Here is a 57,671-nt window from a genome sequence, read left to right as displayed (position 1 = left end):
TGTCGTCGCCGGACGGGTCGGGCAGCTCGTTGAATTCGAGGGCGTCGGGTCCGTCGAGGGTGGTGATCTGAATGGCCTTCATGGTCTTCCTTCGTGAATGTCGTTGTGGGACCTGATTGCTGCTGAAGTCGCTTCGTTCGCGCACGAGGTTTCGGCGCAGGCTGATTCCTTCGTCATCAGCCTGGCTCAACCAGCGGGATTGTCGGTATCAGCCTGGCTCAACCAACCGGATCGTCGGTATCAGCCTGGCTCAACCAACCGGATCGTCGGTATCAGCCTGGCTCAACCAGCGCGATTGTCGGCGTCGGTCGGGCTCAACCAGCGCGATCGTCGGCACTGGGCGACTCGGCCGGCGTGGGGCAGACCGCCGGTCGAGTAGTGAGGGAGGGCTACCGACCGAGCGCGATCGAGACCTGGTGCGGAACACGGTCACCTGTACGTGGGCATGGTGAGGCCGAGGGCGTTGGTCCAGAGTCTCGTGGCGGTGGTGACCAGCGCGTCGACCGGGGTGTTGTCGTCGAACAGGTAGGAGTCGTTCGCCAGGCGGGAGACCATGCCCGAGAGCGCGGTGGCCGCGATCCGGGCGTCCAGCTCGGCGTCCGCGAGGCCGCGTTTCTGCAGGTCACGGATCGCGCGGGTGTTGCGGTCGATGAACGCGTCCGCCCTCGCTTTACGCAGATCGCGGAAACGCGGGTCGACCGAGGCCACCTGCCCGAGCAACTGGTTCAGCCGCGCGTTACGTGAAAACGCTTCGAAATAGGCCCGATTGCTCTCGGCGATGATCGCCACCGGGTCGTCGGCCGGGGCGATGCGTCCGGTGCCGGGGTGCAGCATGTCGGCCTGAGCCTCGTGCAGCACCGCCGCGAACACTTCGTCCTTGCCGTCGAACCAGGTGTAGAACGTGCCGATCGAACACTGCGCCTCGGCCACGATGTCGACCAGGCGCGAGTCGACGTACCCGTCGCGTTCGAAGACGGTGCGGGCCGCACGGACGAGGTTATCCCGCGTCCGGCGGCCGCGCGGTGTCTGCGGTTGGACGCCGACCATCGACGGGTCGACCAGCGCCGGCAACGAGGCCGAGCGCGCCGCGGTCACGACTTCTTGCCCCAGTTGGCGTCGCGGCGACGCAGTTCCTGGCGGGCGATCGTCATCTTGTGCACCTCGTCCGGGCCATCGGCCAGACGCAGGGTGCGCATGTGGGCGTACATCTTCGCCAGCGGGAAGTCGTCGCTCACGCCGCCGCCGCCGTGCACCTGGATCGCGCGGTCGATGACCTTGAGCGCGACGTTCGGTGCGACGACCTTGATCGCGGAGATCTCGGTGCGGGCGCCCTTGTTGCCGACGGTGTCCATCAGGTACGCCGCCTTCAGGGTGAGCAGGCGGGCCATCTCGATCTCCATGCGCGACTCGGCGATCCAGTCCTGGATGTTGGAGCGGTTGGCGATCGGCTGACCGAAGGTGACGCGCGACTGGGCGCGGTCGATCATCAGGTCGAGGGCGCGCTCGGCGACACCGATTGCCCTCATGCAGTGGTGAATTCGGCCCGGACCGAGACGTGCCTGACTGATCATGAAGCCGTCACCCTCACCGGCCAGCAGCGCCGACTTCGGGACGCGGACGTCCTCGAAGATGACCTCGGCGTGACCCTCGCGGTCCTGGTAGCCGAAGACCGGCAGGCCGCGGACGACCTTCACACCGGGGGTGTCGAGCGGGACGACCATCATCGACTGCTGGCGGTGCTTCTCGGCCGACGGATCGGTCTTGCCCATCACGATGAGGACCTTGCAGTTCTTGTGCAGGGCGTTGGAGGTCCACCACTTGCGGCCGTTGATGACGTACTCGTCACCGTCGGCAACCATCTGCGTCTCGATGTTGGTGGCGTCCGAGCTGGCGACGGCCGGCTCGGTCATCGCGAAGGCCGAGGCGATCTTGCCGTCGAGGAGCGGCTTGAGCCACTTCTCCTTGTGCTCGTCGGTGCCGAAGAGAGTCAGCACCTCCATGTTGCCGGTGTCGGGCGCGTTGCAGTTCGTCGCCTCAGGTGCGAGCTCGATGCTGCGTCCCATGACCTCGGCGAGGTGCGCGTAGTCGAGGTTCGACAGGCCGGGGCCCCACTCCTTGTGCGGGTGGAACAGGTTCCACAGACCGCGGTCGCGTGCCTCGGCCTTGAGGTCCTCCAGCACCTGCGGGTGGTGGTTGACGTCGCCGGACGTCACCATCTGCTCGTGGTACACGCTCTCGGCCGGGTAGACGTACTCGTCCATGAAGGACAGCAACTTCTCCCGGTACTCCTGGCCGCGCTCACTGGGTTCGAACATGGTTCGCCTCTCGTCGGTGGTTTCCTCCAGTCTTACCTGAATCCGGATTCAGGTTCAAGGTGGCGGCTGGAATCAGGTGGATGATCTCCGGGCTTCTCGAGCTGTGTGGTTGCGTCCCAGCGACCCTCACCTGGTCTCGATCGCGGCACTCCGCTGACGCTCCGCACCTACTCGACCACCTTGGAGACCTCGTCCACCGGCGTGGGAGACCTCGATCTGTTGGCGGCCGTGCTCTACGAGCGCTATACGACGAAGGGCGGATCCTCAAGAGGATCCGCCCTTCGGTCTTCGCGTGCGCGAGGGGGGAGTTGAACCCCCACGCCCTTTCGGGCACACGGACCTGAACCGTGCGCGTCTGCCTATTCCGCCACTCGCGCGAGACCACCCAAGTTTGCCTTGTCGAGGTCCCTGACACAAATCGAGTTGTTTCCCGTCCGGGTGAGCACTCTCACACTGGCTACTCACAACTGTGGAGAACAGTGTGGATAAGTGGGGAGAACATGTTGAGACATGTGTAACGGTCGCCTGTTCAACCGGTGTCCGGCGCGGGCTGGTGGGCGGATGGGTGGGAGGTACCTGTGGAGATCGGTCAGATGAGTTCGCGGCAGGCACGGACGAAGGAGCTACGGACGCGCGTTACGCCGAGGTACGCGTCTGTACTCCGTCGTAACGCGCGATCGTCGCGCTTTCGTGCGTGAATTCCGGGCAACGTGTCAGGATCGGGCGCATGGATCCGGTCATCGGGGTAGTGCTGTGCATCCTCATCGTCGTTGCCGTCGTGTTCGGGCTGAAGGCTCTGAACGCCAAGAACTCGAAGGTTCCGGTCTTCGACGGGGTGGCTCCGGGAGTGATTCCGGCCAACCCGGACGCGCACCCGACGCAATTCGTGTCGTCCAAGAACCTTTTGCCCAACCCGCCGCCGCCCAGGTTCGAGCCGCCGGAGCGAATCCTGTCGTGGATGACCGGCGCGCTCGGGCCGAAGGGAGTCGGCGGACGTGACTTCGGCGCCCTCGTCGTCGACCTGGCCGTGGCCGGGTACATCCGCATCGACAAGGACCCGAATGCAGACCAGTCGCGCCGGCGTTCGAACACCGACTGGAATCTGACCCGTACGAACAAAGACGCGAGCCAGCTGGTCGGCGCCCCGCACGAACTCATGCTGATGGCGTTTCCGCAGGGCAACCCGGGCGACGCCACCGCGATGGACGCCCTCAGCCGGCGTGCCCGTGCAGGCGTCGGTCAGATCGTCCGCGACTGCATGAACAAGGACGCCGACGTGGCCATCGGCGCCGGGAACCGGTTCGAGCGTCACCCGATCCGGACGGCGCTGCAGGCGCAGACCGACCAGTTCCACCAGTACCTCAAGACCGCCGAGGCCGACCAGATCCGTGTAGAGCAGGCCGCTTCGATCTTCAGCCGCTATCTGCCGTGGGCCATCGCGCTCGGTGAGGCCGAGCACTGGGCGAAGGTCTTCAAGGACGTCGCCCGCAACGCCGGGATCGGTGACGGCAGCGTCGGGGCGACGGACGCCGTCATCCTCAGCACCTGGGGGACGGACCTCGCGTGGTTCGGCGGCGTGGACTTCGGTGGCTTCGGGGACGGTGGGTTCGACGGCGGGTTCTTCGACAGCGGGTTCGACGGGTTCGGCGACTCGATCGGTGGACTGACCGACGGCATCGGCGACTTCGGTTCGTCGATGGACTCGTTCGGTGGAGACATCGGTGGCGGCTCGGGCGGGTCGGACGGTGGCTCGTCCGGTGGGGGTTGGAGCAGCTGCTCGAGTGGAGCCAGTTGTGGAAGTTCGAGCTCGTGCAGCGGGTCGAGCTGCGGTGGCGGCGGGGGCTGCGGCGGCGGGAGCTGAGGTCGTCCGGGTCGAGTGGCTGGGTATTCGTTCGTCGTGACGTGGTCTCGATCTTTTCGACACGACGCTCGTGTGGTGGCTGGTCGTTCGTCCTCGCACTGGTGTCGGCGCCTGCGGGCAGTGTCGAAGCCGCGGGGCAACACGGAAACTGATGGGAACCCGCCAATCGTTGGTGCCCTCGTTACGATGACGTGACTGCCGCGCGGGCTCGACTCGTGGATCACAGCAGTCACACGCATCACAGGCCGGGACCGCCGCGACAAGGAGGGCGACCACATGGGCTTGTTCGACAAGCTCGAAAAGCGCCTCGAGTCCGGGGTGAACAGTGCGTTCGCCAAGGCGTTCCGCGCCGAGGTCCAGCCGGTCGAGCTCGCGAGCGCGATGCGCCGGGCCATGGACGACCGCGCCACCAGCGCCGGCAAGAACAAGCGTCCGATCGTGCCGAACATGTTCGACATCGAGCTCAGCAGCACCGACCACGAACACCTCACCGCCTACCAGGCCGCGCTGGTCGATGAGTTGAAGGCGAGCGCCGCCGAGCACGCCGAGACGCAGCGGTACACCCCGGGCGGGCCGCTCACGGTCAACTTCACCGAGAACGACGCGCTCGAGACGGGCGTGTTCAAGGTGCGTCCCTCGATCGCTCGCCAGGCGGTGCAGCAACCCGATCCGGAGCCCCTGCATGAGGCGCCGACCGACGCTCCCGAGCCGGAGCCGAGTCGTAAGCCGGCCGGCGGGTTCGCCCTTCCGGGTATGCGGCGCCGCAAGCACGATCCCGAGTTCGACGATCGCAGCGCAGCCGTCACCCACCGCGCGGGTGGGGCGCACGACACCTACACCGGCCGGTCGCACGAGGACGCCGACGACCGGGACGTGGACTCCAACGACAGGGCCCAGGACGCCCACGGCTGGGAAGAAGAAGAGGACGAGTTCGGCCACGCCTTCGTCCGACGCAACCAGTCGGATCACCAGGACCAGTACGAACAGCCCGCGGAGTACTACGAGGAGCAGCCCGAGCGTCCGGCGCCGTGGACCCCCAGTCCGGCCGCGCCGCGCAGCTACCGGCAGCGTCCCTACCTCGACATCGACGGCGACCGCTACCCGCTGATGGGCGCGATCACCATCATCGGCCGCGACGACGACGTCGACATCGTGCTCGACGACAGCGGAGTCTCGCGGCGGCACAGCGAAGTTCGGGTCACGAACGACGGTCCGCACCTGGTAGCGAGCTTGTCCGACCTGGGCTCCACGAACGGCACGTTCCTCAACGGCGAACGGGTCACCAGCGTCCACCTCGACGAGGGCGACCGCATCACGGTCGGCCGCACGTCGATCATCTTCCGGCAGGGCAAACGTCGATGAGCGAATTGACCATCACCGCAATCCGATTGGGACTGCTGGCGTTGTTGTGGGCCTTCGTGTTCAGCATCGTCGGCGTCCTGCGCGGTGACCTGTACGGCGCCCGCACGGTCACCCGCGGCGCCTCGCGTCCCGTCGCCGCACCGGCGGCCGGACGCGCCCCCAAGCGGCGCGGCCCCACCCACCTGGCCGTGGTCGACGGGCACATGCGCGGCATCACCGTGCCGCTGACCGAGAACGGCGTGCTCATCGGTCGCAACCCCGAGTGCAGCCTGGTGCTGTCGGACGAGTTCGCCAGCGGCCGGCACGCGCGCGTGTACCCCGAAGGCGACCAGTGGTTCGTCGACGACCTCGGATCCACCAACGGTACTTTCGTCGGCCCGCAGCGCATCGGCGAACACGTGCCGTTGCACGAGGGATCCCACATCCGGATCGGCACCACGGTGCTCGAAGTCAGGAAGTAAGACATGCCCATCGCCTTGCGCTTCGCTGCCCGGTCGAATCTGGGCCTGGGGTCCAAGACCCGCAACGAGGACTCCGCGTTCGCCTCCCCTGACCTGCTCGTCCTCGCCGACGGCATGGGCGGACACGCCGCCGGCGACACCGCGAGCGCGACCGTCGTCGCCGAACTGATGACTCTCGACGGCGAGTCGTGGGGCGCGGACGAGGCCGCCCACCAGTTGCGCCAGGCCGTGCGCCGGGCCAACGACCGGTTGCGGCAGATGATGGACACCGACCTCGACACCGAGGGCATGGGCACCACGCTCATCGCGTTCATCCGCTCCGGCACGAAGCTGGCCATGGCCAACATCGGCGACAGCCGCGCCTACCTCGTCCGCGACGGCGTGTTCACCCAGCTGACCAAGGACCACTCGTTCGTGCAGGCGCTGCTGGACGAGGGCCGTATCACCCCCGAAGAGGCCGAGCACCACCCGCAGCGCTCGATGGTCACCCGGGTGCTGACCGGACGCGAGGACGACGACCCGGACATCTCCATGCGCGAGGCGCAGCGTGGCGACCGGTTGCTGATCTGCTCCGACGGGTTGTCGGACTACGTGGCGCGTTCGACGATCGAGGGCATCATGACCTCGCCGGGTTCGCCCGGCGACATCGCCGACCGGCTGATCGAGATCGCGCTGAAGGCGTCCACCCGCGACAACGTGACGGTCGTCGTGGCCGAGGTCGTCGACGGCAAGGACCCGATCTCCAGCACCCCGCAGATCGTCGGCGCAGCCGCCGACCGGGCGATCGGTCACGAGGACGACGAGACACAGGAACAACCGCAGGAACCCCGCACCCCGGCCGAGAAGGCGGCAGCGCTGCAGCGGGAGACCGCGCGGCAGCCCGCGCCCCCGCAGCCGGTCCACCCGGACGACGACTACGACGACGGTGGTGAAACCCACGGCCTGCCGCAGTTGGCCGAGGAGAAGCCGAACAAGGGCGGCAAGCTGCGCTGGTTCGGTCTCGGCGCGGTGCTGATCGCGATGGCCGTCGCCGGCGCGCTGCTCGGTTACAACTGGACGCAGAGTCAGTACTACGTGGGAGCAAACAGCGGGAAGGTCGCGATCTTCAAGGGCGTGCCGCAGGACCTCGGTCCGGTGCGCCTGTCGAGCATCGAGTCGACGACGAACCTCCAGGTCAAGGACCTGCCGGGCTTCTACCGCGACAAGGTCAACAACACGATGACCGCCAAGGACAAGGCCGACGCCCAGCGCGTCGTCGCCGACCTGCAGAAGCAGCTCGAGCGCTGCAAGGCCGACACGTCCGGGAGCAACTGCGCGTCGTGACCGTCACCGGCCAGAATCCCCGCACCCGCCGCGGCACCGAACTGGTGCTGCTGATCTTTGCGATCGCGGTGGTGCTGTTGGCGTACGCCAATGTGGGGCTGGCGATGGAGGGCAGCCTGCCCGTCGATCTGCTGCCGATCGGTGGCGGATTCGCAGTGATCGCAATCGTTTTCCACCTCGTGCTGCGGTGGAAGGCGGCGTACGCCGACCCGACGTTGCTGCCGATCGCGACCCTGCTCAACGGTCTCGGCCTGGTGATGATCCACCGGCTCGACCTCAACTCCTCCAAGACCAACGGACTGCTGGAGGGTTCGGCGCTTCGTCAGCTGGTCTGGAGCGCGGTCGCCATCGGTGCGGCGATCGCGCTGCTGTTCGTGATCAGCGACCACCGCCGGCTGCGGCGCTACACCTTCACCTTCGGCCTGGCCGGCATCGTCCTGCTGATGATGCCGCTGCTGCCCGTCATCGGACGCAACATCAACGGCAACCGCATCTGGATCGGGCTGGGACCGTTCAGTTTCCAGCCCGGTGAGATCGCCAAGCTGTGCGCGGTCGTCTTCTTCGCCTCCTACCTGGTGCAGACCCGGGACGCGTTGTCGCTGGTCGGCAAGCGCGTCCTCGGCTTCCCGCTGCCGCGCGCCCGCGACCTGGGCCCGATCATCGTCGCCTGGCTCGCCTCGCTGGCGGTGCTGGTGTTCGAGTCCGACCTCGGTACCTCGCTGCTGTTCTTCGGGCTTTTCGTCGCGATGCTCTACATCGCCACCGAGCGCCGCTCGTGGATCATCATCGGTCTGGGGATGTTCCTGCTCGGCTGCTTCGTCGCCTACCAACTGTTCGCCCACTTCCAGGTGCGCGTGCAACTGTGGCTCGACCCGTTCACCGAGGGCCTGTCCGACCAGAACGCCAAGGGCCTGATGGGTATGGCCAGCGGCGGTCTCACCGGTACCGGCCTGGGCAAAGGCCACCCGGAGATCACCTACTTCGCGAACTCCGACTTCATCTTCGCCAGCTTCGGCGAGGAACTCGGCCTCATCGGGGTCATGGCGATCCTCATGCTCTACGGCCTGTTCGTCGAACGCGGACTTCGCACCGCGCTCGCCGCCCGCGACGGCTTCGGCAAGCTGCTCGCGTCCGGCCTCGCGTTCTCGATCGCGTTGCAGTGCTTCGTGGTCATCGGCGGGGTCACCCGCGTCATTCCGCTCACCGGACAGACCACACCGTTCCTCGCAGCCGGCGGGTCGTCGTTGCTGGCCAACTGGATGCTCGTGGCACTGTTGCTGCGGATCAGTGACCAGGCACGACGTCCGATGTTCGAGTCGAAGGACGTCTCGGACGAGATGACGCAGGCGGTGAGGATTCGATGAATACTCCGATCCGGCGGCTGTCGTTCGTGGTGATGGCAATGTTCGCGGCGCTGCTCCTCGCGAGCACGATGATCCAGTTCGTCCAGGCGAAGAGTTACAACGAGAAGCCCGGCAACCGGCGTGCGTTGCTGAAGTCGTACGCCAAGGAACGCGGCTCGATCCTGGTCGACGGCAACGCGGTCGCGGTCAGCAAGCCGGTCGACAACGACTTCAAGTGGCAGCGCAGTTACCCGCAGGGGTCGACGTACGCCGCCGCCACCGGCTATTTCTCCTTCATCTACGGCACGAGCGGCGTCGAGCGCGGGTACAACGACCTGCTGTCGGGCAGCTCGGACAAGTTGTTCTACCGGCAGTTGCCCGAGATCCTCACCGGCAAGGAGCCGCAGGGAGCCAGCGTCGACCTGACGATCCGGGCCAAGGTGCAGCAGGCCGCCCGCAACGCACTGGGCAACCAGCGCGGCGCCGTCATCGCGATGGACCCCAAGACCGGGGCGATCCTGGCAATGGTCACCAGCCCGACGTACGACCCCAACCTGTTGTCGACGCACGACCTGAACGCGGTACAGGACAACTGGAAGCAGCTGACCACGGCGAAGAACCAGCCGATGATCAACCGGGTCATCGGCGGCAACCTCTACCCGCCCGGCTCCACGTTCAAGCTCGTCACCGCCGCCGCTGCCCTGGAATCGGGCAAGTACAAGCCGGATTCCGAGCTCGACGCACCGGCCGCGATCAAGCTGCCCGGCGTCGTCCGGCCGCTGCCGAACGTCACCGGACGCGCGTGCGGCCCGAACGACAGGACGACACTCGAGCACGCGATCGAGATCAGCTGCAACACCGCGTTCGCCGGTCTGGGCATGGACCTCGGGCAGGACAAGGTGCGTCAGCAGGCGACGAAGTTCGGGTTCGGCCAGCAGTTGACGATCCCGATGAACGTCACCCCCTCCACCTTCCCCGGCAACCTGCAACAGGCGCAGTTGGCGCAGTCCTCGATCGGACAGTTCGACGTGCGCGCCACCCCGCTGCAGATGGCGATGGTCTCGGCCGGGATCGCCAACGGCGGCAAGGTCATGCGTCCTTACCTGGTGCAGACCGTGCGCGACAAGAACCTCGACGTCGTGCAGTCGACCGACCCGTCGGTTTTCTCCGACGCGATCGGAAGCGACGTCGCGACCCAGTTGAAGGACATGATGAAGAAGGTCGTCGACACCGGAACCGGTCGGCGAGCGCAGATCCCGAATGTGGAGGTTGCAGGAAAAACCGGAACGGCCGAGACCGCTCCGGGCGTCAACGCCGATGTGTGGTTCACCGGGTTCGCCCCGGCGAACGACCCGAAGGTGGTCGTGGCGGTCGTCGTCGAAGACGGTGGAACAGCAGGACAGGAAGCATCCGGAGGATCGGTCGCAGCACCGATCGCAAAGGCAGTGATGGAAGCGGTGGTCAATTAATGAACCGAACCGGAGACGTACTGGGGGGACGGTACGAGCTCACCGACCGCATCGCCGCGGGCGGCATGGGTGAGGTGTGGAAAGCCACCGACCAGGTGCTCGGGCGCACGGTCGCGCTCAAGCTGCTCAAGGACGGGCTGACCGACGAGATCGGCTTCACCGAGCGGTTCCGCAACGAGGCCCGACTGTCGGCGGCGCTGACCCACGGCAACGTGGCGCAGGTGTACGACTACGGCGAGGACGACGGCACCGCCTACCTGGTGATGGAGTACGTCCCGGGCATGCCACTGTCCAAGATCATCGCCGAGAACGCACCGATCTCGGCCGCCGACACCGCCGGGCTGCTGGCGCAGGCAGCGTCCGCGCTGCAGGCCGCGCACCGCAGCGGGTTGATCCACCGTGACGTGAAACCGGCGAACATGCTGGTCACCGCCGACGGCATCGTGAAGCTCACCGACTTCGGTATCGCCCGCGCGATCGGGTCGGCCGCGATGACCAAGACCGGTGAGGTGATGGGCACCGCGCAATACCTCGCCCCCGAGGCCGCGCTCGGCCACGAGGTCACCGGCCTGGTCGACGTGTACGCACTCGGCATCATCGCCTACGAGATGGTCACCGGACGCCGTCCGTTCGAGTCCGACAGCCCCGTCACCCTGGCGCTCGCACACGTCAACCAAACGCCGCCGCAGATGCCGCAGGAAGTGCCGCCGCCGGTGCGCGCGATCATCCTCGCGACGCTGGAGAAGAACCCGGCGCTGCGCCCGGACTCGGCCGCGGAGTTCTCCCGCGCCCTGCGTCAGTCCGTGGTCGACTCCACCCGGATGGGCTTCGACCCGAACAAGCGGGCACCCAAGCAGACCCCGGGCGGCCAAGCCGGATCGTCCGGCCCGCACTCACCTCAGAACTCTCCCCACCCGGGCCCGGCATCCGGTCCGCACTCGGGCGGCTCCGGACCACAGCACGGCAACATCGGCGGCCCGCTTCCCGGACGCCAGGAGGTCTCGCACCACCCGGCACCCACCGGGCCGTCGGCTCCGCCGTCCGGTCACCCGGCAGCAGCCGGTTTCAAGGGCGACCCGAGCGGTCCCAACGCGCCGACGTCCGGGCCGCAGGCAAGCACGTCGGGTCCGAACAACACCTCGAGGTTCGCGGCGTCGTCCCCGGCGACGCTTAAGGACAAGCGGCTGCAGCCGTCCAGCGGCGGGTCGTCGACCGTCACGAACAACAACAACAACGACGACTTCGCCGGGCTCGGCATCTCCAAGAGCCTGTTCATGAAGATCCTCGGCGGTGTGGTGGCGCTGCTGCTGCTCATCGTCGTCCTCGTCGTGGTACTCAACCAGGGCGGCAAGGTCACTCCGCCGAAAAACCCCACCGAGACACAGCAGCAACAGCAGAACGACAACAACGACGACGGCAACAGCGAGACCCCCAGCGACCAAGGGAACATCAACTAGCGATGACGCAAGCTCCCCGCCTGCTCGGCGGCCGCTACGAGGTCGGTGAACTCATCGGACGCGGCGGCATGGCCGAAGTGCACCTGGGTCACGACACGCGCCTCGGGCGTCCGGTCGCGATCAAGATGCTGCGTTCCGACCTGGCTCGCGACAGCACCTTCCTGACCCGTTTCCGGCGCGAGGCGAAGTCGGCAGCCGGACTGAATCATCACGCGATCGTCGCCGTGTACGACTCCGGCGAGGAGACCTACACCGAGACCGGTGGCGCCGAGATCGGCGTGCCGTACATCGTGATGGAGTACGTGGACGGCGACACGCTGCGCGACGTGCTCAACGCCGAGGGTCACCTGTCCCCGGACGAGGCCGCCCGCATCACGCAGGGCATCCTGTCGGCCCTGGAGTACTCGCACAGTCGCGGAATCGTGCACCGCGACATCAAACCGGCCAACGTGATGCTGACCCGCGGCGGCCAGGTGAAGGTGATGGACTTCGGCATCGCCCGCGCCCTGGCCGATGTCGGTGCCACGATGACGTCCGCTCAGGCCGTCGTCGGCACGGCGCGGTACCTCTCCCCCGAGCAGGCCAAGGGCGACCAGGTCGATGAACGCTCCGACCTGTACTCGGCAGGCTGCGTCTTTTATGAACTGCTCTGCGGCAGAACGCCGTTCGTCGGTGAGCCGGTCAGCCTGGTCTACCAGCACATCAGCGACCGTCCGGCGCCCCCGTCGTCCTACGAGCCGACGGTGCCCAAGCCGATGGACGCCGTCGCGATGCATTCGCTGGAGAAGCCGCGCGAAGGTCGCTACCAGACCGCCGGCGACTTCCGGGCCGATCTGCAGAACGCTCGGACGAACACGCCGGTCTCGGCGGCGGCCACCGCAAGCCTTGCGGCTGCCGGTGGCGCCGCCGCCGCCGCCGCGAAGGCGCCCGCTCCGGTGGAGCAACCGCGCCGTGACAGCACCCGCGAGATCGCCGACCGCGGTCGGCGCCCGAATCACGTCGGTCTGTGGACCGCAGCCGTCATCGCCGCGCTGCTGGCCATCCTCGGCGTCGGCTACCTGGTGATGAACGGTCAGGACGAGACCAAGCTGGCCTCGGTGCCATCGGTGCGCGGGTTCACCGAGCAGGCAGCCGACCAGACGCTCCGCAACGCCGGCTTCGTTCCCAGTTTCCGAAAGGTGACCAGCGACGCGACCCTCGACACCGTGGTCGCGCAGCGTCCGAACGGTGGTGAGCCGGCCGAATCCGGATCGACGGTCACCGTCGACCTGTCCGGTGGTCCCAACGTGCGCACTGTGCCGTCCGTGGTCGGGAAGACCGAGCAGCAGGCGAGAAAGATCCTGGGCGACAACGGTTTCGACAAGGTGGCCGTTGATCCGACCCGGGTCGACGACACCGAGTACGCCGAGGGACAGGTGACGTCCACCGACCCCATCGAGAACAGCGCAGCGCCGCCGACCCAGACGATCACGCTGAAGCTCAGCAGCGGCAAGGTCACCGTGCCGAGCAACCTGGAGGGCATGAACTTCTTCGCCGCCCAGCAGGCACTGGCGAAGGCGCACCTGCAGCCGGCCGATCCGCCGACCTCCGTGCCGACGTCCAACTCGGACCTCTGGGACAAGGTGCAGGACGTGCCGGACGCCGGCAAGAAGGTCGCGGTGAACTCCCGGATCGCGATCTCGGTCTACACCCGCTCCTCGACGGTGACGGTCAACCCGCCGCCGCCGTCGTCGACGACGACGACGACGACGACGACGACCAGCTCCACATCCTCGCCGACCTCGAGCCCGACGTCCTCGAGCCCGACGTCCACGCCTTCGTCGACGTCCAGCCCGACGTCGTCGCCGTCACCCACCTCGACGGCGCCGCCGTCACCGACGTCGACCCCGCCCAAGCCCTCGACGCCGTCCACCCCGCAAACCCCGCCCAACCGGTGACCGCTTCCGATCTAGAATTCGGGGCATGACCCGCATCCTCGTCGTCGACAACTACGACAGCTTCGTCTTCACGATCGTCGGGTACCTCGAACAGTTGGGTGCGCAGTGCGATGTGCGCCGCAACGACGCCGTGACCACCGATCAGGCGGCGGAGTTCGACGGGGTGCTGGTCTCGCCCGGACCGGGGACGCCGGAGGCCGCCGGGGTGTCGATGGACATGATCCGTGCCTGCGCCGACCGGGCCCAGCCGATGTTCGGAGTGTGCCTGGGTCACCAGGCGCTGGGTGTGGTCTACGGCGGCGTGGTCAGCCGCGCCCCTGAACTGCTGCACGGCAAAACCTCACGCATCGTCCACGACGGCACCGGTGTGCTGGCGGGTCTGCCCTCGCCGTTCACCGCGACGCGCTACCACTCGCTAGCGATCGAGTCCGACACCGTGCCGGACGAACTCCTCGTCACCGGCCGCACCGAGAACTGGATTGTGATGGCGGTCAAGCACCGCGATCTGCCGCTGCACGGGGTGCAGTTCCACCCCGAGTCCGTGCTCACCGAGGGTGGTCACCGGATGCTGGCCAACTGGCTCGCCGAGTGCGGCATGTCGGACGCTGTCGAGCGTTCGACCGGGCTGGCCCCGCTCGTCCACTGAGCCGCCGCGCGCCACTGTCGTCACAGACGACACTTTCCACAACATTTGCACCATGTGTGGATAACCATGCCCATTTATCCACAGCATTGCTCACAGCTGGGGATAACTACATTGATGTAACTTCGAACTCATGTCCGACAAAACATCGATGCCCCCGGAGTCGTCCGGAGGCATCGATGCGCGGGGCTCAGTCCGTGGAAGCAACTACTTCCATCTCGTGGTCATGATGAAACCGGCCATGATCAACACGAAACCGACCGCCATGTTCCAGTTCTCCAGCGCGGGGATCGGGTACGTGGGGCGCTCGCCCTTGGCGTTCGGCTCCATGGTGGTCGACAGGTAGTACACGACCAGCCACAGCAGACCGGCACCCATCAGGCTGAGCATCGTCGGCACCCACCACTTGGGGTTCTTGCCGCCGTCGAGCTTGACCGGCTGCGGCGTGGTGCGTCGGCGCAGCGCCTCCCGCTCGGACTCCCGTCGGGCCTCGGCCTTCTCCGCGTCCCGCTCCGCCTTGGTCTTGTTGGCGACGCCGAGCGTGCCGTCCTTCGCGTCCTCGTCGGTGCGGTCGGCACCCTCGACCACGTCGAGCTCGATGACCTCTTCGGTCACGGAGTCCTTCGCAGGTTCCTCGGACGGCTTCTTGGACTTGCTCACATCTTCTCCCGGTCGGTGCGGCGGTTAGGCTAGAAGCCTAAGTCACCCGGTCCCGAAGGTTCATCGATGACTCGCCGCTCGCCCTGGACGCTCGTGGTCACCGCAGTAACCCTGAGCGCGGGGTTGCTGTTCGGAGTGAGCGCATCGACCAGCGAGGGAAGTGATCTGCGGCCTGGTCAGCGCGACCTCAGCCAGGTGGTGCTCGCGGCGAACCAGCGGGTCGCCGGGCAGGCCGCCACCGCAAAACGGTTGCAGGGTGAGGTCGATGCGCTGAGCAAGCGCTCGGGCGCAGGCGCGACGGCATCCAACCTGGCCAAGCAGGCCGACTCCCTGGCTCCGCGAGCCGGATTCACCGCGATCACCGGCGACACCGTCACCGTCACGCTCGACGACTCCAAGCGTGACCCGGCCACCTTGCCCGAGGGCGCCAACCTGAACTGGATGGTCGTGCACCAGCAGGACGTCCAGGCGGTCGTCAACGCGCTGTGGCGTGGCGGCGCGAAGGCGATGATGCTGATGGACCAGCGGGTGATCAGCACCTCGGCCGTCCGCTGCGTCGGCAACACCTTGATCCTGCAGGGACGCGTCTACTCACCGCCGTTCAAGATCACCGCGATGGGCGACCAGGCGCAGCTGCGCAAGGCGCTCAAGGACGACCCGGACGTCGCGAACTACCGCGACTTCGTCGACCGCGTCGGGGTGAAGTACGAGGTGAAGAACGGCTCGAACACGACGTTTCCGCCCTTCGAGGGCACCACCGAGTTGCGCTACGCGAAGACCACCAAGAAGTAGCCGGCTTCCGAGCCCGCGAACCTAATCCTTCTCGCCGAGCCCACTGGGCGTGCGCAGTAGGTTCGGCGCTGATCAGTAGGTTCGCGAGATGGTGGTCAGACGATGGGGTTGACCCAGGCGGCCGGGACCCACTTGGTGGCCATCCAGGCGAGGGCGGCAAGCGCCACGACGATCGCGGCGAGGCCGGGCCAGTGCAGCTTGCGGTCGCGCAGGTTCAGCACGGCGGCGCAGGCGGCGCCGGTGATCGCGCCGCCCAGGTGGGCCTGCCAGGCGATGCCGGAGACCAGGAACGACAACACGGCGTTGAGGCCGAGGACGATCAGCATCGGCGTGATGTCGCGCTTGAGCCGGAGATTGAGCACGACGACGCCGAGGAAGAGTCCGAACACCCCACCGGACGCACCGACGGTGCCCTGGAACCACGCGTCCGCACGCGGGACGTCGAGGGCGGCGAGCACCTCGAAGCCGACCGACCCGCCGAACGCTGAGATCAGGAACAGCGCCAGGAAGCGGGCGCGTCCCAGGATGGGTTCGAGGTACTGCCCGGTGAGCCAGAGCGCGTACATGTTGAACAGCAGGTGCATCGGCGACGGCGAGGCGTGCACGAACGCTGCGGTGATGAAGCGCCACGGTTCGGACGCACCGAGCACCGGCGCGAAGAACATCTCGTCGGTGACCCGCTCGGACACCAACTGTCCGAGCCAGATCAGCGAGCAGAGGCCGATCAGCGCGTAACTGACGATGGGCTTGCCGTCGGTGGGACGGCTGACCGCGCGCGGGTTCGCCTTCGCGACCTGCTTGACGCAGTCGACGCACTGGACGCCGACCTGCGCCGGGCGTTGGCACTCGGCGCAGGTCGGACGTTCGCAGCGCTGGCAGCGCACGTAAGCCACCTGCCCCGGATGACGGGGGCAGGTGGGCTGTGTGGTGCCTTGTTGTGTCATGCGGCCCGTCAGTTGACGGTGACCTTCTCGATGACGACGTCCTCGACCGGACGGTCCTGGGCGCCGGTGCGGACGGCGGCGATCTTGTCGACGACGTCGCGACCTTCCTGGTCGGCGACCTCACCGAAGATCGTGTGCTTGCCCTGCAGCCAGGTGGTGGGGGCGACGGTGATGAAGAACTGCGACCCGTTGGTGCCCTTGCCGCCGCGCTTGCCCGCGTTGGCCATCGCGAGGATGTAGGGCGAGTTGAAGTCGCGGTCGGGCGAGATCTCGTCGTCGAAGGTGTAACCGGGGCCACCGACGCCGGAGCCCAGCGGGCAGCCGCCCTGGATCATGAAGCCGGGGATGACGCGGTGGAAGGTGAGTCCGTCGTAGAACGGCTCAGGGTTCTTGCGACCCGCGTCGTCGTTGTAGTCGAGCGAGCCCTGGGCGAGGCCGACGAAGTTCTTGACCGTGTTCGGCGCGTCGTTCTCGAAGAGCGTGACGTTGATGTCGCCGTGGTTGGTGTGCAGCGTTGCATTCATGCGGTCGAGTCTAGGTTCTGAGCGACCGTCGTGTTCGGTCGCACGCGGGTGATCTTCGGTGCCCCCGCTCGCCGCCGCGCACTCATCGGATCGCGCATGCGCCGGTGGGAACGGAGGACGAACCCACCGACCCCAGGCGCGAGGTGAGCATCTGGTTGGTGAGGACGTACCCGGTGTCGCCGGCGTTCTTCGAACGAGCGAACACGGTGCCGGCCACGCGTCCGTCGGCGGTGAGCATCGGACCGCCGCTGTTGCCCGGACGCACGGGCGCGTTGACGGCGTACACCGACCGGTCGACGCCGGGCTGACCGTAGATGTCGTGGCCGCGGGCCTGCAGCGGCGTGCTCACCTTCGCCGAGATCATCCGGTAAGGGCCGCCGCCGGGATAGCCGGCGATGACCGCGTCGGTGTTCGGGCGTAGCGGCGTGGACGTCATCGGCAGGGCCGGCGCCTTCAGATCGGGCACGTCCAGCACCGCCAGGTCGGCCCGCGGGTCGAACATCACGACGGTCGCCCGCAACCGCTCGCCTTCGCCGCGCACCTGGACGCTGACCGGCCCGGAGCCGGCCACGACGTGTGCGTTCGTGACCACGCGTCCGGGTGCTTGGACCCACCCTGACCCGCCGTACTGCCCGCCGCATTCGGTGGGCGCCGTGGCGATCTTCACGATCGACCGGGACGCGCGCTCGACTGCGTCGCTGCGGGCGACACCGGGGTCTGCCGGGGCGTCCGGGACGTCGGGTTCGACGGCTTGCTCGAACACTCTGGGGAACCCGGAGCGGTCGAGTTCGTTGCGCAGGGAAGCCGACCACCGATCGGCGCCGGAGGGCATCGCTGCGTCCAGACCGGAGAACACCTGTGAATCGGCGATGGCGTTCGAGGCACGCTCGGGGACCAGAGTGCGGGCAGCGCCGGTGACCAACCAGACGCCGACCGCCACCGAGACGACGGCGACCACCGCACCCGCGATCGAATCAGCGACGCGCACTGCACGGACGCGCTGCCGCGAGCGCAGTCGTTCGCCGACCGTCGCCACCGAGACCTGGCCGACGAGCGCCGCGACGATGATGATGAAGGCGCTGGTGAGCGCCTGGTGCGTGGGGGTGAGCGTCGCCAGAGAGACGATATGCGGAGCCAGCAGGAAGCCGATCATCCCGCCGAGGATGAGGCCGACGAGCCCGAGAATGCCGGTGATGCCGCCGCGTTGCCAGCCGACGAAGGCGTAGCAGGACAGCATGATCACCAGGAAGACGTCCAGGGTTCCTGCGGTCATGTCACTCACCTTCGGCCTGCCGGGGGTGGGTGGGCCGAACACCCGTTCTCTGTCGAACGCCGGGCGCACCGCGGCGGTTCCGCCGACGAGACAGCCGCCGATGTGACGTACTTCGTCAACCGGCGCCGACCTATCGGCCCGCTCGGCTCGTTAGGGTGGAAAACAGTCCGAGGGCCCGACCCTCATGGGAAGACCGAGGGCCCGACCCTCATGGAAAAGGAGACACACGTGTTGAGGATCAACCCCTCGCCCGCCGACAAGGCGGCCGACAAGGCCAAGGACGGCGTCCGTGACTTCAAGTCCGCCGCGTCCCTTGCCCTGACCGCTGCGCTCGACAAGGCCAACGAGGCCGCCGCGAACTCACCGAAGGTCGAAGCCGCGAGGGAGGCTGTCGCCCCGCGCGTCGAGGCCGCCCGCGACGCCGCTGCGCCCAAACTGCACAGCGCCAAGGAAGCCGCAGCGCCGCTCGCTGCGACCGCTGCCGCCACGGCCGCGTCCACCTACAAGGACGCGCGCAAGGCTGCGGCGCCGAAGATCAAGGACGCCAAGAAGGCTGCTGCGCCCAAGTTCGAGGCCGCCAAGGCTGCTGCGCTGGACGCAGCTCACGCCGACAACAAGGGCGAGAAGCTCCAGGAGTTCGCGGGGCTGACCCGTGATCAGGCGCACTCGCTGTTCTCGGACGAGTGGATGCCGCGCATCCAGACCGCGATCGCGACCGCTGCCGCCACCGCGCAGCAGGCCGGCCACCGCGCAGGCGACCAGGCCACCCAGGCCTACCTCGCCCTCCCGCCGCAGGCGCAGGACGTCGTCGACAAGGTCGTCCCGGCCGCTGCGAAGAAGCGCAAGAAGAAGGGCACCGTCCTGATCGTGCTGGGTCTCGCGGGCGTGGCCGCCGGCGGATTCCTGATCTACGACAACAACAAGAAGAAGCAGGAGCGTCGCCAGGCGCAGGCCACGGTGCGCGCCACCCAGGCCGCTGCTGCCGACACCGACAAGGTGAACCCGGTCTCGTCCGAGACCGACGGCATCTCCCGTCACTGACGTAGGCACTGTCGGTATTGAGCCGGCACCGGGCCCACCGATCGAAGCCCCCGGTTCGCCCGGGGGCTTCGTCGTGCCCGCACCGGCCCGACCGCACGGTAGCTGGCTAGGCTCGGACGCGTGAACGTCGTCTTCGTCGAACCCAATTTCCCGCGCAACCAGCGCGAGTTCCCGCGCGCCCTCAAGGCTGTCGGAGCGACCGTCTTCGCCGTCGGCGAGACGCCCTGGGAGTGGCTCGACGAAGAGCTGCAGGGCTGGATCGACCACTACTACCAGGTCGGTTCGGTCACCGACGTCGACCAGTTGTCCGCCGGGGTCTCACATTTCCAGAGCCTGGCCTGGGTCGACGCGCTCGAGGCGACGATCGAGTCCCACACGCTGCCGGCCGCGGTCGTCCGGGAACGTCACGGCATCCCGGGCACCAGCGTCCACACCACCTACCTGTGCCGCGACAAGCCGGCGATGAAGGACGCGTTGCGCAAGGCGGGGGTGCCGACGGCTGCGTCGACCGGTGCATCCAGCGCCGACGAGGTCCGGACGTTCGCCGCCGAGAACGGCTACCCGATCATCATCAAACCGCGGGATGGGGCAGGCGCGGCGGGCACGCACAAGGTCAGCAACGACACCGAGCTCGCGGCGGTGCTCGACTCGCTCGGTGACATGCCGTCGGTCGCGGTCGAGGAGTTCATCGAGGGGCACGAGGGGTTCTACGACACCGTCAGTGTCGGCGGCGAGATCAAGCTCGACTTCGCCTGCCACTACTACCCCGGCGTGCTCGAGGCGATGCGCACCCGCTGGATCAGCCCGCAGTACATCTCGACGAACAGGGTCGACGAGGGTGGTCTGTACGCCGACCTGCGCGACCTCGGCGAGCGGGTCAACGCGGCCCTCGGCATCGAGACGTCCGCAACCCACATGGAGTACTTCGTCAGCCCGAAAGGCTTGCGGTTCAGCGAGATCGGCGCGCGTCCACCGGGCGTCGGTTGCTGGGATCTGTACGCGGCGGGCAACGACATCGACATCTTCCGCGCCTGGGCCGATGCCATCGTGCACGGACGCGTGTGGCACGTGCCGAGTCGGCAGTACGCGTCCGGCATCATCGCCCTGCGCCCCGACCGGGACGGCGTGATCACCCACATCGACGGTCTGGACGAGGTGCGCAGCAAGTACGGATCGCTGCTCATCGACGAGCACCTGCCGATCGGCCAGGGCACCCAGCCGATCGAAGCCGGCTACATGGCCAACGCGTGGATGCGCCTGCGGCACAGGGACTTCGACACGTTACGCGGTGTGCTCGACGACATCGGACGCATCGTCCAGGTGCGCGCTCAGTGACCGCTGAAATCGGCGTGAGTTCGTGCCCTTCGCCGGGCATGGCGAAGGGCACCAACTCACGCGGATTCTCGGGGTGTGCTGCGCGATGACCGTCGTTCTGTTGGGGCCGCAGCGGCGGCCATCCCTGGACAAGCTCGTGTGCTCGCTCGGCCTGGGCGGTCCGTTCGCGACCGTGACCGCCGGGTGGCAGGAGCGGGAGAAGGACGACTCCGAGCTCGACCGGCACCTGGGCGGACGGTCGCGGAACCTGCACCTGTGGCACCGGATGCAGCAGGTGTTCGGGTCCGACCCGGAGTACGCCGCCGCGCACCGTGCCCGGCGCTCGCAACTGCTCGAACTGCAGGAGAACTACCAGCTCGGGCTCTCGCACATCGTGCAGTTCCTGGACGAACTACGACACCGCACCTCCGGTTCGGCAGCGCTGCGTGAACTCGCCGTCGAGGACGCGGTCAACGTGTTGCGCGGCATGGACAAGCAGCACATCCGCCGCGTCGCGGAGATCCAGGGACGCTTCTACAGCGACTTCCCGCCGCACGAGCGGCCGTCAGTCGCCGAACACCGCGCCGAGGTCGCCGAGTTGATGTCGGACGCCGCGGCCGTCGTGATCACGGGTGGACACATCGTCGAACTACTGGACGCGCTGCACCTGTTCAACGTGAATGCCGTTGGCCTGCACAGGCTTCCGATCATCGCGTGGTCGGCGGGCGCGATGGCACTCACCTCACGGGTCGTGCTCTTCGACGAGCACGCGGTGCGCGGACCTGGCTGCTCGGAGGTGTTCGACCACGGCCTGGGTCTGCTGCCCGAGGTGACGGTGTTCCCGTCGGCGAAGCAGCGGTTGCGGACGAACGACAAGCAGAACCTGGGGCTGCTGGCCCGCCGGTTCGCGCCCAACACGTGCATCCCGCTCGACCCCGGCGCGCGCGTCGTGATCGGTTCGGACGGCACCCTCCCGGCCGACACCCCGGTGATCGACGATGCCGGCATCATGCGTCCGATGCAGGTTGTAGGAGGTGACGATGCGCAAGCTGGCAATCAACCGACTGCGTGAGCGAAAGCCGTTGGACGAGAGCCGGATCGACCGGTTCCTGCAGCGTCACCAGGTGCCGATCGTCGAGGGACCGAAGTGCACCTTCCTCTTCCGTGGCGGCGAAGACGACGGCGTGGACGAGGTGTGGGTGTGCCACCGCATCGTCGGGCAGCCCGACCGCGTGCCGATGAAGCGCCTGGGCAACACCAGCCTGTGGTTCACGATCATGGAGTTGCCGGCCGGGTCTCGGGTGGAGTATCAGATAGAGGTACGTCGCGCAGAGCACTACGAACGGTTCAACGACCCGCTGAATCCCAAACTCGCGCACAGTCCGGTGGGCTCGTCGTCGGTGTGCCAGGCGACCGGTTACACCGAGCCGGAGTGGGCTCGGTTCGATCCCGACTCACGTCCGGGAGAGCTGCTCGAACTGAGCCAGGCCAGCGGTGCGCTGCGTCGCGAATCCCATTGCCGCGTCTACCTGCCCGCGCGATTCAGCACCACGCACCGTTACCCCCTGCTGGTGGTGCATGACGGCGACGACTTCCTGGAGTTTGCCGCGATGAAGAACGTGCTCGACAACTTGATCCACCGCCGCGACATGGCCGAGACGATCGTGGCGTTCACCAACCCCGGCGATCGGACGCGCGAGTACGCCAACAGTGCGCAACACGCGCGCTTCCTGCACTCCGAGCTCATCCCCCGACTGGAGAGTGAACTGCCGTTGCTCGGCACGCCGGCCGGACGCTGCCTGATGGGTGCCTCGTTCGGTGGCGTTGCCAGTCTGTCGACCGCGTACCGCTACCCCGACTTCTTCGGTTCCCTTCTGGTGCAGTCGGGTTCGTTCGTGTTCACCGACATCGGCAACGAGCACGGCGGCGGGCCTGCGTTCGACCCGGTGGTGCGGTTCATGAACCGGTACCGTGCCAAACCGCGCCGCGTCGTCGACCGGATGTACCAGTCCTGCGGCATCTACGAGCCGCTGATCGTGCCGAACCGGTCGATGGTCGACGTGTTCCGCGGCACCGGGATGGACGTTCGCTACTCCGAAGCACGCGACGGTCACTCGTGGGAGGACTGGCGCGACCGATTGCGCGAGGGTCTGAGCTGGATCTACCCCGGATCGGCGCAGTACTTCTACGAGTAGAACTGCACGGGTGGGCTGGGTGCTCGTGAACGGTCACCTTGGTTTCGGCACGCGAGGAATCGCAAGCTCATCCTCGCGGCTCAACCAGCGGCGACGGTCCACCCGCGCCGGCGCCGGAACCATCGCAAGATGCGCTGGGCTCAGAGAACGAAGCCGAACAGGGGGCTGTCGGGTGGGAGGTGCTCGATGCGCAGCGGGGAAGCATCCATGCGCTTCAGCAACGGTTCGTAGTCCTCGGCCGAACCGAGCTCGATGCCGACGAGCGCCGGTCCGAACTCGCGGTTGTTGCGCTTGACGTACTCGAAGAGCGAGATGTCGTCGTCCGGGCCGAGGACGTCGTCCAGGAACCGGCGCAGCGCTCCGGGTTCCTGGGAGAACTCGACCATGAAGTAGTGCTTGCGGCCTTCGTACACCAGCGCGCGTTCGACCACGTCGGCATAGCGGGAGACGTCGTTGTTACCACCGGAGACGACGACCACGACGGTCTGGCCGGGTTCGACCTCCAGCTGCGCCAGCGCGGCCGAAGCAAGCGCACCCGACGGCTCGGCGATGATCCCCTCGGTCTGGTAGAGCGCGAGCATCTCCACGCACAGGGCACCCTCGTCGACCGTGACGACCTCGGGCGACGCAGCCGCGATGATCGGGAACGTAACATCGCCGATACGACGGACGGCGGTGCCGTCGGCGAACGCATCCAACTCATCCAACGTGACGGGCGCCCCGGCTGCCAGCGCGGCGACCAGACTGGCGGCTCCTGCGGGTTCGACCCCGATGATCCTGGTCGGTGAATCACCCAGTGCGGCAATAGTTCCGGCCAGCAGACCGCCGCCACCGACGGGGACGAGGACGACGTCCGGCGCGCCCTTGAGCTCGTCGACGACCTCGGCCATCACGGTGCCCTGACCGGCGACGACCTGCGGGTTGTCGAACGCGGGGACGAGGGTGGCACCGGTGCGCTCGGCGTCCAGCTTGGCAGCGGCCGCAGCGTCGTCGTACGACTCCCCGCCGACGACGAGTTCGACGAAACCCTTGCCGAACGCGGCGACGCGGTCGCGCTTCTGGCGAGGGGTGTTGGTCGGCAGGTAGATGCGGGCGTGGACGCCGAGATCGGCGCAGGCGAGGGCCACACCTTGCGCGTGATTGCCGGCGCTGGCAGCGACGACACCGGCGGCACGCTCGGTCTCGCTGAGTTGGCTGATCACGTTGAGCGCGCCACGGATCTTGTACGAGCGGACGGGCTGCTGGTCTTCACGCTTGAGCAGCACGGTGGCGCCGAGCGCAGTCGACCAGCGTTCGCAGTACTGCAACGGTGTGCGGACGACGACCTCGTCGAGACGCTCGCGCGCAACCTCGACGTCGGACCGGGTCACGGACGGCACGGACATGCGAAAAGCGTACGCCGATCATCCCGTATGGCGGACGACCATCCCGCAGACCGAACGCCGCGAACCTCCTACTTCTGCGCGACTAGGCAGACCTCGTGGGATCGGTGAAAAGTAGTAGGTTCGCGGGCTCAGGCGGGGCGGACGGTGCGGCGACGCGAACGTGGCTGGCAGATGCGACACCAGAACAGGTTGCGGGCGCCGACCTCCTTGCGCGACACCGGCGTCCCACAGACCAGGCAGGGCAGACCTTCGCGGCGGTAGACGTAGACCTCGCCACCGTGCTTGTCGACCCGAGGGGGGCGACCCATCGCCTCCGGCGTGTGCTCGGGGTAGACGGTGTCGATGCGTCCGTCGCGGACACCGAGCGGCATCAGCGCCACGAAGTCGTCCCAGATCGCGTCGAACTCCGCGCGGCGCAGGAACTTGCCGGCCATGAAGGGGTCGATGCCGTGCCGGTAGAGCGCCTCGGCCCGGTAGATGTTGCCGACGCCGGCGAAGATCTTCTGGTCCATGCAGAGCACTGCGATCGGCGACCACGATCGGTGAATGCGAGCCCAGGCTTTCTCCGGGTCGGCGTCGAGCCGAAGCGGATCAGGGCCGAGAGCATCCGTGATCTTCGAAACCTCTGCCGGAGAACGCAACTGACAGACGTTGGGACCGCGCAGGTCCATCGTGAACGGTTCGTGGTCCGTGGACAACCGCCACCTGATGGCCCCGGTCTCGGGCGGATCAACTTGCGAAGCGAAGAAGAACTTGCCGAGCAGGCCGAGGTGGATGTTGACCTTCTCCTCGACGTGTTCGAACCCGACGAACATGTGTTTGCCGAAGGCCTCGGCCCGCTCGAAGACGCGTCCGTCGAGATCGGCGGCACCGTCGAAGCGTCCCTGGGGCGAGGTCGAGCGCACCGGGTGACCGGCGAACCGGTCGTTCAGGATCCCGGAGATCCGGTGGGTCACATGTCCTTCAGGCACCGCACCAACCTATGAGCACGAAGGAACGGGAAATGCATCAGGGAACTGCGTATACGGAGTTCCCTGATGCATTCAGCGTGCCCTCGGCAGAAGCGTCAACGAACGATGCGCGGTGCTGGGGCCGAGAATCCCTTGGCCGGCTGGGTCAGACCGGGCAGGTTCGGCCAGTTGGCGATCAACTCGGGGCTGGCGTCGAAGCGACCGGTGACGTCTTCGACCACGTCAACCGAACCGCTCTGGTTGTAGAGGCTGAGGTACCGCTTGTTCTGGTCGTCGATCCGGGACGTCGTGCCGAAACCGTTCGACTGGTTCTGCCCGGCAACGAGGTTGAGGTTGCTGGTGCCGGGGTCGGCGTTCATCCCGCTGTACTGCGTGATGTAGGTGTTGGCGGTGGGCTTGACCCCGGTGATCGTGCCGGTGAACCCGAGGGTGAACTGTCCGTACAGGTCGGCCGGCGGCGCAGTGACCAGGACCGAGTCAGGACCGATCGGAGCCTTCGGTGCACCGATACCCACGCGAGTGTCGATGATGCGGCGCGGAGCCACGTTGTTGTACACGAAGCCCAGGCCGTTCGGGTTGTCGTAGTAGGCCGCAAGCAGATCGACCACCACGTCGGTCGCGCCGGCCGAACCGTTGTGCACCGAGAACCCGTAGGTGCCCCCGCCCAGGTCGGTGACCGGGACGATCGTGTAGTTGGCCACCGTCCGTCCGTTGGTGAAGTTGACCGACGACGTCTTGGGAACGGTGGCGCCCGAATAGGCGGTGAGCCAGCCGTACGCCTCCGGCTTCACGGCGGTGAGGTTCACCGCCACGGAGGTCGGCTTGGCGATCGGGTTGTCCCACCGGAAGGTCTGAACCATCGTCGCCCCGCCAGGTACCGGACCGGTGGTCTGCCGGGTATCGCTCAAGCGGAACCCGTCGGCGATCAGCGCCAGTGAACCGAGCTCGGTGGTGTCGGCCGCAGTGGAGTAGTAACCGATCAGGTCGACGGCGACATTCGCGGACGCGTTCCCGAGTGACAGCGTGATCGATCCGTCCGAACCGACCGGGACGGTTGCCGTCGTCGCTCCGGTCCAGCCCCGCTCGAAGTTGACCGCGGACGTCCACGGCTTTGCCTGTCCGGTGGCGTACGCGGTGATCCAGCCGGTGGACGAGGTGTCGATGGCGGTGATGTTGACGACGGCAGCCTTCACACCGACCGCCGGAACACCCGATGTCCCAGCGACCGGGACACGCAGCGATCCGCCCTTGGCGACCGGACCGGAGGACAGGCGGGTGTCGATCAGCCGGGTGGCGGCGGTCTTGTGGAACCGACCCTCGTTGGTCTGGGTGTCGGCTGACGCGTGCGTCATCGGAGCGGAGACGGAGAACGCGAGCGCGCAGGCTGCTGCGACCGTGAGGAGTGTGCGAGGCATACCTGGAGCATGAGGCCGTCTCAGCACCCGGTCAAGCGGTTGCGGAAAACCCGTCACTGCGATCGCAGTTGAACGACTGACTCAGTCAAGAAGGTCCCGCGGACAGAGAGCTTCAGGCGACCCACACGACCACGCACACCACGAGAAGCGGACTGTGTGAGACGTCGCGCAGTCAAGGTCGCAGGCGAGCGAAAAGAGTGAGTCGCCCCGCCAGCGAACTGACGGAGCGACTCGAACAATCAATATGTGGAGGTAAGGGGACTCGAACCCCTAACCCCCTGCTTGCAAAGCAGGTGCGCTACCAATTGCGCCATACCCCCAGGGTGGGCCACCCGCGTCCGAAAACCCGCGTGACCCGGGACGTCAGCTGGCGGTGCCAGTGGCGTCGAAGCTCTTCTCGCCGGGCTTGTCGGAAGCCTTGGACCACATGTCCTTACCGACCTGACCCTGCTTGTACTTCTGGCTCGCGAACGCGGCTGCGCCGGCAGCTGCGATGACCATCAGTGCTTTCCTCATGGGTTTCTCCTTGAGTTGTTCGAACGGTGGTGGGCCTAACAGGACTTGAACCTGTGACCTCTTCCTTATCAGGGAAGCGCTCTAACCGACTGAGCTATAGGCCCGTCCGCCATTCGACGAGTTGCCCGTTAGGGCAACGCCGAATGAGGTTACCCCATGCGCGCACAGGGCTCCAAAACGGTGCCTAGTCGTCCGTCAGCGTGAGCTGCAAACCACCGACAAGGGAGGCACAGATGTTGTACAAGAACGCCATCAGTGTCGCGATCGCCGTCATCAAGATGACGTCGATCACCCCGATCAATACTGACAGAGACAGCACCTTGCCGAAGCCGATGTAGTCCATCAAATCGAAGTTCGACCCCTCGCTGTCGAGGGTGCGCAGCAACTCGTTGAGGTTGTCGAAGACACCCATGCCGGCCAACACCGTCCACAACACGCCGACCATCACGACGGTGGCGATACCGATCGCGACCGACAGCAGGAAGCTGATCTTGAACACCGAGAACGGGTCGATCCGCGAGACCGTAAGGCGGACGCGCCGGGGAGTCGCACGACCCGGCCGCTGCGCCGGACGACCGGCTGCAGCAGGACGCTGACCCGGCCGTTGCGCGGGTCGCTGACCGGCCGCAGCCGGGCGTCGCTGACCGGTGCCGCGCTCTTCGCTGCGCGAGCCGGCCGGCAACCTCTTCGCCGCGTCGGCCGGGGTGGTCCGGCGACCGCCGGTGGGGGTGCTCACTCCTGGTCTCCAGTTCCGTCGGTCTCAGGTGTTACGTCGTCGGCCACGTCTTTCATGGCCTCGTCCGCGGGCCCGTCCGCCGGTGCGACGGTGAGGTCCTGCGTCGTCCCGTCGACCAGAGCTTCTTCCTCGGGCGACTCGGTCGAACCTACAACTTCCTCGGCGACAACGTCACTCTCAGCGTTGCGCGCCACGGCAACAATCGCATCACCCTTGTCGGGAGTCGCGAACTGCACCCCCTGCGTGGAGCGGCCGGTGCGGCGCACCTCGTCCGCGCGCGAGCGGACGATCTTGCCCTTCTCCATGACGACGAGCACCTCGTCGCCCTCCTTGACGGTGAGTGCGCCGACGAGTTCACCGCCGCGCTCGGAGATGTTGGCGACCTTCACACCGAGCGTCGCGCGTCCCTTGACCGGGTACTCCGACGCCGCGGTGCGCTTGGCGAGACCGTTGACGAAGACCACGAACAAGTCGGGATCGGTGCCCTCGTCGACGACCGAGATCGACAGCAGTTCGTCGCCCGCGCGGAACTTCATGCCCGTGACTCCGGACGTGGAGCGTCCCATCGGACGGATCGTCTCGTCGGTCGCGTGGAAGCGGACCGACTGACCCTTGCGCGAGACCAGCAGGATGTCGTCCCTGGACGAGCACAGGCCCGCGCCGACGAGTTCGTCGCCGTCTCGCAGGTTGACCGCGATCAGACCACCCGAACGCGGGGAGTCGTACTCGGTGAGGCGGGTCTTCTTGACCAGTCCGCGACGGGTGGCCAGCACGAGGTAGTCGGACGCCTCGTAGTTGGTCAGCGCCATCACGCCGGCGATCTTCTCGTCGGGCTGGAACGCGAGCATGTTCGCCACGTGCTGGCCCTTGGAGTCGCGGCTGCCCTCGGGCAACTCGTACGCCTTGATCCGGTAGACCCGGCCCTTGTTGGTGAAGAACAGCAGCCAGTTGTGCGTGCTGGTGATGAAGAAGTGACTGACGACGTCGTCGCCGCGCAGGGTGGCCCCGCGCACTCCCTTGCCGCCGCGACGCTGCGCACGGTACTCGCTGACCTTCGTCCGCTTGGCGTAACCACCCCGGGTGATGGTGACGACGACGTCCTCGGCCGGGATCAGATCTTCCATCGACATGTCGCCGTCGAAGGGGACGATCTGGGTACGGCGGTCGTCGCCGTACTTGCCGACGATGTCGGCAAGTTCGTCACTGACGATCTGCCGCTGGCGCTCCGGCTTGGCCAGGATGTCGTTGTAGTCGTCGATCTTGGTCTGCAACTCGTCGTGCTCGTCGATGATGCGCTGACGCTCCAGTGCGGCCAGCTGACGCAACTGCATCGCCAGGATCGCGTTGGCCTGGATCTCGTCGACATCGAGCAACTCGATCAAGCCACTGCGTGCGGCATCGGCCGACGCCGAGCGCCGGATGAGGGCGATGACCTCGTCCAGCATGTCGAGCGCCTTGAGCAGACCACGCAGAATGTGGATGCGCTCCTCGGCACGCGCCAGACGCCACTTGGTACGGCGGACGATGACGTCGATCTGGTGGTCGACCCAGTGCCGGATGAACGCCGAGATCGGCAGCGTGCGCGGCACCCCGTCGACCAGGGCGAGCATGTTGGCGCCGAAGTTCTGCTGCAGCTGGGTGTGCTTGTAGAGGTTGTTGAGCACCACCTTCGCCACCGCGTCGCGCTTGAGGACGACGACCAGGCGCTGACCGGTACGGCCGGAGGTCTCGTCGCGCAGGTCGGCGATTCCGGCGATCTTGCCTTCCTTGACCAGCAGCGCGATCTTCTCGGCGAGGGCGTCGGGGTTGACCTGGTAGGGCAGTTCGGTGATCACCAGGCATTGGCGGCCCTGGATCTCCTCGACGTTGACGACCGCGCGCATCGTGATCGACCCGCGGCCGGTGCGGTAGGCGTCCTCGATGCCCTTCTTGCCCAGGATCAGCGCGCCGGTCGGGAAATCGGGGCCGGGGATGATCTCGAGCAGCTTCTCCAGCAGTTCCTCGCGGTCGGCCTCGGGGTTTTCGAGCAACCACTGGGCACCGGCGGCGACCTCACGCAGGTTGTGCGGCGGGATCTGGGTGGCCATACCGACCGCGATACCGGCCGAGCCGTTGACCAGCAGGTTCGGGAAGCGCGCGGGCAGCACGGTCGGCTGCAGCGTCTTGCCGTCGTAGTTGGGCTCGAAATCGACGGTGTCCTGGTCGATGTCGCGCACCAGTTCCATCGCGAGCGGCGCCATCTTGCACTCGGTGTATCGCGGGGCGGCCGCACCGTCGTTGCCCGGCGAACCGAAGTTGCCCTGGCCGTCGATCAGCGGGTAGCGAAGCGACCACGGCTGGACCAGGCGCACCATCGCGTCGTAGATCGCCGAGTCACCGTGCGGGTGGTACTGACCCATCACGTCACCGACCACGCGCGAACACTTGTTGTAACCGCGGTCGGGGCGGTAACCACCGTCGTACATCGCGTAGATGATCCGGCGGTGCACCGGCTTCAGGCCGTCGCGGACGTCGGGCAGCGCGCGGCTGACGATCACGCTCATCGCGTACTCGATGTAGCTGCGCTGCATCTCGGTGTTCAGGTCGACGGGGTCGACCCGGTTGCCGGTCACGACGCCGTTCTCGTCCATCGTGTTGTTGCCGGTGCCGTCATTGTCAGTCATTGAATTCCCATGTCAGAGAAGCGAAATGCGTTGAGGTTTGCGTGGCGCGTCACCTTGGTTTCGGCACCTGCGGAGTTGGTCAGTTCTCGCTGGTCCGGGGCGAAACCGGAGTGCATGAACTCAGATGTCGAGGAAGCGGACGTCCTTGGCGTTGCGCTGGATGAACCCGCGCCGGCTCTCGACGTCCTCGCCCATCAGGATCGAGAAGATCTCGTCGGCCGCGGCGGCGTCGTCGAGCGTGACCTGCAGCAGGGTGCGGTGGTCGGGGTCCATGGTGGTCTCCCACAGCTCCTGGTAGTTCATCTCGCCGAGACCCTTGTAGCGCTGCACGCCGTTGTCCTTCGGCATCCGCCAGCCCTGCGACAGGCCCTCGCGCACCGCAGCGTCGCGCTCCTTGTCGGAGAACACGAACTGGTGCTCGTGATTGCTCCACTTGATGCGGTACAACGGCGGCTGAGCGAGGTAGACGTAACCGGCCTCGATCAGCGGACGCATGAACCGGAACAGCAGGGTCAGCAGCAGGGTGCGGATGTGCATGCCGTCGACGTCGGCATCGGCCATCAGCACGATCTTGTGGTAGCGCGCCTTGCTGATGTCGAAGTCCTCGCCGATTCCGGTGCCGAAGCCGGAGATCAACGCCTGCACCTCGTTGTTGGCCAGCACCTTGTCGATGCGGGCCTTCTCGACGTTGAGGATCTTGCCGCGGATAGGCAGGATCGCCTGGTTGTAGGGGTTGCGCCCCTGCACCGCCGAGCCGCCGGCGGAGTCGCCCTCCACGATGTAGACCTCGGAGATCGTGGGGTCGTTGCTCTGACAGTCCTTGAGTTTGCCCGGCAGACCACCGGACTCCAGCAGGCCCTTACGGCGGGTGGCCTCACGCGCCTTGCGGGCAGCCATCCGGGCGGCGGACGCCTGGATCGCCTTGCGGACGATGTTCCTGCCGTCGTTGGGGTGCGCCTGCAGCCAATGCCCGAACTCGTCGCGCACCGCGGCCTGGACGAAGCCCTTGACCTCGGAGTTGCCGAGCTTGGTCTTGGTCTGACCCTCGAACTGCGGCTCGCCGAGCTTCACCGAGATGACCGCGGTCAGACCCTCACGGATGTCGTCACCGGTGAGGTTGTCGTCCTTCTCCTTGAGCAGCTTCTGGTCGCGGGCGAAGTCGTTGACCAGCTTGGTCATCGCCGCGCGGAAGCCTTCCTCGTGGGTGCCGCCCTCGTGGGTGTTCACCGCGTTGGCGTAGGTGTGCACCGACTCGCTGAACGAGGTCGTCCACTGCATCGCGATCTCGACCGACAGCATGCGCGAGGTGTCCTCGGTCTCGAACGCGATGATCTCGTCGTTGACCGGCTCGTTGCGCTTGGAGCTGTTGAGGTGCTTGACGTAGTCGAGCAGACCGTTGTCGTAGCGGTAGGTGACCGTGCGCTTCTTGTCCTTGGCGGAGGCCTGTTCCTCGGGGGCGTCGGACGCCTCCTCGCCGATCTCCTTCAGGTCGTCCAGACCCTCGTCGTCCGCGGCGTCGGCCTGCACCCGGGCGTCGGTGAGCGAGATCGTCAGCCCCTTGTTCAGGAAGGCCGTCTGCTGGAAGCGGGAGCGGATCGTCTCGAAGTCGTAGTCGGTGGTGTCGAAGATCTCCTCGCTCGCCCAGAAGGTGAGCGTGGTGCCGGACGGTTCGTCCTCCTCCATCGCGCGGACGTCGGCCAGCGGCGCGTCGGGCTCACCCTTGGTGAACGACATCTCGAAGACGCGGCCGTTCTGGCGCACCTGCACATCGAGCCGGGACGACAGCGCGTTGACAACCGAGGAACCCACACCGTGCAGGCCACCGGAGACCTTGTATCCACCGCCGCCGAACTTGCCGCCCGCGTGCAACTGAGTGAGCACGAGCTCGACGGTGCTGATGCCGTACTGCTCGTTCATGCCGGTGGGGATGCCGCGACCGTGGTCGGTGACCTCGACACCGCCGTCCTCACGCAGGGTGACCAGCACGCGGTCGTTGTGCCCGGCGAGCGCCTCGTCGACCGCGTTGTCGACGATCTCCCAGACCAAGTGGTGCAGGCCACGCGCACCGGTCGAGCCGATGTACATGCCCGGACGTTTGCGGACAGCCTCCAGCCCCTCGAGCACCTGGATCGCGGACGCGTCGTAGACGACTTCGCCGTCGGGCCCCACGTGGATGACAGCCTCTTCGACCGTGTTCTGCGGAAGGTCCTCCGGATCGTCCTGCTTGCCATTGCCCTGCTGCGAACTGTCGGTCACAGTGCTCCTCGAATAGACCTGACCCAAACCTTGGAAAGTCTACCTTGTCGCCATCCCCAGGACACCCTCTGACGCGCTGCAGGGCACCCAGAAGCCGTTTTCAGGACCGTCTCCAACTCCCGATACGTCGACCGGGGGTTCAGAACGCTCTAGGCGAGTTCTGTGCGATCGGTGCTCGATCGGTGGTCGTCGAAGCAAACCGGCTCTTCACGATCCAACGTGTAGCGGTGGGGTGTCGCCGCCGAGCCCATCGTCGTCAACGTGGTGTCCGGCACCACGTCGCTCGACCTCTGGCCGCTCGACCAGCGACCGCAGAAGGTGGTGCGCGTACGCAACGTCGACGAATGGCTCGAGGCCGTCGCGGCGGGCCGGGGCGTAGGTCTCAGCGCCGCGTCCACGGGGCTGATGTACACCCATCCCCAGATCGTCTACCGCTATCTCGACGACACGCCTCCGGTCCCGATCACCCTGGTCTGGCGGCTCGGCGAGGAGAACCCGCTGGTGAGCGAGTTCGTGGCCACTGCCAAGGCGCTCCAACAGGCTCAGCGGCTCGACCTCCCGTTGGCGCCCGACACCTCGGGCAGCCCTGCCCTTCAGCCCGTGGAGTCCTGACCGCCGGTCCGGAGCAGCCGCTGACCGCGACGACGGCGACACCGAGCTCGGTGCCGAGTCACGGCCCACGATCGCCGAGGCTGTAGGGCGACCTGCGGCCCGGCCGTTGACAGCGCCGACCGAAGGACCATATCTTCCGTAGTGCGGAGATTGATTCCAGGATACGGAATGAGGCTTTGGGATGCAGGGTTGGGTACAAGTCGGTGGGCTGAGCGTCGCGGAGCCGCTGCACCGCTTCATCACCGAGGAGGCACTGCCGGGCTCCGGCGTCGAGCCGTCGGCATTCTGGTCGGGCGCGGACGCGCTCATCCACGACCTCACCCCTCGCAACCGCGCTCTCCTCGCGCGACGCGACGAGCTGCAGGCGCAGATCGACGAGTTCCACCGGTCGCGTCCGGGCGTGCCCGACCCGCAGGTGTACACCTCCTTCCTGCGCGAGATCGGGTACCTGGCCGACGAGCCCGCCGACGTCCAGGTCACCACCTCGGGCGTCGACACCGAGATCACCGGCCAGGCCGGCCCGCAGCTGGTGGTCCCACTCCTGAACGCCAGGTTCGCGGCGAACGCCGCCAATGCCCGGTGGGGCTCGCTCTACGACGCCCTGTACGGGACCGACGTGATCCCCGACGAGGGCGAGCTGGCGCGCGGGTCGTCGTCGTACAACCCTGCTCGCGGCGCCGAGGTCATCGCCCGCGGCCGCGCGCTGCTCGATGAGCACTTTCCCCTCGAGGGTGGCTCGCACGCGGACGCCACCCGGTACGCCGTCGACCCGGACGGCCTGGTCGTCCAGGTCGGGGACCAGACGCTGCGGCTGGCGTCCCCGGGCCAGCTCGTCGGCTACCGCGGTGCGCCGGAGACGGTGGACGCGGTGGTCCTGGTCCACCACGGGCTGCACGTCGAGATCCTCATCGACCGAGACCACCCGATCGGTTCGCAGGACGCCGCGGGCGTCAAGGACGTGGTGCTGGAGGCGGCCGTCTCCACGATCATGGACCTCGAGGACTCCGTTGCCGCCGTCGACGCCGGCGACAAGGTGGTCGGCTACCGCAACTGGCTCGGGCTGATGCAGGGCACGCTGCAGGCCGAGGTCGCGAAGGACGGGGCGACGTTCGTCCGCGAGATGAGCCCGGACCGCTCCTGCGTGTCCACATCGGGCGAGTCCGTCACTCTGCACGGCCGCGCCCTGCTGTTCATCCGGCAGGTCGGTCACCTAATGACCACGGATGCGGTGCTGGACCGGGACGGCAACGCGGTCCCCGAGGGGATCCTCGACGCGCTCGTCACGGCTCTCGGCAGCGCCCACGACCTGCGCGGCAACTCCCGGCTGCGCAACTCCCGCACCGGCTCCATGTACGCCGTCAAGCCGAAGATGCACGGCCCGGACGAGGTCGCCTTCACCTGCGAGCTCTTCACTCGGGTGGAGCAGACTCTCGGGCTCCCCCCGCAGACGATCAAGGTCGGGATCATGGACGAGGAACGGCGCACGACGCTGAACCTCAAGGCGTGCATCGCAGCCGCCCGGGATCGCGTGGTCTTCATCAATACCGGATTCCTCGACCGGACCGGCGACGAGATCCACACCTCCATGCACGCCGGGCCGATGGTGCGCAAGAACGACATGCGTAACGAGGCGTGGATCCGCGCCTACGAGGCGAACAACGTCGACGTCGGCATCGCCTGCGGTCTGCGGGGGCGGGCCCAGATCGGCAAGGGCATGTGGGCGGCGCCGGACAACATGGCAGACATGCTCGCCAAGAAGGGCGAGCACCCGCGCGCCGGCGCCACCTGCGCCTGGGTACCGTCACCGACGGCCGCCACGTTGCACGCGATCCACTACCACGAGACCGACGTCTTCGAGGTTCAGCAGCGGGTCGCCCGCCGTGAGCCGGCAAGCAGGACTGATCTGCTCACGATCCCGCTGGGCGACCCGGCGTCGTGGTCTGATCAAGAGCGTCGGGCCGAGCTGGACAACAACGTCCAGAGCACGCTGGGCTACGTCGTGCGCTGGATCGACGCCGGCGTCGGGTGCTCCAAGGTCCCCGATCTCAGCGGCACTCCGCTCATGGAGGACCGCGCCACCTGCCGCATCTCCTCGCAGCACGTCGCCAACTGGCTCCTCCACGGCGTCGTCACCACCGAGGAGGTCGACGAGTCGCTGCGGCGAATGGCCCGCGTCGTCGACACTCAGAACGAGGGCGACCCGACCTACCAGCCGATGGCACCAGCGTTCGACGGGGCCGCCTTCCTCGCGGCGCGCGAACTGTTGCTCGCGGGCGGCAGCCAGCCCAGCGGCTACACCGAGCCGATCCTCCACAGCCGCCGTCTCGCCCACAAAGCCACCACCAGGAGCACCCGATGAACATCGACCTCGAGACCGCCCGGGCGATCGTCACGCAGGGTCGCAAGTACGCCCGCGACCTGGACTGCAAGCCCATGACGGTCGTCGTCATCGATGCGGGCGGCCACGTCGTCGCCGTCGAGCGTGAGGACGGGTCGTCGAACAAGCGCTTCGAGGTCGCCTTTGGCAAGGCGCACGGGGCGCTGTCCCTGGGCATGGGCTCGCGGGCGCTGATGGAGCGGGCCGAGCAGCAGCCCTACTTCATCGCCGCCGTCACGTCGGCGATCGGCGGCTCGCTGGTGCCCGTCCCCGGCGGGGTGCTGGTCCGCGATGCCGACGGGCGCGTCCTCGGCGCCGTCGGCGTCTCGGGTGACACCTCGGACCGTGACGAGGCCGTCGCCGTCGCCGGCATCGAGGCGGTCGACCTCACTCCCGACCCGGGGTGACCCCGGGGTGATTGGGCTTGGGCGCCGCGACCGAGGCCCGGCGCGCCTGGGTGATCTGGGCGGTCGGGCTGTCGGCCTATCTCGTCGCGGTCTTCCACCGCTCCTCCTTGGCCGTCGCCAGCATCTTTTTCGCCGGTACCTCGACCTGGGGTGCCGGGAGGCGCTCTCAGCCAGGCACAACGTAGACCGTCGGACGGCGTCCGTCGTCGGGCTTAGAGGTGCCCACACAGGTGATGAAGGAGCCGTCCGGATGGTTGCAGTCGAAGACGTACTGCTTGCCGGTGGCGGACGAACTGGCGCCGATCTGTTGCGAACTGCCGGCCTGGATGGCGCGGGCCTGCGATGCCACTCCGGAAGCGAAGGCACAGGTGACCCCGGGGCTGGTGGAGAAGGCGGCATCGCCACAACCGGTGTCGCTGCCGGCCGGAAGGGCGATCGGCGTGCTGGGGCTGGACGTCGGGCTGCTGGGTTGCGAACTCGTACGCGGGTCCGTGCTCGGTGAACTCGGCCGGTCGGTCGTCGGGGCGCCCGTACCCTCCAGGGTGCCGCTGGTGGCGGCAGGTGCAGAATTCTGGTTTCCGGACGCGTCGCTCTTGTCGTTGTTGACCAGCAACAGGTAGCCGACGAAGGACAGAACGCCGAGCGAGGCCAGCAGGATCATGAGTGGCAGCAACAAGGCTGCCTTGCGACCGGGTCCCTGCTGCGCAGCGGGCGGTTGCTCGAGGTAACCCGAACCCTGGTCAGGCTGCTGGTAGTACTGTGCGCCCGCCGCCGGAGCCTGCTGAGTGCGTTGATCGGCGTACGGCGCGGACGGGACGCCGGGGTCGGTGGCGTCGTCGTAGCCGCGTCCGTCATTCGAGCCGTCATCGAAGCTGTCGTCGCGGCGCGGGCGGAAGAACTTGTCGAAGGTGTCGTCCGGTCGGCTGTTGGCGTCGTTCGGGTCGGTCACGATCGCGGTCCTGCTTTCTCCTCGATTCGCCGACTGCTGGAGCCGGCGTTCCCCGGGGCTGCATCCTTTCGAGTCTACCCACCAAGGCCCGATCAGCCATATGTGTCGCGAGGGCCACGTCCGCCGTGCACCTTGCGCGGCCCCTTGCTCCAGGACGGCGCGGACGGGCCCAGGAAACGCAGCTCGGTGACGATGTTCGGACCGATCGTCTCCTCGATACGGCCCAGGATGGTCGAGGTCATGTAACCGAGTTGGGTGCGCCAGGCGGTGGAGTCGGCGCGGACGGTCAGCACGCCGTCCTCGAACCCGGTCGCCTGCGCGTGCGCGGCCACTTCGGCGCCGACGATTTCGGGCCACTTCGCGAGTACCGAACCTGCCGCGACGTCGACCTTCCACCCGCGCTCGGACAGCATCCGCTCCATCTGGTCACCCAGTGCGGACGGGTCACGGCCGTCGTCCTTGGTGCGCGCGGCTTCGCCGAACGGACGCCGACGCACCGGCTGCTGCCCCGGTCGCAACCCCTTCTCCCGTGCCGATCGACGGGCGCGGGCCAGCGCCTCGCGGGCCGCGTTACGCCAGTCGACGTCGTCCGGCTCATCGCCGATGACGTCGTCCTGCTGCGCATCGCTCGCCTCGGTCACCTGCCCAGCGTACGACCGTCCCCCGATCAGACCATGTCAACCAAAGGTTGACACTTGGACGGTGGACGCGCACAGTGGAAGTCATGACGGCACGAGGCGAGAAGACTGTTACGACGAATCCCACCGTCCCCAACCTGCTGGTCGGCACTGCGATCGCAGCGGTCACCGGCATCGCGATGTTCGTGATCAACGGTGGCGACGGTGACATGTGGTGGGCCTACCCACTGATCGGGGCGATCCTGGCGCTCGCGCTGTGGGGGATGCTCCTCGCCGGCAGCTATGGCCACAAGGAGCGGCGCGGCATCGTGGAACCGAGGTCCTACGCGATCGCCGGTCTGCTCGGCGTGGTCGCCGGATCGATCGTCGGAACACTCACCGGCGAGAACTCCTTCTGGGCTGTCGGATTCATCATCGCCGGCGTCCTCCTGCCGGCCGCCTCGGCTTCCACCGGGAAGGACCGTTCCTGACCGTGCCCGATGCCGACCGGTCGCTCGACCGGGTCCTGGTGGCCGACCAACGTCTCGACCATGCGCGGATCGCACTGGACGAGGCGGTTGCCGCGGCCCGGGTGGACGGTGCCTCCTGGCAGGCGATCGGGCAGGTACTCGGGATGTCGCGCCAGGCTGTCTTCAAACGCTTCGGGCAGCCCGACCCACACACCGGCGCAGCTCCGGTGCGGGCTGTGCAACCACTCATCGCCGCCACCGAAGCGGTGTTCACCGACCTGGCGAACGGTCGGGCCGCCTCGCTGGTCGAAAGGATGACGCCGGTCGCGGCCGCCGTCCTCGCGGTGCGCGACGTGGAAGCGACCTGGGCCGCGGTCGAACGAGCCGACGGCCCGCTGGTGCGCTGCCGCGGACTTGCGGTCCGGACGCCCGCCGACACTGGTACCGAACTCGCAGGGGACGTCGTCGTCGCGACGACCCTGGAGTGTGAATCAGGCGCCTGGCACGGACGCGTCGCCTGGGACGGGTGGGATCGCATCGCCGGCATCCTCATCGTTCCCGACGACCGGCCCGGTCTGCCCTTCTGAGCTCCCGTCCGCAGCCGAGACCTTGCCCCTCACGACGTCGAACCGCTTGCCGCTCAAGGCTTTCGGGACATCGTCCGCGACAGCCGCGGTGATCAGCACCTGTTCGGCGTCGCCGACCATCGCCGCCAGCCGGGCCCGGCGGCCGGCGTCCAACTCGGCGAAGACGTCGTCGAGCACCAGCACCGGGTCGGTGCCGAGATCGGTGCGCAACAACTGGAACGCGGCCAGACGCATACCGAGCGCGAACGACCAGGACTCGCCGTGCGAGGCGTACCCCTTCGCGGGCAGGTCTCCCAGACCGAGCACCACCTCGTCGCGGTGCGGGCCCACGAGCGTGACTCCACGCTCGACCTCGGCACGACGCATCTGATCGAACGTCTCGTGCATGCCGGCCGCAATCTCCTCGACCGGCGGCACCTCACCCGACCCCAGTTCATCGGACAGTTTCACGTGCAACGAACTGCGGTAGGTCAACCGCGCATCGCCCTGCCCGGCGCTGACCTCGTCGTACGCGTCCGCGATGAACGGACACAGGTCGCGCAGCAGGCGCAGGCGCGCGTACGTGAGGTTGGCGCCGACCGTGGCGAGGTGTTCGTCCCAGACCGGGAGGGTCGCGTCGAGTGCGCCGCGGTCCTGGCCGGTGCGCGCCGCCTTCAGCAGCGCATTGCGTTGCTTGAGGATCTTCTCGTAGTCGCTGCGCGCGCCTGCCCACTTCGGCTGACGGGCAACCAGCAGATCGTCCAGGAACTGACGGCGGGTCGACGGGTCACCCTTCACCAACGCCAGATCCTCCGGCGCGAACAGCACCGTCCGGATCGTTCCCAGGATGTCGCGCGGACGCGTGGACGCCGCCCGACCCAGACGGGCCCGGTTGGCCCGTCCCGGGTTGATCTCGAGTTCGAGTTGCTGCTCGTGGGTCTCACGAACGACCGCCGCCCGGATGTACGCCTTCTCCGCGCCGGCCCGGACCAGGGGCGCGTCGTTGGAGACACGGTGCGAGCCGAGCGTCGCCAGGTAGCCGACCGCCTCGACCAGGTTCGTCTTGCCCTGGCCGTTGAGTCCGACGAACGTCGTGATGCCGGGTGCCAACGCCACCTCGGCTTCCGGATAGGACCGGAAGTCGATCAGGGACAGATGGCGTACATGCACTGCGTCAGCGTAATCGCGGGCGGGTCGCCCGGAAGACCACGACGAAGCAGCGGGCGCCGAGGGCTCGATCGGTCGCCTATGCGTCTGCGTTGTTCGACCGGCGCGGGCGAGTGCTCCGTCGAGCGAACCCGGTTTCGGCACCTACGGATTCGTTCCTCATCCGTAGGGCTCAACCAGCCACAGGATCAACAGCGCTGCTTCGCAGCTGCGTCGTTCAGTTGTCCGACTTCTTCGCGCCGGGGGTCGCCTCGCCGGACGTGTCCTTCTTCTCCGCTGCGGGGCTGACCTCGGCCTGGCCCTCCTTGGCGGCCTTGCGGTACGGCTCGTCGCCGAACTGCATGACCTCGTGACCGCCGAACTGTCCGCGCAACGCGGCGATCGCCTGCATCTGCGGGGAGTTCTCCTGACGCGAGGTGAAGCGCGCGAACAGTGCAGACGCCAGGACGGGCATCGGGACCGCAAGGTTGATGGCCTCCTCCAGCGTCCAGCGTCCTTCACCGGAGTCGGTGGAGTACTCGCTGATGCCCTCGAGGTGCGGGGTCTCCTCCAGCGCCTTGACCATGAGGTCGAGCAACCAGGAGCGCACGACGGTGCCGCGGCTCCAAGCGCGGAAGCAGCCCTCGACGTCCTTGACGATGTCCTTGGCCTCGAGCAGTTCGAAGCCTTCGGCGTAGGCGTGCATCATGCCGTACTCGATGCCGTTGTGGACCATCTTCGCGTAGTGGCCCGCGCCGACCTCGCCGGCGTGCACGAAACCTTCCTCGCGGGGACCCTCGGGGCGCAGCGCGTCGAAGATCGGCATGAGGCGCTCGACGTTCTTCTCCTCGCCGCCGCACATCAGGCCGTAGCCGTTGTCCTTGCCCCAGATACCACCGGAGACGCCGCAGTCGACGAACTCGACGCCGTGCTCCTTGAGCATGTCGGCGTTCGCCTGGTCATCGGTGAACTTGGAGTTGCCGCCGTCGACGATGATGTCGCCCTCGTCCAACAGCTCGGCCAGCGACTTGATCGTGTCGCGGGTCGGGTCGCCGGCCGGCACCATCACCCAGACGGCGCGCGGGGCGTCCAGCTTGGAGACGAGGTCACGAAGATCCGTGGCGTCGCTGATGTCGGGGTTGCGGTCGTACCCGACGATGTCATGACCGGCGGCCTTGAGGCGGTCACGCATGTTGCCGCCCATCTTGCCCAGACCGATGAGACCCATCTGCATGTTCTTGGCTCCTTGCTTGTGGTCGACGTCGTGGTCGGTTTGGTGCGGTGCGTCGTGCGGCTGGGTCAGTTGGCGAAGCGGACCGGCATCAGCACGTAGCGGAAGCTCTCATCGGCCTCGCCGTCCTGCTCGGCCTGGCCCGACATCACGGCCGGACGGCTGGGCTGGGTGAACGACAGGCGGACGAAGTCGGTGCCGACGGCGCCGAGGCCGTCGAGCAGGAACTGCGGGTTGAACGCGATTTCGATGTCCGGGCCGGTGAGCGTGGCCTCGACGGCCTCGCTGGCCTGGGCGTCGTCGCCCTGACCTGCCTCGATGACCAGTTGTTCCTCGCTGAAGCGCAGGCGCACCGGAGTGTTGCGCTCGGCGACCAGCGAGACGCGCTTGACCGCCTCGGCCAGTTCACTGGTCTTGATGACGGCGCTGGTATCGACGCTGGTGGGGAAGATCGAGGTGACCTTCGGGTACTCACCGTCCAGCAGCCGGGTGGTGGTCTGGCGCTGACCGGCCTCGAACCCGACCAGCCCCTCGCCACCGGCGGCGGTGCCGAGCGCGAGGTTGACCGAGCCGGAGGCTCCGAGTGCGCGGGCGGTGTCGTGCAGCGTGCGGGCCGGGATGAGTGCGACGTACGAGGCGTCGGTGGCGGCCGGCTGCCAGGTGAACTCGCGCATCGCGAGGCGGTAGCGGTCGGTGGCCAGCAGCGTGACCTTCTCGCCCTCGATCTCCATCCGGACGCCGGTGAGGATCGGCAGCGTGTCGGAACGGTCGGCCGCGATCGCGACCTGCGACACGGCGCTGGTGAACACGTCACCGGCGATCGTGCCGGAGGGCTCGGGCGAGGTCGGCAACGTCGGGTAGTCGGCGACCGGCATCTGCGGAAGCGCGAACCGGCTCGTGCCACACACCACTTCGACCTTGTTGCCGTCGGCGGTGAGCGTGACCGGCTTGTTCTTGAACGAGCGCGAGATGTCGCCGAGCAGCTTGCCGGGCACCAGCACGGTGCCGGGCTCGTCGACGGACGCCGCCACGGTGACCTTCGCGGATACCTCGTAGTCGAACGCCGACAGGGTCAGGCCGTCCTGCGTCGCTTCCAGCAGCACACCGGACAGCACCGGCACCGGCGGACGCGGGGACAGGCCACGGACGGCCCAGGTAACGGCTTCGGCCAGGACGTCGCGTTCGACCTGCAGCTTCACGTCATTCCTTCGATCGGTGTTGGGTGCCCGGGTATCCGGGTTCGAGCGATCTCGTCGATGGCTCGAACCGAGCGCAGGCACCGCACAAACTGTGCGCCGATGGTAGTCACATCGTCGCAGGCCGAGACTAGCCCTTCCGGCTCGTGCGGACACCACTACGGGATGACTTCGGATCTGCGCTGGTCGCATCCAGGACCTGTCGTTTGTGCACAGCCGATCGCAGTTCGCGGAGCACGGATCGATGGTTGGTAGAAGGTTGGTCGTAGTAGTAGCACCTGTGAAACCTGGGGATGAAGCCCGTTTGCGCAGGTCAGCGGCTTTGTCGGGGTGTTGGTAGTCGTGTGGAAACTTCGTCGGTGAACCACCATCGGCTGTGGACGACGATTTCGGCTCCACACCGAGTCTGCCGATTCTGTGGATAACCTGGACCGATTTCCACAGTTTCACGTGGTTATCCACAGGTCGGGTGTAGAACAACGCAGTTCTATCCATGCGGCTGAGTGCCGGCGGAGCGGATCCGGTTCTCCACAGGGTGTTGATGACGCGGTGAGTGGTTGCTCGGATATGGCACGTCGGACGCGTCCTGTTGCCCGGCCGTTCAGTGTTCTGCGCTGCGGACGATGATCCGCACCGTTTCGGGAGTTTCGCCGCCCCGACGTGGGTGGGAACCGGGAACTTCGCGACTGGTGGCCATGGTGACTGACGGGTACCCCCACCTGGGGATAACTGTGTGCACAACTCGGGAAAGAACCCCGGCGGCCGGATGCGAGCGCGGTTCGGGTGTGGCCCTGGGCTGCGGGTTCAGCGGCGTCCGAGCTCGTTCGCGGCGCGACGGATGTTGGACGTCAGCTCGGTGATCTGGTCGAACAGGTGCGGCTTGGTGCCGATCAGCTGACGGATCTTCCGGTCGGCGTAGAGCACGGTGGTGTGGTCGCGTCCGCCGAAATACCGGCCGATCGCCGGCAGCGTCTCGTCGGTGAGCTCGCGACACAGGTACATCGCGATCTGGCGAGCGTTCGCGAGCGTGCGCGAGCGGGAGGAGCCGCACAGGTCGTCGATCGTGACGTCGAAGAACTCCGCGGTCTTGTCCATGATCAGCGACATCGTGATCTGACCGGCGGCGTTGCCGACCATGAGGTCCTTCAACACCTGCGAGGCGCTCTCGACCGTGACCGGCTGTTTGGAGACCGACGCGTACGCGGTCACCCGGATCAGCGCGCCCTCGAGCTCACGGATGTTGGTCGCCACCTTATCGGCGATCAACGTCAGCACATCAGCCGGCAACTGCATCTTCTCCGCGTCGGCCTTGCGGCGCAGGATCGCGATACGGGTCTCCAGATCGGGCGGGGTGACGTCGGTGGTCAGGCCCCACTCGAAACGTGACCGCAGCCGGTCCTCCAACCCATTGAGCTTCTTGGGCGGCTGGTCGCTGGACAGCACGATCTGCTTCTGGCTGTTGTGCAACGCGTTGAAGGTGTGGAAGAACTCCTCCTGCGTGGACTCCTTGCCCTGCAGGAACTGCACGTCGTCGATCAGCAGGACGTCGACGTTGTCGCGATACCGCTTCTGGAAGGAGCGGCCCGCCTCGTCACGGATCGAGTTGATGAAGTCGTTGGTGAACTCCTCGGAGTTCACGTACAGCACCCGAAGCTGCGGGTAGTAGCTGCGGACGTAGTTGCCGATCGCGTGCAGCAGGTGCGTCTTGCCCAGACCGGAGGACCCATAGACGAACAACGGGTTGTACGACCGTGCCGGCGTTTCGGCAACCGCCTGCGCGGCGGCGCACGCGAACCGGTTGCCGTGCCCGACCACGAACGTCTCGAAGGTGTAGCGGGGGTTCAGGCGGGCGTCGTCCAACTGGTTGACGGTGACGTTCTGGCGGGGCGCGGAGGTGGAGACCTGGAGTTCGGTCTGACCGATGTGCTCGTCGTCCTGCTCCGGTTCGACCAGGCTCGGGCCGTCCGGTTCGTCCTCGGGCTCGAGGGTCGCGAGCGAGGTGTCGACGGTCACGGCAAGGCGCACCGGGTGGCCGAGTTCGGCCCCCATCGCCTCGCAGACGGGGTCGTTCAGCGTCTGTTCGACGAAGACCTTCGTGTGGTCGTACGGAACCGCCAGCAGCGCGGTCTCACCGACGATGCCGACCAGACGGGCGATGCGAAGAAAGGCGCGATCGCGAGCCGGAATTCCTGAATCTTCCAGTCCCAGCAGTGTGGCGTGCCATACGTGGGCCAGGTCGACATCAGGTTCGGTCAAGGCCGGACTCCCCTTCGATTCAGGTGTCTCGTGACGTGCCGAAACCTGGGCTTCTTCGCTGCTTGCACAGGCGGAACATCGGTGACCGGATCTCGGCCGGCAGCCATGGTACGACGATTATCCACAGAGTTATGCACAGAGTGTGAGTAAACCGTGACCTGGGCCGGAAGCGCCGACGCTAACAACTCGGACCGGCACCCTGCAACCCGTTCCGGAAGATTCGCGGGAAGTTCACGGCGTGTCGGTTTTGTCGACATGTCGCGAGGTGCTCCGATGGTTCGTTCGGCTCTGATTCCGGACCGGCGCAACTCGGTTTGACCGGCGTGCCGGGCGGGCCGTAAAGTTGTCGACTGACCTTTTGTGTCGTCCCCACATCGCAGTTTCGGCGGTGGCTGACCGCGGTCAGTGTGCGACGGAACGGCACACCACAAGCCAGTAAGACGGGCCCCGGCCCGACCCATGTGACGGAGTAATGACGTGAGCAAGCGCACCTTCCAGCCGAACACCCGCCGCCGGTCCAAGACCCACGGCTTCCGCCTGCGCATGCGCACCCGCGCCGGCCGCTCGATCCTCGCCTCGCGCCGTCGCAAGGGCCGCGAGAAGCTGTCGGCCTGAGCCACATCAGCCTCGGCTGTTCGCCGGCCCGGCTCGTATCGGCCGCCTGATCGTGCTGCCGGCCGCGCACCGGATGCGCTCCAGCGCCGACTTCGCAGCTGTCCTGCGGTCACGCACCAGCGGACGCGCCGGTAGCAAGCTGCTGGTCGTGCACCTGCGGATGCCTGAGACCTCACTCAACACCGATGTTGCCGACACGGTCCCGTGCCGTGTCGGCTTCGTCGTGTCCAAAGCGGTCGGTAACTCAGTGGTGCGGCACCGCACGCAGCGTCGGCTGCGCCATCTGATGAACGCTCGACTGGACCGGCTGCCTGCCGGGTCACTGGTCGTGGTCCGTGCTCAATCGGGTGCCGCGACGGCGACGAGTGCCGAACTGGGCGCTGAACTCGACCGCCTGTTGCCGCGAGTCCTGGCCGGTGTGCGATGAACCTCAACGAGATCCTCACCGCTCCACTCATTGCATTGGTACAGATCTACCGCAAGCTGATCTCGCCGATGCTGCCGCCGACCTGCCGGTTCACCCCGTCCTGTTCGGAGTACGGCTTGGTGGCACTGCAGCGATTCGGACCGATCAAGGGCAGCTGGTTGACGATTCGACGGCTCGGTCGTTGTAACCCGTGGAACCCCGGTGGGGTCGATCACGTGCCCGATAAGCCCGCCAAGGGCGTACCGCATACTTCATGACATCCGCTGACTGAAGGACATCATGCTCGACACTCTGCTCTTCCCGCTCGAATGGTTCGTCGCCTTCGTCATGGTGAGCTTCCACAACCTGTTCACCGCCATCGGAATGCGGGCGGAGTCCGGCTGGACCTGGGCACTGTCCATCGCCGGTCTCGTGGTCGTGCTGCGAATCCTGCTGATTCCGCTGTTCGTCAAGCAGATCAAGAGCTCGCGCCGGATGCAGCTGATCCAGCCCGAGCTGCAGAAGATCCAGAAGAAGTACAAGGGCAAGAAGGATCCGGAGTCCCGTCAGAAGATGACGGAAGAGACGATGGAGCTCTACAAGCGCACGGGCACCAACCCGTTCAGTTCCTGTATGCCGATCCTGCTGCAGTCGCCGTTCTTCTTCGCGTTGTTCCGCGTGCTGAACAACTTGGACGAGATGGCAGCCGGCAAGCGTGAGCCGATCGGTCTGCTGACCCAGGAACTCGCCAGCCAGGCCGAGACGTCGACATTGTTCGGCGCGTCCCTGAGCTCGACCTTCCTCGGTTCGGACCAGCTGTCGGTGAAGATCCTCACTGTCGTGATGATCATCCTGATGTCGGTGTCGGTTTTCATCACCCAGCACCAGCTGATGCGGCGCAACATGCCTGCTGCGGCCCTCGACAACCCGATGGCCAAGCAGCAGAAATACATCATGTACATCATGCCGGTGTTCTTCGCGATCACCGGTGTGAACTTCCCCATCGGTGTCCTCATCTACTGGGTGGTCACCAACCTGTGGACGATGGGCCAGCAGTTCTACGTGATCCGCCGCATGCCCACCCCTGGTTCGGACGCCGAGAAGGCCCTCGAGGCGCGTCGCCGCGCCAAGGGCAAGGAGATCAAGAAGCTGTCGATCCCGGGCCTCAACTCCTCCTCGGACGACGATGACGATGCGGTGGAACCGGACGGCGAGAAGGTGTCGCTGACCAAGACCGGCGCCGGATCGTCGGCTGCGAAGAAGAGCGGCCAGCGTGTGCAGCCGGCCAGCAACAAACGTGGCAAGAACCAGAAGCGCCGAAAGCGCTGACCCGATCGACCCCCGGTGGGCGCGTCGGCGTCCGCCCTCATTCCTGATGTTGGAGCGAGTGATCAACGATGATCACCGGCAGAATGCGAGCTGACCATGAGTGACCAGAAGACCCAGACGGACAACCCCGCCGAGATCCTGGAGCGTGAGGGCGAGATCGCCGCCGACTTCCTGGAGAACCTTCTCGACATCGCCGACCTGGACGGCGACATCGACGTCGACGTCGACGGCGACCGCGCGATGGTCTCGATCGTCGACTCCGAGGAGGGACGCGTGCCGCGTCGCCTGGTCGGCAGTGACGGCAAGGTGCTCGACGCGCTGCAGGAACTGGCTCGCCTCGCGGTCCAGGCCGAGACCGGCAACCGCAGCCGGCTGATGTTGGACATCGCGGGCTACCGCGCACAGAAGCGTGAGGAACTGGTCTCACTCGCCAAGGATGCGGTGGCGAAGGCGAAGGACTCCGGAGAGAAGCAGTCACTCGATCCGATGAGCGCCTTCGAGCGCAAGGTGGTGCACGATGCCGTGCTGGCCGAGGGCCTGTCCTCGGAGTCCGAGGGTGCCGAGCCGCGTCGCTACGTCGTGGTGCTCCCCGCCTGATTCACGTGAAACCCGATCGCGAGGTTGAACCCCTCCCCGAGGCGCCGGCCACTGCGGCTGCGTACCTCGGCGATCGTTTCGCGCTCATGCAGCGGTTCGCCGAGCATCTGGCTGACACCGGCGTATCGCACGGACTGATCGGTCCACGCGAGGTACCGCGTCTGTGGGAGCGGCACGTACTCAATTGTGTGGGCGTGCAGGAACTCATCGAGCCCGACGCTCACGTGGCCGACGTCGGCTCGGGTGCCGGGTTGCCGGGGTTGGTCATCGCGATCGCGCGACCGGATCTGCAGGTGACGCTCGTCGAACCGATGCTGCGCCGCGTGAACTGGCTGGACGCTGTGCGCTCTGATCTGCGCCTGGACAATGTCACCATCGTCCGGTCGCGAGCCGAGCAGTGCACCGACCTGGAAGTCGACGTCGTGACCTCCCGTGCTGTCGCCCGACTGGAGACCTTGTCCCAGTGGTCCCTCCCGCTGCTGCGCTCAGGTGGTCGGATGCTCGCACTCAAAGGCAGCTCAGCCCAGGAGGAGGTCGACGAGGCACGCTCACAGATCGAGTCCATGGGAGGCTCGGATGTCGAGGTGCTGACCTGCGGGTCTGCGGTGGTCGACCCACCGACCTCGATCGTCAGTGTTCGAGTACAACACCGCTTGGAGCGACGGACGGCCCCATTCAGGCAGTCCCGAGCGGGCAAGCAGTCGGCCAAGCGAGGTCCCAACCGACAGAACAAGCGGAAGTGAGATGACGGTGCAGAGGCAGACCCCGACCGGATGGCAGGGATCGACTGCTCCCGCTTCACCGACGCCGATCGGGTGGCAGGCGCCCGTCGTCACCGACGACGTCCACCACGTTCCTTCCGCTGCGCCGACGCACGACGTTCCACGTGAAACGCCGGTGGCGGACGAGCGGGCCTCCGAGGATCCGTCCGAATCGGTCGAGCCGACCCGCGGGCCCCTCTCATCGGACGACTCCACGTCCGCCCCCCAGGTGCCTGAGACTCCGGTGACGGACGAGGCCGCCGACTCCCCCATCCTCGCCGCGATGGCCGACCAGTCGGTCAGGCGGCAGAAGGTCCTGGCAACAGACGTCCCCCGTCCCGCATCGACCCGGATCATGACGGTCGCGAACCAGAAGGGTGGCGTCGGCAAGACGACTACCACGGTCAACATCGCCGCCGGCCTCGCGCAGAAGGGTCTGCTGGTACTGGTCATCGACATCGACCCGCAGGGCAACGCCTCCACCGCACTCGGTATCGATCACCACGCTGAGGTGCCGAGCATCTACGACGTGGTCGTCGAGGGCGACGATTTGGCATCCGTGATCCAGCCGTGCCCCGATGTCGCGAACCTGTGGTGTGCACCGGCGACGATCGATCTCGCCGGCGCGGAGATCGAACTCGTCTCCTTGGTCGCGCGGGAGAGCAGACTCAAGACGGCCATCGCTCGTCACCTGGAGTCGATGTCCGACGAGCAGCGATTCGACTACGTGCTCATCGACTGTCCTCCCAGTTTGGGTCTGCTGACGGTGAACGCGTTCGTGGCGGCGACCGAGGTGTTCATTCCGATCCAGTGCGAGTACTACGCGCTGGAGGGTCTGTCGCAGCTGCTCAACAACATCGAGCTGATTCGTAAACACCTCAATCCGGCGCTGACGGTCAGCACGATCCTGATGACGATGTACGACGCACGGACCCGACTGTCCGCCCAGGTGGCGGCCGAGGTGCGCGAGCACTTCCCGGAGCAGGTGCTCAAGACGCGCATCCCCCGCTCGGTCCGTATCTCCGAGGCCCCCAGCTTCGGACAGACGGTCATCACCTACGACCCCGCTTCGACCGGCGCCCTGTCCTACCTCGAGGCGGCGACCGAACTCGCTCAGGCCGGAGTCGCACCCGCCTGACCAACCGCTGGTTGGTCGCACGTGAAACAGGACTGTTCTGTAGCGCCGACAACTGAGAATCTGACACTCAGCTGATCCTTCCAACAAACATGGCAAGAGCTTTCACAGATAGGCGTGTACCCAGCAAGGACGCGCCGGTGTCCGGCGCAATCGTGCGGCGAAAGTCCTGCGTTCCTGTCGCAGCGCCATTGCTCGTGGTCCCGTTTCACGTGGAACGGGCCGGAGGAGCGCCGTCGACGAGGCCGCGTAAACTTGTTCCTCATGAGTGACAAGCGGCAGCGCGGACTAGGTCGAGGGCTCGGAGCCCTCATCCCCACCAGCGACGGAAGTCCGGCGCCGTCTCGGCCGAGTGACGTGTTCTACGGCTCTGGTTTCACGGGAAACCATGCGTCGAACCACTCGTCCGAAGAACGAACCGCCGAGAAACCGGCTCCTGAAGAACGATCGGATGGCCTCCAGCAGGTGCCCGGCGCCAGTTTTGCCGAGGTACCCGTCGCGGCGGTTCGTCCCAACCCGCGCCAGCCGCGTGAGGTGTTCGACGAGGACGACCTGGCCGAACTGACCCACAGCATCCGTGAGATCGGTGTGCTCCAGCCGATCGTGGTGCGTCCGCTCGCCGAACCCGAGGGTTCGATCACCCATGAACTGATCATGGGTGAGCGCCGACTGCGTGCTTCGAAGGCAGCCGGTAAGGAGACGGTGCCGGCGATCATTCGCAGCACCGGCGACGACGATCTGCTGCGCGACGCGCTGTTGGAGAACTTGCACCGCAGCCAACTCAATCCGTTGGAAGAGGCGGCCGCGTACCAGCAGTTGTTGGACGACTTCTCCTGCACCCACGACGAGCTCGCCAGTCGAATCGGCCGTTCCCGTCCGCAGATCTCGAACACCATCCGGTTGTTGAAGCTGCCCCCGCTCGTCGCCCGACGGGTCGCGGCCGGTGTGCTCTCCGCCGGGCACGCCCGGGCACTGCTCGCGCTGCCGGATGCCGCGGCCATGGAGCGTCTGGCCCAGCGCATCGTCGCCGAAGGCCTGTCTGTGCGTAGCACCGAGGAGATCGTGTCGCTCGGTGGTCAGCAGGAGAAGGCCAAGCGTGCATCGTCGACGCGTCAGGATGTGCCGGAGTATGACGACATCGCTTCGGGACTTGCGGACAAGCTGGACACGCGGGTGACCATCACTTCGGGCCGCTCCCGGGGCAAGCTCACCGTCGAGTTCGCCGGAGCGGACGACCTGCACCGCATCCTGGACACACTGGGCGTCAAGACCGACTGAGCGTCCGACCAGTTCTTCCCAAGAAACGCCGAAGGCCGCTGTCCCCCAGTGGGATTCAGCGGCCTTCAGTGTTCGGTTGGTCGAGTTCAGCCGAGGTAGTCGCCGAGTTCCTTGACGAGCTTCGGCTTCGGCAGCGCGCCGACGAGGGTCTTCACGACCTCGCCGTTGACGTACACGTTCATCGTCGGGATGCCGGTGATGCCGTACTTCGCCGACACCTTCGGGTTCTCGTCGGTGTTCAGCTTCACGATCTGGATACCGTCGTGGTCCTTGGCGATCTCCTCCAGAATCGGGGCGACCTGGCGGCACGGGCCGCACCACGGCGCCCAGAAGTCGACGAGAACCGGCTTGTCGTTCTTCAGCACGTCCGCGTCGAAGGTCGCGTCCGAGGTCTGCTTGATAGCACCCATGGGTGAATCTCCAATCAGTTGGTCAGTGAAAACAGTTGTGGATGAATGGAATTGGGAAGATCAGTGGCCGACTGTGTCGGCGAGGTAACGCTCTGCGTCCAGCGAGGCGGCACAGCCGGAACCGGCGGCGGTGATCGCCTGACGATAGGTGTGGTCGACCAGGTCGCCGCACGCGAAGACGCCGGGGATGTTCGTATGGGTGGAACGGCCCTGCACCAACACGTAGCCCTCGCCGTCGGTTTCGACCTGTCCGACGACGAGCTCGCTGCGCGGGATGTGCCCGATGGCGACGAACAGGCCGCTCACCTCGAGTTCACTGGTGTCGCCGGTGACGGTGTCGCGCAGGGTGAGCTTCTCGACCTTGGAGTCGCCGGTGATGCCGACAACCTCGCTGTTCCACGCGAACCGGATCTTGTCGTTGGACAGGGCTCGCTCGGCCATGATCTTGGACGCGCGCAGTTCGTCGCGACGGTGGATCATCGTCACCGACTTGCCGAAGCGGGTCAGGAAGGTCGCTTCCTCGACTGCGGAGTCGCCACCGCCGACCACTGCGATGTCCTTGTCACGGAAGAACGCACCGTCGCAGGTGGCGCACCAGGAGACACCGTGACCGGACAGGCGCTTCTCGTCCTCGAGCCCGAGCTCTCGGTAGGCCGACCCCATTGCGAGGATCACCGCGTGTGCCTTGTGGACGTTGCCCTCACCGTCGGTGACGGTCTTGATGTCACCGGTGAGTTCCATGGCGGTGACATCGTCACGCACAAGCTCGGCGCCGAAGCGCTCGGCCTGCGCGCGCATCTGTTCCATCAGGTCGGGGCCCATGATCCCGTCGCGGAATCCCGGGAAGTTCTCGACCTCTGTGGTGTTCATCAGGGCGCCGCCGGCAGTCACCGAACCTTCGAAGACGAGGGGTTCGAGGTTGGCGCGGGCGGCGTAGACCGCGGCGGTGTAACCGGCGGGCCCTGATCCGACGATGATGAGGTTGCGCACCAGGTCGTTGCTCACGGAAGAAATGCCCCTGTCGGATCGGCTGAAGACGGCGATGTGCTCAACCGATGGTAGGCGGGAATCATTCCCCCACCTATCACCGGGTGAGCACCCGCGAGCAGGTCAGACCTGGGTGGGACCGGCGACCGGCGCCTGGTTGGAATCGCAGTTGCGGTTGAGCACCCAACCGGTCGACTTTCCGTCCTTGGTGACGACGACGACCAGGGCCGGCTTGCTCTCGTACCGGGCGATGTCGATGGTGATGCGAGAGGACTCGTCCAGCACTCCCTTGCCGATGGCGGACGCGCAGCTGAGCGCGCCGTCCTTGGTCGCCACCGACCCCAGCTTGTTCGCGTCCGCGGGCGCCAGGCCGGGCCCGACGTCCGCCTTGGCGAGCGCGGCCGCGTCGGTCCGGAACGACGCCGCGGTGTAGTTCTTGTCCGAACTGGTGACGTGCACCTTGTCGGCGACGTTGGTGCCGTCGACCGACTTGGTGGGCACAGCCTGGGTGGGCGGAGCGTCGTTGTCCATCGACTGGAAGGCACCGAAGGCGATCACACCCGCGATAGCGGCCGCAGCCGCGCCACCGACCAGCCGCAGCATGCCGGTGCGTCGAGTCGCCGGCGGTGTGGACGCCGCCCGGGAACCACCGGTACGGCTGCGCAGCGGGGTCACGTTGTCCGGGCGCTCGTCGCGTCGGCCGGCTTCATGGGCCAGCGCAGCCTCGACGCGGTCGGCGACCGAACTGGGCATGGGCCCGGGGTCGGGCAACTCGCGCAGCAGATCGCGCATTCCGGTCGGGTCGGCGTCGTGCGCAGTCGCGCGCTCGTCGGCCAGTGCGAACTCGATGCGCTTGGACACCGCATTCGGCATCGGACCCGGGTCGGGCAGTTCACGCAGCAGGTCGCGGATTCCACTGGGATCGGCGTTCTCGTCCGTGCTGTCGGTCGACCGGTGGCCCGATCGCTGCGCGGCGAACGCGGCGAGGATGCTGTCGGTGACGCCTGCGGGCATGGGGCCGGGGTCGGGCAACTCGCGCAGCAGTTCACGGACGCGCTCGTCATCGGACGGTGCGCCGTAGTGGTCGATGTCGACGCCATGCAACTCGCCATCGGCAGGAGTGCGCTCCTGGGCGAGCGCGTCACGAATACGGTCGGACACGTCGGCGGGCATCGGGCCGGGAGCAGGCAGGCCGCGCAGCAGTTCGCGGACGCCGTGCGGGTCGTCCTCGAACGCAGCGTCAAGCCCCTGAGGTGGCTTCATGCTCACGTCGTTCCTTCCGTGATGTCCGTCGTCCCGGCGCGTTCACCGGTCCGAGTGACTGCAGCACAAGGGTGTGCTCCAGGCCTGTCAGGTGGTCCGACGTTCCCAGGTTCCGGTTCGGTTCCGTGCGGGTTCAACTTTTTTGTCGTCCGATGTCGTTGGCCCGCGACGATCCGCCCGGGGCCGTCAACTCCGATGCGTCAAGCCGGCAATGGTTCCCGTAATGCCGATCACCAAGTCTTCACGATCGCCTTCTTCGACGTTTCCTACCTGCCCGAGGTGCGCGATGTGACGGTCGGGGCAATGCCGGACCTGGTCACCTTCACCCGTCCGGCGACCGCGTGCTGGTGGCCCACGAAGGCGAGCCGTAGGGCTACTGCGCAGGTCAGACCGGTCAGCGGACGTAACCCTCGCCGTGCTTGTCGACCAGCAGTTCGGCCAGTGCGGCACGTCCGCGCGCACAGCGTGACTTGATCGTGCCCTCGGCGACCTCGAGCACCTCGGCCGCCTCGGCGACCGACATGCCCTGCATGTCGACGAGCGTGAGCGCCAGCCGTTGCGCCTCCGGGATCTTGCCCAGAGCTTCCTGGACGTCCAGTCGGACGACCGTGCTGGAGTGCTCGTCGCGGCGGTCGGCGAGCTCGTACTCCGGCAGTTCGGAGGTCGGCTTCACCCGGCGCAACCGGTCGAGGCAGGCATTGACGATGATCCGGTGCAGCCAGGTGGTCACCTGCGCGTCGCCACGGAAGGAGTCGGCCCGCCGGAAGGCGGAGATGAAGCCGTCCTGGACGGCGTCCGCCGCCAGTTCCGGGTCGCGGCAGGTGCGTACGGCGACAGCCCACATGCGGTCCTTGTGCCGCTTGAACAGCTCGCCGAAGGCGTCTGCGTCACCGGCACAGTGGGCCGCGAGCAGGTCACGGTCCGTCCGCTGCGCCAGATCCTCCAGGTGCGTCACGAAAGAACCTCCACCTCTGCGATGCGCTCCCGGAAACCACCAAGGTTGCCGGCGGCCAGTTTGGTCACCCAAAGGATGACGTACCGGCCGGTCACCGGGGTCTTTCCCGTGACCGTGTATTCGCCGACCTTGTCCGTCATCTCACCGAACGGCTGCAGCCCTTCGACGGAATCCTTCCGGTCGGTCACGAAGACCTGGATGGTCGACGGGTTGTTGACGGTGTGGATCTTCACCGATCCGACCCGTGTCGGCTTGCCCAGGTCGAGCAGCAGTCCGGCGCCCTTCTTGCGCCCGCCCTGGTAGTCGGCGCGGCCGTAGACCTGGGACATCCACACCGTGTCGACGTTGCCGTCGAGGACGTTCCTTGCCAGTTCGTTGCGCTCGTCACCATCGCCCTGCGGGTCGAAGCTGGTGACCGACTGAACGGGAAGCTTCTGACCACGGGGAGTCGACGGAGTCGAGGGTGACCCAGCGCCGGACGTGCCGGATCCGGACGGCGCGGACGTGGTGACGCCGGGACGCTGTGAGGCACTGTCGGCGTCGTCCCCACCACCGGTGAACAGGCCCCTGATACCGATGATGCCGAGCACCAGCGCAGCCACCAGGAACGCCGCGACGATCGCCAGAGCCAGCTTGCTGGTGTCGTGGTCGGGGTCGTCGTGGCCGGTGTTGAGCATCGGCAGCGGCGGGTCGAGTTCACTGAACGACGGGTCGTAGTCGTCGTCCTCACGGCGCCGGTCGGCCATCGCCGTTGCGTCGAACGTGTGGGTCGCGTCCGGGTCGGTCGGCGCGGGGGTGAAGTGCGCGGTGTCGTCGCTGCTGTCGTCGATGCCGTTGTGGTCGGAGCCACCTGCCACCGAGGACGTGCGACCCGTGGCGGCGCTCGCACCCAGCGCAACCGCACCGGCGGCACCGGCGGCGCCCGTCGTGCCGGCACCGGCCTTGGACAGTTCGTCGGTGTTGTCGGGCCTTGCCGCGACGCTTTTTTCCTGGGGTTCGTCGCGCACGATCTCCGACGACCACGGCGCCAGTTGTGCGGCGAGTTCGCCCGGCGTCCGCGGACCCGCGTCGTCGCCGAGCACCGCGAGGCACAGGGAATTCATGTCCTTGGGGACGTTGCGGCGTAGCGAGGTCGCCGGCGCGACGTCGCCGTCGGAGTTTCGGGCCGCCGACGGCACTCCGCGAACCTCGTCCTCGCCCGGCCACTTACCCGTCAGGGCCGCGTACAACACCTGGACGAGCCCGACGGTGTCCTGGCGGGACGCGTCGGCCGACGGCACGTCATCCGCACCGGCGAGCGCGGACTCGGTGGCGGTACCGAGCACGTAGACCGAACCGTCGCGTCCGCGGACGATCTCGTGCGGTGTGAGCGCGAGGTGGTGCAGACCGCGACCGGCGGCAACGTGCAGACCGGTCGCTGCCTCGCCGACCATGCGGCGTGCCTCCTCCGCCGGCAGCGGCTCGAACTGGAGCATCGACGCGATCGATTCCGAACCACCGAGCGCTTCGGACACGACGTAGGAGATGTCGTCCTGGGTGCCGACGTCGAGAACTCGCGGCAGGTGGCGGTCCTCCACGGCGGCTGCGCGGCGCGCGGAGTCGAGTGCTGCGGCAGCGTGTTCGCCGTTCGCGTCGAACACGGTGACCGTGACGTCGCGACTCAGCGTCTGGTCCGTCGCGGTCCAGACCTGCTTCAGATCGGTGGACGCGATGGCCTGACGCACGAGGTAACGGCCGGCCAGTTCCTGGCCGGACTCGATGCCCTGCACGTGTTCTCCCTCATTCGTGGACCGGTTGGTCGCAGCCGTCTCGTGAGCACCTGTCGGCGTCTGCCCTGCCGCAGCCTGGCCCATCCTAAGGTTCGTCGGCGCGTCCGCCGCGGACCGTGGGTTCTCCGGAGAGCCGTTCCGGGTGTGGCTCGGAGTGTGATCGTCGGAGTTCGGCCGGTCGACGCGGGCAGTCACCCGCGGCAACGGCATCCGCAGGTCGAGCGGACGGGCCGAACCCGAGTAGTCCTGGCCGCCCACGGGGACGGTCTGCGTCGAGTCGGCGTCGGGGGCGAAGTAGCGCCGTTCCGGTGGAATGGCCGCCGCAGCGACCGTTTCACCGGTCGCAGCCTCGTCCAGCATCTGTTCTGTCTGTTCGTTCTGCTCGGGCGTACCGGACTGCGGTTCGGCCGGTGTGGCGGCGGGTCGTGCGCGGCCGGGGATTCGTGACAGCACCGGGTCGAGCAGCTGGTTGATCTCGCTCACCCCGAACCGGCGGCCGAGGGTCATGTAGACCAGCAGGAACAGCCCGCCGCCGACCAGGACGGTGACCATGTTGCCGGTGCGTCCGTCGCCCAGCACCGACTCGATACCGAAACGGGCGATCGCGGCCACCGACGCCGCCACGAGCGCGGCGACCGTCAGACGCAGGTAGGTGCGTACGGCCCCGGTGATCGGGATGTGTCCGATGCGGCGCTGCAGCAGGAACCAGCCCATCACCGCCTGCACCAGGTAGCTGACCGATTGCGCGAACGCGACGCCCGGGCCCATCCAGGCGTTCGGCAGCAGGAGCGCGAACATGGTCAGCACCACGGCCACCGCGGTGCAGCCGAGCTGCATCCAGAACGGCGTCTTCGCGTCCTCGTAGGCGTAGAACACGCGCTGCACCAGCACGCACACGGTGAACGGCACCAGACCCAGCATCATCGCGATGGTCATGGTGCCGATCGCGGCGCCGTCGACCGGACCCCAGACAGCCTCGGTGAGCGGACGCACCAACACCAGCGAGCCGACGGTGACCGCGATGCTGGCCAGCGACGACAGCCGCAGCCCGGTGTCGAGGTCGTCCTTGACCGCCGTCGTGCGTCCTTCGGCGGCCGCGTGGGACAACCGCGTGTACAGCGCGGTGACCAGGCTGATCGTCACGATCGAGTGCGGCAGCATGAACAGCAGGAAGGCCGTCTGCTGGGCCAGGGTTCCGCCGAACCCCTCCGGCACGGCGTTGAGCACGTTCGTGCTGACGATCAGACCGAACTGTTGGACGATGACCGCGGCGAACGCCCAGATCGCGATGGTCGAGGCCGTGCGCAGCCCGACACCGCGGAAGTGGAAGTTGGGTCGGAAGGTGTACCCGGCACGGCGCAGCGGGATGATCAGCACGAGCGCCTGGGCCACGATGCCGAGCGTGGCGCTACCGGCCAGGACCGCGATCATCTTCCAGGTCCACCGCTCGGGGTCGGCGACCTCGTCCGGGTGCGTGCCCAAC

52 protein-coding genes and 3 tRNA genes (2 of these 55 cut by a window edge) are annotated in these 57,671 nt (G+C 67.0%); 27 read left to right on the top strand and 28 right to left on the bottom strand.

Translation table 11 applies throughout. The features are described from left to right. The 4 genes from FB459_RS02135 to FB459_RS02120 all read right to left on the bottom strand — a co-directional run. Positions 1-82, bottom strand: the 5' end (the start) of a protein-coding gene (locus FB459_RS02135) for an NADPH:quinone oxidoreductase family protein (protein ID WP_141927301.1). Its footprint begins 869 nt before the window's first position; only the first 82 of its 951 coding nucleotides appear in the window; its start codon is at positions 80-82; the stop codon falls past the left edge of the window. Positions 83-429: 347 nt separating this feature from the next. Then, on the bottom strand, positions 430-1,095 hold the full coding sequence (locus FB459_RS02130) for a TetR/AcrR family transcriptional regulator (RefSeq protein WP_239702767.1): 666 nt from the start codon (positions 1,093-1,095) through the stop codon (positions 430-432). Next, positions 1,092-2,315, bottom strand: coding sequence for an acyl-CoA dehydrogenase family protein (locus tag FB459_RS02125; RefSeq protein WP_129627736.1), 1,224 nt, complete (start codon positions 2,313-2,315; stop codon positions 1,092-1,094). Before FB459_RS02125 ends, FB459_RS02130 begins: the two co-directional genes overlap by 4 nt. Positions 2,316-2,608: 293 nt before the next feature. Continuing rightward, a tRNA-Leu gene (locus tag FB459_RS02120) sits at positions 2,609-2,692 on the bottom strand. 350 nt (positions 2,693-3,042) lie between these two features. Between FB459_RS02120 and FB459_RS02115 the strand changes: the two genes are divergently transcribed. From FB459_RS02115 to FB459_RS02070, 9 genes are all read left to right on the top strand, one after another. Continuing rightward, positions 3,043-4,176 (top strand): DUF2207 domain-containing protein, encoded by a 1,134-nt coding sequence (locus FB459_RS02115; RefSeq protein WP_141927300.1) that lies wholly within the window; start codon positions 3,043-3,045, stop codon positions 4,174-4,176. A 276-nt stretch (positions 4,177-4,452) separates the two neighbouring features. Further along, on the top strand, positions 4,453-5,538 hold the full coding sequence (locus tag FB459_RS17680; RefSeq protein ID WP_246092284.1) for an FHA domain-containing protein: 1,086 nt from the start codon (positions 4,453-4,455) through the stop codon (positions 5,536-5,538). Then, on the top strand, positions 5,535-5,999 hold the full coding sequence (locus FB459_RS02100; protein WP_129626442.1) for an FHA domain-containing protein FhaB/FipA: 465 nt from the start codon (positions 5,535-5,537) through the stop codon (positions 5,997-5,999). Before FB459_RS17680 ends, FB459_RS02100 begins: the two co-directional genes overlap by 4 nt. A gap of 3 nt (positions 6,000-6,002) precedes the next feature. Further along, on the top strand, positions 6,003-7,322 hold the full coding sequence (locus FB459_RS02095) for a PP2C family protein-serine/threonine phosphatase (RefSeq protein ID WP_141927299.1): 1,320 nt from the start codon (positions 6,003-6,005) through the stop codon (positions 7,320-7,322). Then, positions 7,310-8,686, top strand: coding sequence for an FtsW/RodA/SpoVE family cell cycle protein (locus tag FB459_RS02090; RefSeq protein WP_425472368.1), 1,377 nt, complete (start codon positions 7,310-7,312; stop codon positions 8,684-8,686). The genes FB459_RS02095 and FB459_RS02090 overlap by 13 nt, the downstream gene beginning before the upstream one ends. Continuing rightward, the gene (locus tag FB459_RS02085; protein WP_141927298.1) at positions 8,683-10,134 is read left to right on the top strand and encodes a peptidoglycan D,D-transpeptidase FtsI family protein; all 1,452 of its coding nucleotides are present in this window, start codon (positions 8,683-8,685) and stop codon (positions 10,132-10,134) included. Before FB459_RS02090 ends, FB459_RS02085 begins: the two co-directional genes overlap by 4 nt. Further along, a complete protein-coding gene (locus tag FB459_RS02080) occupies positions 10,134-11,591 on the top strand; it encodes a serine/threonine-protein kinase (protein WP_141927297.1) in 1,458 nt (485 codons plus the stop codon). The genes FB459_RS02085 and FB459_RS02080 overlap by 1 nt, the downstream gene beginning before the upstream one ends. Before the next feature lie 2 nt (positions 11,592-11,593). After that, entirely contained in the window at positions 11,594-13,528 is a 1,935-nt protein-coding gene (gene pknB, locus FB459_RS02075) for a Stk1 family PASTA domain-containing Ser/Thr kinase (protein ID WP_170221649.1), read from the top strand. A 25-nt stretch (positions 13,529-13,553) separates the two neighbouring features. Beyond that, positions 13,554-14,174 (top strand): aminodeoxychorismate/anthranilate synthase component II, encoded by a 621-nt coding sequence (locus FB459_RS02070; protein ID WP_141927296.1) that lies wholly within the window; start codon positions 13,554-13,556, stop codon positions 14,172-14,174. 204 nt (positions 14,175-14,378) lie between these two features. Here the strand turns inward: FB459_RS02070 and FB459_RS02065 are convergent, their stop codons facing one another. Further along, a complete protein-coding gene (locus tag FB459_RS02065; RefSeq protein WP_246092280.1) occupies positions 14,379-14,831 on the bottom strand; it encodes a cell division protein CrgA in 453 nt (150 codons plus the stop codon). Between the two features lie 66 nt (positions 14,832-14,897). Between FB459_RS02065 and FB459_RS02060 the strand changes: the two genes are divergently transcribed. After that, positions 14,898-15,623: a DUF881 domain-containing protein gene (locus tag FB459_RS02060; protein ID WP_141927295.1), complete on the top strand. Its 726-nt coding sequence runs from the start codon at positions 14,898-14,900 to the stop codon at positions 15,621-15,623. A 95-nt stretch (positions 15,624-15,718) separates the two neighbouring features. Here the strand turns inward: FB459_RS02060 and FB459_RS02055 are convergent, their stop codons facing one another. From FB459_RS02055 to FB459_RS02045, 3 genes are all read right to left on the bottom strand, one after another. Further along, entirely contained in the window at positions 15,719-16,507 is a 789-nt protein-coding gene (locus FB459_RS02055; RefSeq protein ID WP_246092278.1) for a rhomboid family intramembrane serine protease, read from the bottom strand. Between the two features lie 68 nt (positions 16,508-16,575). Next, positions 16,576-17,091 carry a peptidylprolyl isomerase gene (locus FB459_RS02050; protein ID WP_141927293.1) on the bottom strand — a complete coding sequence of 172 codons (516 nt, stop codon included), beginning with the start codon at positions 17,089-17,091 and terminating at the stop codon, positions 16,576-16,578. A gap of 82 nt (positions 17,092-17,173) precedes the next feature. After that, positions 17,174-18,364 (bottom strand): MarP family serine protease, encoded by a 1,191-nt coding sequence (locus tag FB459_RS02045; protein WP_141927292.1) that lies wholly within the window; start codon positions 18,362-18,364, stop codon positions 17,174-17,176. 228 nt (positions 18,365-18,592) lie between these two features. Between FB459_RS02045 and FB459_RS02040 the strand changes: the two genes are divergently transcribed. The 4 genes from FB459_RS02040 to FB459_RS02025 all read left to right on the top strand — a co-directional run bounded on the left by FB459_RS02040 (position 18,593) and on the right by FB459_RS02025 (position 22,914). Then, complete coding sequence (locus tag FB459_RS02040) at positions 18,593-19,405, top strand: hypothetical protein (RefSeq protein ID WP_141927291.1); 813 nt, start codon at positions 18,593-18,595, stop codon at positions 19,403-19,405. A gap of 120 nt (positions 19,406-19,525) precedes the next feature. Continuing rightward, entirely contained in the window at positions 19,526-20,740 is a 1,215-nt protein-coding gene (locus tag FB459_RS02035; protein WP_141927290.1) for an ATP-grasp domain-containing protein, read from the top strand. A gap of 85 nt (positions 20,741-20,825) precedes the next feature. Further along, positions 20,826-21,791 carry a type 1 glutamine amidotransferase family protein gene (locus FB459_RS02030; protein WP_141927289.1) on the top strand — a complete coding sequence of 322 codons (966 nt, stop codon included), beginning with the start codon at positions 20,826-20,828 and terminating at the stop codon, positions 21,789-21,791. Beyond that, positions 21,760-22,914, top strand: coding sequence for an alpha/beta hydrolase-fold protein (locus FB459_RS02025; RefSeq protein ID WP_141927288.1), 1,155 nt, complete (start codon positions 21,760-21,762; stop codon positions 22,912-22,914). The genes FB459_RS02030 and FB459_RS02025 overlap by 32 nt, the downstream gene beginning before the upstream one ends. Positions 22,915-23,054: 140 nt before the next feature. Here FB459_RS02025 and ilvA read toward each other — a convergent pair whose 3' ends face one another. From ilvA to gyrB, 9 genes are all read right to left on the bottom strand, one after another. Further along, positions 23,055-24,299, bottom strand: a complete 1,245-nt coding sequence (gene ilvA, locus FB459_RS02020; RefSeq protein ID WP_141927287.1) for a threonine ammonia-lyase IlvA — start codon at positions 24,297-24,299, stop codon at positions 23,055-23,057. A 128-nt stretch (positions 24,300-24,427) separates the two neighbouring features. After that, entirely contained in the window at positions 24,428-25,270 is an 843-nt protein-coding gene (locus tag FB459_RS02015; RefSeq protein ID WP_141927286.1) for an Fpg/Nei family DNA glycosylase, read from the bottom strand. A gap of 95 nt (positions 25,271-25,365) precedes the next feature. Then, positions 25,366-26,685 (bottom strand): hypothetical protein, encoded by a 1,320-nt coding sequence (locus FB459_RS02010; RefSeq protein WP_141927285.1) that lies wholly within the window; start codon positions 26,683-26,685, stop codon positions 25,366-25,368. Positions 26,686-26,932: 247 nt separating this feature from the next. Next, positions 26,933-27,005, bottom strand: a tRNA-Ala gene (locus FB459_RS02005). Between the two features lie 43 nt (positions 27,006-27,048). Continuing rightward, complete coding sequence (locus FB459_RS17080) at positions 27,049-27,201, bottom strand: DLW-39 family protein (RefSeq protein WP_170221648.1); 153 nt, start codon at positions 27,199-27,201, stop codon at positions 27,049-27,051. A 27-nt stretch (positions 27,202-27,228) separates the two neighbouring features. After that, positions 27,229-27,305 (bottom strand) — tRNA-Ile (locus FB459_RS02000). Between the two features lie 80 nt (positions 27,306-27,385). Then, positions 27,386-27,937, bottom strand: coding sequence for a DUF3566 domain-containing protein (locus FB459_RS01995; RefSeq protein WP_246092277.1), 552 nt, complete (start codon positions 27,935-27,937; stop codon positions 27,386-27,388). Next, positions 27,934-30,600 (bottom strand): DNA gyrase subunit A, encoded by a 2,667-nt coding sequence (gene gyrA / locus FB459_RS01990; protein WP_141927284.1) that lies wholly within the window; start codon positions 30,598-30,600, stop codon positions 27,934-27,936. Before gyrA ends, FB459_RS01995 begins: the two co-directional genes overlap by 4 nt. Before the next feature lie 120 nt (positions 30,601-30,720). Then, positions 30,721-32,856, bottom strand: a complete 2,136-nt coding sequence (gene gyrB, locus FB459_RS01985) for a DNA topoisomerase (ATP-hydrolyzing) subunit B (RefSeq protein ID WP_170221647.1) — start codon at positions 32,854-32,856, stop codon at positions 30,721-30,723. Positions 32,857-33,117: 261 nt separating this feature from the next. On the opposite strand from gyrB, the gene FB459_RS01980 reads away from it, so the two are divergent. From FB459_RS01980 to FB459_RS01970, 3 genes are all read left to right on the top strand, one after another. Beyond that, positions 33,118-33,468, top strand: a complete 351-nt coding sequence (locus FB459_RS01980; RefSeq protein ID WP_170221646.1) for a LysR substrate-binding domain-containing protein — start codon at positions 33,118-33,120, stop codon at positions 33,466-33,468. A gap of 181 nt (positions 33,469-33,649) precedes the next feature. Beyond that, positions 33,650-35,827: a malate synthase G gene (locus tag FB459_RS01975; RefSeq protein ID WP_141927282.1), complete on the top strand. Its 2,178-nt coding sequence runs from the start codon at positions 33,650-33,652 to the stop codon at positions 35,825-35,827. Further along, complete coding sequence (locus FB459_RS01970; RefSeq protein ID WP_141927281.1) at positions 35,824-36,252, top strand: GlcG/HbpS family heme-binding protein; 429 nt, start codon at positions 35,824-35,826, stop codon at positions 36,250-36,252. The genes FB459_RS01975 and FB459_RS01970 overlap by 4 nt, the downstream gene beginning before the upstream one ends. 166 nt (positions 36,253-36,418) lie before the next feature. On the opposite strand, the gene FB459_RS01965 is transcribed toward FB459_RS01970, so the two are convergent. Then, a complete protein-coding gene (locus FB459_RS01965) occupies positions 36,419-37,201 on the bottom strand; it encodes a hypothetical protein (RefSeq protein ID WP_141927280.1) in 783 nt (260 codons plus the stop codon). Positions 37,202-37,293: 92 nt separating this feature from the next. Next, positions 37,294-37,842 (bottom strand): DciA family protein, encoded by a 549-nt coding sequence (locus FB459_RS01960; RefSeq protein ID WP_246092276.1) that lies wholly within the window; start codon positions 37,840-37,842, stop codon positions 37,294-37,296. 83 nt (positions 37,843-37,925) lie between these two features. Between FB459_RS01960 and FB459_RS01955 the strand changes: the two genes are divergently transcribed. Further along, positions 37,926-38,309 (top strand): hypothetical protein, encoded by a 384-nt coding sequence (locus FB459_RS01955; RefSeq protein WP_141927279.1) that lies wholly within the window; start codon positions 37,926-37,928, stop codon positions 38,307-38,309. A gap of 2 nt (positions 38,310-38,311) precedes the next feature. Then, positions 38,312-38,875 carry a hypothetical protein gene (locus FB459_RS01950; protein ID WP_141927278.1) on the top strand — a complete coding sequence of 188 codons (564 nt, stop codon included), beginning with the start codon at positions 38,312-38,314 and terminating at the stop codon, positions 38,873-38,875. Here FB459_RS01950 and recF read toward each other — a convergent pair. The 4 genes from recF to dnaA form a co-directional block, all read right to left on the bottom strand. Further along, a complete protein-coding gene (gene recF / locus FB459_RS01945; protein WP_141927277.1) occupies positions 38,780-40,024 on the bottom strand; it encodes a DNA replication/repair protein RecF in 1,245 nt (414 codons plus the stop codon). The two genes, FB459_RS01950 and recF, sit on opposite strands and share 96 nt — an antisense overlap. Before the next feature lie 214 nt (positions 40,025-40,238). Next, positions 40,239-41,303, bottom strand: a complete 1,065-nt coding sequence (gnd, locus tag FB459_RS01940; protein WP_281279582.1) for a phosphogluconate dehydrogenase (NAD(+)-dependent, decarboxylating) — start codon at positions 41,301-41,303, stop codon at positions 40,239-40,241. Next, positions 41,300-42,430 (bottom strand): DNA polymerase III subunit beta, encoded by a 1,131-nt coding sequence (dnaN, locus tag FB459_RS01935; protein WP_141927275.1) that lies wholly within the window; start codon positions 42,428-42,430, stop codon positions 41,300-41,302. The genes gnd and dnaN overlap by 4 nt, the downstream gene beginning before the upstream one ends. An 801-nt stretch (positions 42,431-43,231) precedes the next feature. Next, a complete protein-coding gene (gene dnaA, locus FB459_RS01930) occupies positions 43,232-44,683 on the bottom strand; it encodes a chromosomal replication initiator protein DnaA (protein ID WP_211345112.1) in 1,452 nt (483 codons plus the stop codon). 477 nt (positions 44,684-45,160) lie between these two features. Here dnaA and rpmH point away from each other — a divergent pair, with 477 nt between their 5' ends. From rpmH to FB459_RS01890, 8 genes are all read left to right on the top strand, one after another. Beyond that, positions 45,161-45,298, top strand: coding sequence for a 50S ribosomal protein L34 (gene rpmH, locus FB459_RS01925; protein ID WP_129626369.1), 138 nt, complete (start codon positions 45,161-45,163; stop codon positions 45,296-45,298). Positions 45,299-45,350: 52 nt separating this feature from the next. Continuing rightward, positions 45,351-45,725: a ribonuclease P protein component gene (gene rnpA / locus FB459_RS01920; RefSeq protein ID WP_141927274.1), complete on the top strand. Its 375-nt coding sequence runs from the start codon at positions 45,351-45,353 to the stop codon at positions 45,723-45,725. Continuing rightward, positions 45,722-45,982, top strand: coding sequence for a membrane protein insertion efficiency factor YidD (yidD, locus tag FB459_RS01915; RefSeq protein WP_141927273.1), 261 nt, complete (start codon positions 45,722-45,724; stop codon positions 45,980-45,982). Before rnpA ends, yidD begins: the two co-directional genes overlap by 4 nt. Positions 45,983-46,004: 22 nt before the next feature. After that, positions 46,005-47,033 carry a membrane protein insertase YidC gene (yidC, locus tag FB459_RS01910; protein ID WP_141927272.1) on the top strand — a complete coding sequence of 343 codons (1,029 nt, stop codon included), beginning with the start codon at positions 46,005-46,007 and terminating at the stop codon, positions 47,031-47,033. Positions 47,034-47,129: 96 nt separating this feature from the next. After that, positions 47,130-47,630: a Jag family protein gene (locus FB459_RS01905; RefSeq protein ID WP_129626361.1), complete on the top strand. Its 501-nt coding sequence runs from the start codon at positions 47,130-47,132 to the stop codon at positions 47,628-47,630. A 5-nt stretch (positions 47,631-47,635) separates the two neighbouring features. Beyond that, positions 47,636-48,373, top strand: a complete 738-nt coding sequence (gene rsmG, locus FB459_RS01900) for a 16S rRNA (guanine(527)-N(7))-methyltransferase RsmG (protein ID WP_246092275.1) — start codon at positions 47,636-47,638, stop codon at positions 48,371-48,373. Position 48,374: 1 nt separating this feature from the next. Beyond that, complete coding sequence (locus FB459_RS01895) at positions 48,375-49,529, top strand: ParA family protein (protein WP_141927270.1); 1,155 nt, start codon at positions 48,375-48,377, stop codon at positions 49,527-49,529. A gap of 261 nt (positions 49,530-49,790) precedes the next feature. Further along, complete coding sequence (locus FB459_RS01890; protein ID WP_141927269.1) at positions 49,791-50,804, top strand: ParB/RepB/Spo0J family partition protein; 1,014 nt, start codon at positions 49,791-49,793, stop codon at positions 50,802-50,804. Between the two features lie 86 nt (positions 50,805-50,890). On the opposite strand, the gene trxA is transcribed toward FB459_RS01890, so the two are convergent. From trxA to murJ, 5 genes are all read right to left on the bottom strand, one after another. After that, positions 50,891-51,214, bottom strand: a complete 324-nt coding sequence (gene trxA / locus FB459_RS01885; protein WP_129626355.1) for a thioredoxin — start codon at positions 51,212-51,214, stop codon at positions 50,891-50,893. 60 nt (positions 51,215-51,274) lie between these two features. After that, a complete protein-coding gene (gene trxB / locus FB459_RS01880) occupies positions 51,275-52,219 on the bottom strand; it encodes a thioredoxin-disulfide reductase (RefSeq protein WP_141927268.1) in 945 nt (314 codons plus the stop codon). Between the two features lie 105 nt (positions 52,220-52,324). Then, positions 52,325-53,464: a hypothetical protein gene (locus FB459_RS01875; protein ID WP_141927267.1), complete on the bottom strand. Its 1,140-nt coding sequence runs from the start codon at positions 53,462-53,464 to the stop codon at positions 52,325-52,327. A 394-nt stretch (positions 53,465-53,858) separates the two neighbouring features. Next, positions 53,859-54,419, bottom strand: coding sequence for an RNA polymerase sigma factor SigM (sigM, locus tag FB459_RS01870; RefSeq protein ID WP_129626349.1), 561 nt, complete (start codon positions 54,417-54,419; stop codon positions 53,859-53,861). Then, positions 54,416-57,671 carry the 3' portion of a murein biosynthesis integral membrane protein MurJ gene (gene murJ, locus FB459_RS01865; protein WP_141927266.1) on the bottom strand. The gene runs 545 nt beyond the window's last position, so the window shows 3,256 of its 3,801 coding nt (coding positions 546-3,801); the start codon falls outside the window, past its right edge; the stop codon is at positions 54,416-54,418. Before murJ ends, sigM begins: the two co-directional genes overlap by 4 nt.

Origin of the sequence: Yimella lutea (genome assembly GCF_006715095.1) — a bacterium.
GTDB classification, from domain to species: domain Bacteria; phylum Actinomycetota; class Actinomycetes; order Actinomycetales; family Dermatophilaceae; genus Yimella; species Yimella lutea.
This window is presented reverse-complemented; position numbering and strand designations above follow the sequence as displayed.

Excerpts from the sequence above, each read along its gene's own strand:
- FB459_RS02125 (WP_129627736.1), bottom strand. The coding sequence starts at position 2,315 with ATGTTCGAACCCAGTGAGCGCGGCCAGGAGTACCGGGAGAAGTTGCTG.
- FB459_RS02115 (WP_141927300.1), top strand. The coding sequence starts at position 3,043 with ATGGATCCGGTCATCGGGGTAGTGCTGTGCATCCTCATCGTCGTTGCC.
- FB459_RS17680 (WP_246092284.1), top strand. The coding sequence starts at position 4,453 with ATGGGCTTGTTCGACAAGCTCGAAAAGCGCCTCGAGTCCGGGGTGAAC.
- FB459_RS02100 (WP_129626442.1), top strand. The coding sequence starts at position 5,535 with ATGAGCGAATTGACCATCACCGCAATCCGATTGGGACTGCTGGCGTTG.
- FB459_RS02095 (WP_141927299.1), top strand. The coding sequence starts at position 6,003 with ATGCCCATCGCCTTGCGCTTCGCTGCCCGGTCGAATCTGGGCCTGGGG.
- FB459_RS02085 (WP_141927298.1), top strand. The coding sequence starts at position 8,683 with ATGAATACTCCGATCCGGCGGCTGTCGTTCGTGGTGATGGCAATGTTC.
- FB459_RS02080 (WP_141927297.1), top strand. The coding sequence starts at position 10,134 with ATGAACCGAACCGGAGACGTACTGGGGGGACGGTACGAGCTCACCGAC.
- pknB (WP_170221649.1), top strand. The coding sequence starts at position 11,594 with ATGACGCAAGCTCCCCGCCTGCTCGGCGGCCGCTACGAGGTCGGTGAA.
- FB459_RS02070 (WP_141927296.1), top strand. The coding sequence starts at position 13,554 with ATGACCCGCATCCTCGTCGTCGACAACTACGACAGCTTCGTCTTCACG.
- FB459_RS02060 (WP_141927295.1), top strand. The coding sequence starts at position 14,898 with ATGACTCGCCGCTCGCCCTGGACGCTCGTGGTCACCGCAGTAACCCTG.
- FB459_RS02050 (WP_141927293.1), bottom strand. The coding sequence starts at position 17,091 with ATGAATGCAACGCTGCACACCAACCACGGCGACATCAACGTCACGCTC.
- FB459_RS02045 (WP_141927292.1), bottom strand. The coding sequence starts at position 18,364 with ATGACCGCAGGAACCCTGGACGTCTTCCTGGTGATCATGCTGTCCTGC.
- FB459_RS02030 (WP_141927289.1), top strand. The coding sequence starts at position 20,826 with ATGACCGTCGTTCTGTTGGGGCCGCAGCGGCGGCCATCCCTGGACAAG.
- FB459_RS02025 (WP_141927288.1), top strand. The coding sequence starts at position 21,760 with ATGCGCAAGCTGGCAATCAACCGACTGCGTGAGCGAAAGCCGTTGGAC.
- ilvA (WP_141927287.1), bottom strand. The coding sequence starts at position 24,299 with ATGTCCGTGCCGTCCGTGACCCGGTCCGACGTCGAGGTTGCGCGCGAG.
- FB459_RS02010 (WP_141927285.1), bottom strand. The coding sequence starts at position 26,685 with ATGCCTCGCACACTCCTCACGGTCGCAGCAGCCTGCGCGCTCGCGTTC.
- FB459_RS17080 (WP_170221648.1), bottom strand. The coding sequence starts at position 27,201 with ATGAGGAAAGCACTGATGGTCATCGCAGCTGCCGGCGCAGCCGCGTTC.
- gyrA (WP_141927284.1), bottom strand. The coding sequence starts at position 30,600 with ATGACTGACAATGACGGCACCGGCAACAACACGATGGACGAGAACGGC.
- FB459_RS01975 (WP_141927282.1), top strand. The coding sequence starts at position 33,650 with ATGCAGGGTTGGGTACAAGTCGGTGGGCTGAGCGTCGCGGAGCCGCTG.
- FB459_RS01970 (WP_141927281.1), top strand. The coding sequence starts at position 35,824 with ATGAACATCGACCTCGAGACCGCCCGGGCGATCGTCACGCAGGGTCGC.
- FB459_RS01955 (WP_141927279.1), top strand. The coding sequence starts at position 37,926 with ATGACGGCACGAGGCGAGAAGACTGTTACGACGAATCCCACCGTCCCC.
- yidD (WP_141927273.1), top strand. The coding sequence starts at position 45,722 with ATGAACCTCAACGAGATCCTCACCGCTCCACTCATTGCATTGGTACAG.
- yidC (WP_141927272.1), top strand. The coding sequence starts at position 46,005 with ATGCTCGACACTCTGCTCTTCCCGCTCGAATGGTTCGTCGCCTTCGTC.
- FB459_RS01905 (WP_129626361.1), top strand. The coding sequence starts at position 47,130 with ATGAGTGACCAGAAGACCCAGACGGACAACCCCGCCGAGATCCTGGAG.
- FB459_RS01895 (WP_141927270.1), top strand. The coding sequence starts at position 48,375 with ATGACGGTGCAGAGGCAGACCCCGACCGGATGGCAGGGATCGACTGCT.
- FB459_RS01890 (WP_141927269.1), top strand. The coding sequence starts at position 49,791 with ATGAGTGACAAGCGGCAGCGCGGACTAGGTCGAGGGCTCGGAGCCCTC.
- trxA (WP_129626355.1), bottom strand. The coding sequence starts at position 51,214 with ATGGGTGCTATCAAGCAGACCTCGGACGCGACCTTCGACGCGGACGTG.
- FB459_RS01875 (WP_141927267.1), bottom strand. The coding sequence starts at position 53,464 with ATGAAGCCACCTCAGGGGCTTGACGCTGCGTTCGAGGACGACCCGCAC.